We start from the raw sequence: 57671 nt of genomic DNA on the forward strand, positions 1-57671 counted from the left end.
CCATCTCATCATCAAATTCATCACTTAAAGCAATCAACCTAATCACAAGTAACTGTTTTTCAACAAGTTTATATCTGCATCACCGCCGATGGATGTGCATTATAGACCATTAATAACCCTTTGCAAGCGAAAATTAAAATTTAATGACTCGAGCGTTTATTTTTAAATCAATACCAATATTAAGCCTTTGTTTTATATTGATAATTATTTTAATTTTTTATTTTTGACTTAAATAAGCCAGTATCATGCTCGATAATTCTCGCTTAAGTTGTTGTTCTGAGACAAGAAAATTGTTTTGGCTTACATAACGCATCATCGTAAAAAGCGTACTATTAATAATTACAAAGGACTTATGCTTCACCTGTTCGAAGTCCCATTGATGAGGATTTCTACTGAATGTATATAGCCCTACTTCAAAAAAATGCTTTTCTAAAATCTGAGCAGCTTGCGAATGACTATAGTCATGCCAGTGTTTCAGCACTTCTATAAAAAATCCATGATCGGCTTTTAATGCATTAAATCCCAACTCTATTGCTAAGGGAATGAGCAGCTCTAAAGGAATATTTCCTTGTCGCACAACTAATTCTTTAAGTTGTTGCCCCAGCAATTCGCTTTTACGGCGCAATAGTTCTTCTATGATTTGATCTTTATTCTCAAAGTATTGGTAAATCGACCCAACACTTACTCCAGATTTCTCTGCAATTTTAGGCGTCGTCGTATGTAGTAATCCATACTGGGCGATACACTGCTGTGTCGCCTCTAAAATATGGTCAACAATAATTTTTGAACGCTGTTGCTGTGGGGATTTTCTCATCGTTTTTTTATTCGTTAAATGCGAATTGAATGCGAATAATTATTCATATTAGCCTATTTATTATTCAGTTCAATAAGTAAGTAACGATATGCAAATGATTAGCCCGACTCGACTTGCTTCTTTTAATGATATGCAAGACAGTAATTTCTTTACTCAGTTTTTAAATATCTGTTGTGGAAAACCTGTACAACCAAACTATAAAGAATATGTGTCTTTACAACATGCTCTTTATGAAGGGGATATTGAAATGGATAAGGTGATTGATTGGGTTATGCAAAGTCCCAAAGATCACCGAATAATTTTTGAGAAGATATTATTTCAAGGCCGTGATGAACTCTCTGAGCTTATACCTACTGAGTTAGAAAATTTCTTTAATTACATTGAACAAAAACCTGATTGGTTAGACCAACAACAAATTGATGAGGCTGTTAAATTTACCCATCGTTTAGGAATAAATAATGGTTTTATTCTTAGAGACTTATCCTTAATGGCGGGATATTTATATCCGGGATTTAATCAACCGCTAATTTTAACGGGTGCATTAAAGAAAGAAGCGGGAACACGTTTAGCAGAAACCACAAAATGGTGGGTGGATATTACTGAACCTCAAGGGCTTTCTCGTTTGAGTGCAGGTTTTACGTCAACGATTTATGTTCGCTTTATTCATGCACTCGTTCGACGGCAATTAAAAAAGTCTGACCGTTGGGATAGTGAGATTTGGGGAATTCCGCTTAATCAATTTGATTTAGCAATGACTAATTTGGCTTTTAGCAGTGTCGTTTTACTCGGTATTAGAGCTTTAGGTATATGGCCAACAAAACAAGAGGCAAAGAGTTTTTTACATTTCTGGCGTTATGTTGGTTGGTTAATGGGTATTGATGAAAAATGGCTTATTCAGTCTGAACCTGAGGGTTGGAGGTTACTTTACTGGATGCAGTTTGCTCATCCTCGCTCCGATCACAGCAGTATTGAATTAGGATTGAGCTTGTCGAAAGAACCTTTTGAGAGAAAATATCTGCATTTACGCTCTTTACAGCAGAAACTTGCTTATCGACAACATTTAGAACTTACCCAATTTTTTATTGGTAAGAAAAGAATGAAACTACTCGGATTGCCTCAGCAATCTGCCTCATGGTTTGCTTATTATTTAATTGTGCGTAATTTACTACTTTATAATGGCGCAAAGCTTTCACCAAAAGTTGAAAAGTTTTTATCTAAATCAGGCCGTAATATACAAAAACTTGGCTTAACACTTTATCAGAATCAAGGTAAGGCAAAAACCTTAGCAAGTATGCATCAATAATTCTGGAATCTAAAAAGCAAAAAATGGAAGCCCGTTATCCAGACTTCCATTTTCAACTATTAAGAACCTTATTGAGCTGATGAACTATGCATTTCAGCGTGATTCATTTGCTCATGTGACTCCATCATCTGCTTCTTTTTTTGACTTGGCATGTAGTCAGGCTCATTGTTGATGGCCAAGTAAAAAATAATCATAAACAATACGCTCAAGATAGAAGCCACAATAAGTAACTTCCATCCCCACCAAGACTGTTCAGGCGATAATTTATTAGTCATTTCATTTCTCTCATTAAATTAATAATTTCAGTTCTTTAATTCGCTAAAGCTTATTAAAACTTCATACTCATACGAACCCAGTAATTTCTTCCGATATTGTTAAACTGCTCTTCGCTCGCAAATCCAAAGCCTGCACTACCCGCTTTATTTAAGTGTTCGGTATAGGTCTTATCTAATACGTTATCAATGCCAACAGAGACATCAATATCTTTACGAAGGTTATAACTTCCATTTAAAGAAAGTGTTGAAAAACCTTTACTTGGTTTTAGGTCATATCCCACGATATTTCCTTGATGTAGACTCACACGGTTTTGCTCAGCCACAGCTCGCCATAACAGACCTAAATTATATTTATCAGCCACATAGCGAATATTTAAACGACCTTCTAAAGGTGAAATTTGAGGTAGAGGTTTGTCATCTGTGGTGTTTTTGCCCCACGCATACATCGCACTCAAATCTGCCTGAATACGGTCAGTGAATTGGTACCCAATACCCGCTTCTGCACCAGCGATGGTTGCATCGACATTTTTGGCTCCCGCAGTAATATCATGGCTCATATCATGTCCATCCATTCCCATACTTGGGTGATGGTGGTAACTCATTAATATGTAGTCATCTACTAAACCTGCATAGGCAGAAGCCCATGTGTTTAAAGCACCATGTTGTTGCTGAAAACCCAGGTCCAACTGTAGTGTTTTCTCAGGATTCACACCGTTAAAAGTATTGGTTGAACCCGCATTACCATGTTTAGGCGAGAAAAGTTCCCAATAATCAGGCATACGCTCTACATAACCTAAACCAATATAACTTTTTAGGTCATGCTCAGGATGTTGATTTTCCCAGCGAACAAATGCGCTTGGCAAAGTCTTTTCAAGCTTCGTGTTAAAGCCTTTTGCTTGAGAATCGGTACGTTCATCTTCAACTGTGACTCGATCTAAACGTGCACCTGTAACCAGCTTATTTTGATCGTTCCATTGATAGCCGAGTTCGCCAAAAGCACCGTATGATTGAAAACGCATATCTTGACGATATGGAACATTCATAGAAGGCATTGTTGGCGATGACATACTGCCGCCATGTTTATTAAATTGAGAGTCAACGCCTGTGATCAAACTCCATTTGTTCCATTCAGAAGTCATTGCCAAACGTGAGTTTAATGTACGGCGTGTCACTTGCATGGCCATTGCATTTGGCATCAGCATGGTCATACCACCATGATTCATTTCAACTAATGGTGGTGTACGCAAGCTAAAGTTATCCATAATATGGTCGTTATAGCTATAGTTCACCTGCCCTTCAATTTTCTTGATCACATCAGTGATATTTTTCTTTTCAAAACGAAGCCCTAAACTTTCACGCGCAAATTGAGATCCGTCCATTGAACGTCCAGCATAAAGCGATTCACCATCAGATTTTCCACCCGTGATTTCGACCCACGTGTTTTCATCTGGAGTAAAGCCAAGCGCTACATCAGCATTCCACTTTTTCCATGCTGATGGCACGGTATTGCCATCACCATCTTGATAACTATTCGATTCTGAACGGTTGGCATTTAAACGGATATATTTTTTCTCATCGCCAACAGCCGCTTCAATATTATGGTCAATACGCCCATATGAACCTAGCAAGACACTCGCTTGACCGCGATAGGGTTTTTCAGAGATAAGCTTTTCAGGCTGACGTTCAAATAGAACTGTTGCAGCTGAACCAGTATTGGCATATTGAACCGTTTGTGGTCCCTTAATCACAGAAATCCGGTCATAACTTTCTGGTGAAATATAAGAAGTTGGAGCATCCATTCGGTTTGGGCAGGCACCCAAGTTCTCTGTGCCATCCGTTAGAATTTTAATACGTGAACCAAACATACCCCGGAATGTCACATCACCATTTGTTCCACCGCTTTGAATTGAATTAAAACCCATAATACTTTGCAGATAGTCTGCGCCATCTGTAGCAGGTACTGGCTGAATCGGTTGCTTTGGGTCTGCATGTACGATCAGACCATTTGCATCGTTGCCTTGCTGTGCTGTAACAACAATAGGTGCTAATGAGTGAAGCGCTTTGGTATCGGCATCATTTATTTCTGATTCGGCAAACACTAGACCCGAATGAGAGACAGCAAGCATCGCAACCCATAAAGGTTGTAGTAAAAATTTAGAATGTGGCATTTTTTATACGCTCTAAAACATAAATAAAGTGATATCGAAGTCAGTTAAGACCCCAACAAAAATTGCTTTTATTTATGCAAATAGAGGCGGCGCACGTCCTTGCGGGAGTAGGAAAAGTCGCTGTAGCGCAAAGTAAACATGCCGGAAAGCTTGTTGATACGCGACTAAGCGAACTTGTATACGAACAAGCACCTCTTTTACGCCAAATTCAGGTGGTAAAACCAAATTGGCATAAACGGTACAATATTGACACTGATGGTTTGCATCATGGTGATCATGATGGTCAGGTACTTGCGCCTGTTCGATATGATGCTGGTGATGTGAATGGTGCATGGCATGTGACATGGCTTCCGTCTGTGCTTTTGGTTTAAGCAAAGCACGGGTAATAGTTTCACAGACCGGAGCAATTTGATATTGCTTCGGTAATAGCGGCTGTAGAAATACCGCAATCTGTAAAAATACTGCTGCACAGGCAAGCAGCAAACCACTACGAAAAACCAAAAATCACATCCACACTATATTGGTGTTTGAAAAATATTAACGTTTTACCGCAACTTTTTCACGTTCGCGTTGGCGAACAATTTTTTCGACTTTTTCACGCGCACGCTGACGCTTAAGTGGCGACAAATAATCCACAAACAATTTGCCATTTAAGTGATCCATTTCATGTTGGATACAAACAGCGAGAAGTCCGTCAGCTTCTATCTCAAATGCTTGACCTTCAAGGTTAATTGCCTCAATTTTCACGCGTGACGGGCGATCAACTTTGTCGTATATTTGTGGCACTGATAGACAGCCTTCTTCGTACGGCTGCGTCTCTTCAGTCAGCGGAGTTACTTTGGGGTTAATGAAAACCATAGGTTCATCTTTAGATTCAGACAAATCCATGACGATAAGCTGAATATGACGATCGACCTGAGAAGCTGCTAAACCGATACCTGGTGCCGCATACATGGTTTCAAACATATCTGCTGCAAGTTGACGAATTTCATCAGTAACTTCTTCAACGGGCTTAGCAATGGTACGAAGACGGGGATCAGGAAAACTTAAAATAGGTAATAAGGCCATACTGTCGTCCTCACTTATGCCATTGATTGAAAAACCAAATGAAGGAAATACTTCATCGAAAAATTGTGTGTAAGCCGCCCATTATAACGCAACTGCACACATAATTTTTAGGAATTATCATAATGAAAAAGGTTTTTAACGGCATGGTTAATTTTCATGCCTTGGGGATAAAGAAGCATTTACTTGCTTTGGCGCTCTGTACAGGTGTCGCAATCGGTACGATAGCAGAGGTTCATGCAACCAGTCCGAACCATAATCCACCCTCCCTTAAAAGTAATGCACCCAATGTATATGTTGTAAAGCGTGGGGATACTTTATGGGATATTTCAGGACATTTTCTAAATAAACCATGGCGTTGGCCTGAAATCTGGGCGAGCAACCAACATGTTAAAAATCCACACTGGATCTATCCGGGTGACCGATTACTATTATGTAGCCTAGATGGGCGTCCTTTAGTCGGTAAAGATGAGGGTGACGGCTGTGTCGGTATTATTCGCCGCTATACAGGTCAAACCACAAACCTGCAACCACAAGTTCGCGTCGAAGCATTAAATAATAGCGTTCCGGTTATTCCACTTGAACATATTAAACAGTGGTTAGAGAACAGTACTATTTTACCAGCCGACTCAATTACCAACACACCTTATATTGTTGGTACAGCCGATCAACGTGTACTTGCAGGAAAAGGCCAGACTATTTATGCACGAGGACAAGGCTTAATTAATGGGCAACGTTATGCAGTCTACCGAGAAGGTGAACCTTACTATTTCACAGACAATAAAGGTAAAAAGCATAGTTTAGGGATTGAGTTACTACAGGTTGCTTCAGGTGTTGCGGTATCTTCTGAAAAAGATATTACTACATTAGAACTAACAGATAGTTATAACGCTGAAGTACGTCGTGGCGATCGTGTTATGCCTGAAGAGCAAGCTACTTTGCCAACATTATTTTACCCAGTAGATGCGAAGCAAGTGACGGATGGTGGCAAGATTATTCGTGTCATGGGTTCAATTGGTAGAGCTGCAAAAAATAGTGTAGTGACTTTGGACCGCGGTACAACCCAGGGCGTTCAAGTAGGCCAAGTTTTTGATATTACTCAACAAGGTGAATCAATTCGCGACCCTAAAACCAAAGAAGTAATTCAACTTCCTGGCCAACAAATTGGCAGTCTAATGGTTTTTAGAACTTTTGATCAGCTAAGTTATGCTTATGTTTTAGAGAGCGATTTACCAATTAAGGTTGGTTCAAGCATTCAGCCACCTCAATTTAATGATTAATGCTGGATGTACCTTTTACAATGCTCACTCAACTTTCTTCACACCACTACCACACACTTAAAGTGTGGTATTTGGCGCAGCACTCTTTAGTCAGCTTTAAAAAAATTATTGATTATTTTGGAAATTGTGAAAAAGCCACTCAACCTGATGGTTTAGCAAAGTGGTCCTCTCTAGGGCTACATGCTAATCACTTAAAACGTGTAAGCGAGTTTCAAACACCCCAAGGTCAGACGCAGTTTGAACAACTTGTACAACAAGTTGTTCAACATACGGATTTTATTTTAACGGCAGGTGACTCAGGCTACCCCTCTCAATTACTTCCTTATACAGATTATCCACCTATTATTTTTGGGAAAGGTCAAGCGCAAGCTTTATTGCAACCTCAGATTGCGATTGTCGGTAGCCGAAAACCAAGCCCACATGGACGACAGGTCGCTTATGATTTTGCTTACTACTTAAGTGAAAAGGGCTTTTTCATTAGTAGTGGTCTGGCTTATGGCATTGATGAAGCCGCACATCAAGGTGCATCTACTCATCAACGTACCATTGCAGTGACGGGTACGGGCTTAGACACTACTTATCCAGCTCAAAATAAAAAACTTGCAGAACATATTTTGGCTCAAAACGGCGCCATTATTACTGAGTTTTTACCGGGTACACCGCCATTACAACAGCATTTTCCACGTAGAAACCGAATTGTCAGCGGTTTGAGTTTAGGCGTTTTGGTGGTAGAAGCGACATTAAAAAGTGGCTCACTCATCACGGCCAATAAAGCTGCTGAACAAGGTAAAACCGTATTCGCGATTCCGGGCCATATTTATAGCGAGTTTCATCAAGGATGCCATCAACTTATCCGTGAAGGTGCAATTTTAATCGACCATCCTGAACAGATTATTGAGGATCTTGCTTTACCAACCCAATGGCAAAGTCAGCAACAAAATCAAACTGAAGAAGCTAATACGAATACTCCAGAAATTCCTGAGCATTTGATTGACCTTTATCAGTCTTTAGACTGGGTGGGACAAAATATTGACCAACTTGTAGTTCACCATAATATTCCAGTTTCTGAACTGACCTCTTCACTAATGGAACTAGAACTACTCGGTTTATGTATGCAACAATCAGGGCTGTATTTACGTTGTCGTTCTTAGTATTAGAGCGCACAATAGCAATTCTGTTTGATTGAAAGGAAAGTATTACCATGATTACGACCTCAGTGACCGAAGCAGCCGAATGTTTACAACAAGGTCAAGTTTTGGCATATCCAACTGAGGCAGTCTGGGGACTAGGCTGTGATCCATTTAATGAACAAGCTTTTCAAAAAATTCTTGAATTGAAACAGCGCCCTATTGAAAAGGGCGTCATTTTATTGGCTGGCCATATTAGTCAAGTAGAACATCTACTAACTTCCTTACCGCAAACTACTCAGCAAGAAATTATTGATTGCTGGACAAACCATCAACCCTCAGAAAGAGCCACAACTTGGCTATTACCTGCTGATCAACACATTCCTTCATGGATTAAAGGCGAGCATCCTCTTGTTGCAGTACGTGTAACGACACATCCTTTATGTGTCGCTTTATGCAATGCTTTTCATGGTTTTATTGTATCGACGAGTGCCAACCCTAGTGGACAAGAACCTGCACATTCTTTACAAGATGCCTGCCAATACTTTGGTTCACAATTAAATTATCTCAATGGTGATTTAGGCCAAAGCCAACAGCCAAGCCGCATCATTAACGCCTTAACTGGTGAAGTGATACGCCCTTAATTCCAGACAAAAAAAAGCTCAGTTATATAGGGATAACTGAGCATAAAAAAGGATGGGTATATACCACATCCAGAGGGTTTGGATATCTCTGGAACGAAAGAAAAATTGCTTAAAAGAGCATCTTTCGTAGTGGTCGCTATTATGTGGCAAGAGGCTTAATGTGAGAAATATATTATTTCTCTAAAAAAAGCATGAAAAGTGTAGGGAATTTGGCGTTTTTAGCAGTTGAATTAAAATTATATTAATATTTTTATTGGCCTTTTTTAATATTTATGTTACACAATCTTTTTATAAATATATTTATAAATCATATAGAAAAGCTTAGATTGATAAAAAACTGGCATATTTTCATTACTTTTTTTAAAAATATGCCATAGTTTTTTTATGATTCTTAATTTTGCTCTGGCAAAAGATCTGATTTTTTAGAATTAACCTTCTTTTGTGCCATGATAATGCCCACAAGAATCATAATTCCGCCGAAGGTGTGATATATGGTCCATTGTTCAGATAACCAGATACTTGCAATAATGGCTGTGAACACTGGCACAAGATTCATAAAGATACTGGTTCTATTTGGCCCAAGTTGTTGTACGGCTAACATCCAAACTAACGGCGCAATGAGTGAAGCAAATACACCGGCATAAATTGCACTTGGCGCATTTTGTGCATTTAAGGCATCCAGACCAAACCAGAAAATTAAAGGAAGATGGAACAGCACGGAAAACCCAATCTGAACGTATAAGCTTGTCATAATTGGAAGTGGGAGCTGCCATTTCTTTAAGAAAACTCCATAAAATGCATAGAAGAATACGGCAATAATCATCAATGCATCGCCAAGGTGCCCGCCACCACTTAAAAGCTTATTAATATTTCCTTGGGACATAACGTATAGCAGACCAGCAAAAGACAAAATACTGCCAAAAACTGCAAAGCGATTAGGCACATCTTTTAAAATGGCAAGCGAAACAAAGATCGTAAAGATGGGAATAAATGCATTCACAATCCCCATATTGGTTGCACTAGTATAATGGGCAGCCGTATAAGCCAAGCCTTGATAAAGCACCATCCCAAATGCACTTAACACAGCAAGCTTAGGTAAATAGGGTATTACTAGTCGTCTTTGTCTCCAAACAGACAAAAACATAAATGGAGTCAAAATAATAAAAGCAATTAACCACCGATAAAAGCTAATGCTTACCGGAGAAATATAGTCCGAGACATAGCGGGTGACTACAATATTTAAAGACCAAATCAGTACTGCCAGAATGGGAAAAATAAATGCCCATTTGTGATATTTCATGACCTGACTCATAGTAATACACCAACTACAAAAGAGACTTTATTTTGAAGAATGTCTTAATAAATTGAAATATCGCATTTCCGACATTGATATTGAACTTAAGACATCATTTATTTTTTAAAATAATGTCCAAGCTTTCATGGCGTGTTCTACCACTTTATGTAATTGTTCGGTACTTGCACCATCTCTAGCCTGAATGGTAAGCCCCTGAATAACAGTCGCATAAAAATCTGTCATTTCTTGTAGAGGGGCACTAATAGGCAAATCGCCCTGCTCTACACCTTGTTCAAGACGTTTTAATAACTTTTCTTTAGTCTTTATTCGCTTATCTAAAAGATTTTGCTGTACCTCTTGTGTGGCATCAGAACAGTTCATAGCAGCGACTACCAACATACAGCCAGCTGGCTTATTGGGTTGAACCAATCGTTTTACATTGTCATAAAGATATAACTCAAAAGCGATTTTTGCAGTTTTTGCCTCTAAAAATATTGTTTCAATAGGACATGCTTCATGAGCGAGATAATAGTCAATACTTTTGTAAAACAAACCTGCCTTATCGCCAAAAGCACTATATAGGCTAGGCGCTGTAATTTCTAAAGCATGTGTTAAGTCACTAATAGAGGTTGCTTCATAGCCATGTTCCCAAAAAAGTAACATAGCTTTCTCTAACACTTGCTGCTCATCAAAGCATTTAGGGCGTCCACGCTTCTTTTTTAACGTGTCCTCATTAACAAGATCTGTTTCATGCCTATTTGTCATAAAGATCACATCTATTTTTATAACAATCGTTATTAAATTAATTGACGTTCAATTTTTTATCAACTATTTTATTTTCATAATGATCGTTAGTTAATTATAAATTTGCCTTTCTTCACTTCGAATTTAGCAAAGTAAGGATTTCTTTATGGACCAATCTACTACCTCTAAAGCACGACCCATGACTTCCACACAAGGGAGCTGGTTTGCTATTTTGGCTGTTGCCATCGCAGCCTTTGCCTTGGTAACGAGTGAATTTTTACCTGTTGGTGTCTTAAATAGCGTTGCAGCCGATTTACACATTTCTGTAGGTACAGCAGGTCTTATTATTACAGTACCCGGCATTATGGCAGCGATTGCAGCCCCACTATTACCCGTTTCAGTAAAGCAACTCGACCGCCGTTATGTGCTTATTTTACTGACTGCTATTATGGTGATTGCCAATACCATTACGGCTTTTGCAGAAAACTTTCATGTTCTATTGTTGAGCCGTTTGATTTTAGGGATTTCAATTGGTGGCTTCTGGGCAACAGCAATTGCCTTAAGCGGTAAGCTAGCACCTGCAAATTTACCTATTGCCAAAGCAACTGCTGTAGTAATGGCTGGTGTAACTTTCGCCACTGTACTAGGTGTACCGATTGGAACATGGTTAAGTGAGTTTTATGGGTGGCGCAGTGCCTTTGGAATTACAGCTGCTATCGGTCTTGTTGTATTAGTGCTTCAGCTTATTTTCTTACCAAAACTTTTACCAGAGTCAGCAATACATATTCGTGATTTACCTGCATTATTACGCACACCTAAAGCACGTAGCGGCATGCTTATTGTTTTATTAATTGGGCTTGCTCACTTCTGTGCATACAGTTATTTAGCCCCTTTCTTTAAAAATGTAGCCGGGTTTAATGGCACAACTATTAGCTCATTATTATTGCTTTACGGAATAGCCGGTATTTTTGGAAATGCATTTGCAGGGTACAGTGGTAATTTAAATGTTCGATATACCTTAGCTTTCGTTGGAACATGTTTTGCCATCGTATTCTTTGGCTTCCCAATCTTTGCTATCCATGAGTTTGGTGCCATTGTCCTTACCGCATTATGGGGCTTCGCATTTGGTGCCTTCCCTACCTCTGCCAATATTTGGATGTTTGTACACGCACCTCATGCTGTAGAAAAAGGTATGCCGCTTTTTGTTGGTATGTTCCAAGTCATGATTGCTACAGGGTCATTATTAGGTGGTTATGTAGTTGATCATTTCAATGAAAATACTTTAATTTATGGGGTATTAAGCTTCGTTGCCTTAGCTTTAATTAGTACATTTACCTTAGCCAAAGGTTTAAACAATCCCAAAGCAACATGTGAAAATTAGAATATTACTTAGAGTAGACCCATGAAAAATGAGGACCAACAATTTTCTTTATTAGAGAGTATAGAAGTTCATGAATTTCTATACGAGAAAAAAGATATTGTTCGTCCTCATGCTTCACTATGGGGAGATTTTAATTTTAGTTTAAATGGTATTTTAGAAATACAGGTAGAAGAGCAAATATACTTGTCTCCTCCAAGCTATGGGCTTTGGATTCCCCCTCAAACGGTTCATCAATCTACCCATATCGATCATAAAATTCATTATATCTGCATTCGTTTACACCCTCGGCTTTGCTCTATTTTAGGAGATATCTGCCGATGCTTTAGTATTCAGCCCTTCTTTCGAACCTTAGTTTTACAAATATTGGAACAGCAAAAACAAACGGAAAAGCCTGAATATTTAGAACATCTTTTACAGGTTTTATTCGATCAATTACAACAAGCACCCGCCTATTCTCATTATTTACCACAAACAAGGCATCCTGTTTTACTGCCAATTTTAGAAAAGCTTTCAGACCCATTACTTTTTAATCTCTCTTTACAGCAGCTACTTCAGAACTTTTCTGTCAGTGATCGTCATTTATTACGCTTAAGCCAACAAGAACTACAACTTTCACTATCCGAATGGCGTAATCGAGCCAAAATTGTTTACGCCATTCATCAGATCCGTCAAGGAACACCGATTAAACGCCTAGCATACGATTTAGGATATCAACACAGCTCAAGTTTTATCGAATTTTTTAAAAGATATACAGGCCAAACACCTGTTCAAATCAGAAATAATTAGATAGTAAAACTGCTTTTGTATATCTTTTTATTTTTTGAACACGAATATTATTGCACTACTCAAGAATAGCAGTTAAAACAAATGCGCTACTTGATATCAATTACAATCTTCAGGAAAGACTCATGACTCAATCTGTATATCATATTCCAGTAAAAGCTATTTCAGGCGAAACGGTTGACCTTGACCAATATAAAGGGAAAGTTTTATTAATCGTAAACACAGCGTCTAAATGTGGTTTAACTCCACAATACGAAGGTTTAGAAAAGCTGTATCAAGCAAAGAAAGATCAAGGTCTTGAAATCTTAGGCTTCCCTGCAAACAACTTTAAAGAACAAGAACCTGGTTCGGATGAAGAAATTCAACAGTTCTGCTCATTAAACTACGATGTTCATTTCCCACTTTTCTCTAAAATCTCTGTAGCTGGCGAAGATAAACATCCACTTTATCAAGCGCTAACAACAGCTCAACCAGAACGCATTGGAGAAGGTCCTTTCCGTGAGCGCTTAGAAGGTTTAGGTATTCCTACTAACCCTGCCCCTGAAGTGTTATGGAACTTCGAGAAATTCCTAGTAAATAAAAACGGTGAAGTTGTTGCGCGTTTTGCACCTAACTTAACAGCAGACGATGAACAAATTGTAAAGGCAGTTGAAGCAGAATTAGCTAAATAATTTTTGCATCAAACTAATAAAGGAGTGCTATAGCACTCCTTTTTTATTGTCTACTCAAAATGTTGTTCATTTGCAACAATACCTTATTTCTACATATTTTATGCATATAGTACCTACTTGCTTCAGTTGGTATTGTTTGTAGTTATGAAAAAAGTTTTACAAGGTGCATTTTTCCCATTTGTGATTTTTGCTTCAGGTATGTTGTTACTTGGATGTGATCAGGCACAAGACCACGCAAAGGAACAAGAATCCGTTCAGACTAACGATCAAATATCAGAACAAGCTGATGACTCTCAACAAGAAATCACAGCTACACAAAATAAAACTGAATTAAAAAATGGTAATGTTTTTTATATCGTTCGTGATGCCGCTAACTTACAGTTAAAGGCTGGCAACTATATCGAAAAGCTCAAGGACACTCAACTTGACGTTGAACAAGCTATTCAAGATAAAGATCAGCATGAGCTAAAAACAACTGTGACGACTTTGAAAGCACAGTTAGAAGGTTTAAACCAAGCTTTGCTTGGTTTAGATATCAGAAGTCAGGAAGTTGAAAATATTCGTCAAAGCCTATTACAGGCAAACCAGCAAGCTTTAAGTATGCCTTTATTAAATGGGAAATTAGAGCAAATTAATTTCGACCAAATTGAAAAGCAACTTAATACCATCCAAATGGATATGGTCAAGCTCGCTGCTATGATTATGGCAGGAGATGAAAAATCAGATTCAAAAACTGATTCTTAATTTTCTTTTTAGCAATAAAAAAAGCCACCGAAAGGTGGCTTTTTCAATCTCGAACCGCGTCTTATTGAGCGCGGTTTTTGATTTTACGGATAGTTTCAAGCTGTGCAGCGGTTTCTGCCAAGGCAGCCAACGCAGCAGCTGAGTCCAAATCACTCTTTTGGTTTGCAAGCAATTGTTCAGCATTTTTACGTGCTTCTAAAATTGCAGCTTCATCCAAATTGTCAGCACGGATTGCAGTATCTGCAAGAACCGTCACAACATGAGGTTGAACTTCTAAAACACCGCCAGATACATAGACGATTTCTTCTGTACCATTTTCCAACAGAACACGAATCGGGCCCGGTTGAAGCAAGGTTACAAGTGGAGCGTGACCAGGCAAAATACCAAGTTCACCACCTGCACCTTTCGCGATTAACATCGTCACTGCGCCAGAGTAAATTGACTCTTTAACACTTACGACATCACATTGCATAGTCGCCATGAGATGATCTCCTTAAATTAGAGTTTCTCAGCTTTAGCAATCACTTCGTCAATACCACCAACCATATAGAACGCTTGTTCTGGGATGTGATCGTATTCACCAGCTAATAGACCTTTAAAGCCACGAATCGTTTCTTTAAGTGGTACTAATTTACCAGGAGCACCAGTAAATACTTCAGCTACGTGGAATGGTTGAGAGAAGAAACGTTGGATTTTACGCGCACGGTAAACAACCAATTTATCTTCTTCTGCCAATTCATCCATACCCAAGATTGCGATGATGTCTTTAAGCTCTTTATAGCGTTGCAATACGTTTTGTACTGCGCGCGCAATTTCATAGTGCTCTTGACCAACAACTAATGGGTCTAACTGACGTGAAGTTGAGTCAAGTGGATCGATCGCTGGATAGATACCAGAAGATGCGATGTCACGGCTCAATACTACTGTTGCGTCTAAGTGAGCAAATGTAGTTGCAGGCGATGGGTCTGTTAAGTCATCGGCAGGTACATATACTGCTTGGATCGAAGTGATCGAACCAGATTTAGTAGATGTAATACGCTCTTGAAGAACACCCATTTCTTCTGCAAGTGTAGGTTGGTAACCTACCGCAGATGGCATACGACCTAACAATGCTGATACTTCAGTACCTGCAAGTGTATAACGGTAGATGTTGTCGACGAATAATAATACGTCACGACCTTTACCGTTTTCGTCTTTTTCATCACGGAAGTATTCAGCCATAGTCAAACCAGTTAACGCTACGCGTAAACGGTTACCTGGTGGCTCGTTCATCTGACCGTAGACCATTGCTACTTTGTCAAGAACGTTAGAATCTTTCATTTCGTGATAGAAGTCGTTACCTTCACGAGTACGCTCACCAACACCAGCAAACACAGATAAACCTGAGTGTGCTTTCGCGATGTTGTTGATCAATTCCATCATGTTAACGGTTTTACCAACACCAGCACCACCGAATAAACCAACTTTACCACCTTTCGCAAACGGGCAAAGTAAGTCAATTACTTTAATACCAGTTTCTAAAAGGTCAGTAGAAGCTGCTTGTTCAGCATAAGAAGGCGCTTGACGGTGAATCGGCAAACGTTCTTCAGTCGCAACAGGACCTGCTTCATCGATAGGACGACCTAAAACGTCCATGATACGGCCAAGAGTGGCTGTACCAACTGGAACAGAGATCGGTGCGTTTGTGCTAGTTACAGTAAGACCACGTTTAAGACCTTCTGTAGAACCCATTGCGATGGTACGAACAACACCATCACCAAGTTGTTGCTGAACTTCTAAAGTAGTTTCAGTACCGTCAACTTGGAGAGCGTCATAGATCTTTGGAACGCTTGTGCGCTCAAACTCGACGTCGATAACCGCGCCGATGATCTGAATGATACGACCGCTACTCATTGCTGTCTCCTCAATTCAAACTTAATAATGTTAAACGGCAGCGGCACCACCAACGATCTCAGAGATTTCCTGAGTAATCGCGGCTTGACGCAGCTTGTTATAGATGAGTTGTAAGTCTTTGATAAGCTGACCTGCGTTATCTGTCGCTGCTTTCATTGCGACCATACGTGCAGATTGCTCACATGCGACGTTTTCAATCACACCTTGATAAACCATAGACTCGATATAGCGAACTAATAAACCATTTAGCAATTCTTCTGCTTCTGGTTCATAGATGTAATCCCAACCATAAGTACGGTTGAGGTCATCGCCTTCTTCTGCTGGTGCTAAAGGAACAAGTTGCTCAACTTTAGGCTTTTGTGTCATTGCATTGACGAAACCATTTGATACGAGATAGATACGATCTAATTCGCCTTTATCAAATGCATCAAGCATAACTTGCACTGAGCCAGTTAACTGTTCCAAACTAGGGGCATCACCAATTTGAGTGGTTGCACCCAGCACTTTACCGCCGTAATTCTTAAAAAACGAAACCGCTTTTTGACCAATCAAAGCAAATTGAACTTCAATTGACTGCTCTTGTTGTGCTTTGACATGCTGCACAACTTTCTTGAACAAGTTAATGTTCAAACCACCTGCCAAACCGCGATCTGAAGATACAATGATGTAACCAACACGCTTAACTGGGCGGTCCACCATATAACGGTGTTTGTATTCAGGGTTTGCTTGTACCAAGTGAGCAATTACACGGCGCATATTATCGGCATACGGACGGCCCTGAGCCATGCGCTCTTGCGCACGACGCATTTTTGAAGCAGCTACCATTTGCATCGCGCGAGTAATCTTTTGCGTGCTCTTGATACTAGCTACTTTGGCGCGAATTTCTTTTAAATTTGCCATACGCTTAACCTAGTATTCGAAAGCCCTTTCGAGCTTCCGAAGGTTGATCCGTGAACCAAACTTAACTAAAACTGAACTTAGTAAGTTTGAGTCGCTTTAAAGCTTTCAATACCAGCTTTGATTGCTGCTTCGATGTCTTTGTTGTAGTCACCAGTTTCATCGATTTGTTTCATCAACGGAGCATATTCTGAACGGAAGTAAGCAATTAACGCAGCATCAAAGTCTACGATTTTCTTAACTTCTACGTCAGCCATATAGCCTTCGTTAGATGCATAAACAGAAACAGCTTGGTCAGCAATTGAGTAAGGAGCATATTGTTTTTGCTTCATTAACTCAGTTACACGTTGACCATGTTCAAGTTGTTTACGAGTTGCTTCATCAAGGTCAGAAGCAAACTGAGCAAACGCAGCCAATTCACGGTATTGCGCTAAAGCGGTACGAATACCACCAGACAATTTTTTGATGATCTTAGTTTGAGCAGAACCACCAACACGAGATACAGAGATACCCGCGTTCACAGCAGGACGGATACCTGCGTTGAATAATGATGTTTCTAAGAAGATCTGACCGTCAGTAATCGAAATTACGTTTGTTGGTACGAATGCAGATACGTCACCTGCTTGAGTTTCAATAATTGGCAATGCAGTTAAAGAACCAGTTTTACCAGTTACTGCGCCATTAGTGAATTTCTCAACGTATTCAGCAGATACACGTGAAGCACGTTCAAGAAGACGTGAGTGAAGATAGAATACGTCACCTGGATACGCTTCACGACCTGGTGGACGACGTAAAAGCAATGAAATTTGACGGTAAGCAACAGCTTGCTTAGACAAATCATCATAAATGATAAGAGCGTCTTCACCGCGGTCACGGAAGTATTCACCCATTGTACAGCCAGAGTACGGAGCTAAATACTGCATTGCAGCAGGATCAGCAGCCGCAGCAGCGACAACAGTTGTATACGCCATAGCGCCAGTTTCTTCTAGCTTACGTACAACGTTTGCAATTGTTGATTGTTTTTGACCAATCGCAACGTATACACATTTAATGCCAGAGTTTTTCTGAGCGATAATCGCATCGATCGCCATTGCTGTTTTACCAGTTTGACGGTCACCAATAATCAACTCACGCTGACCACGACCCACAGGAATCATGGTATCAACTGATTTATAACCAGTTTGAACAGGTTGGTCTACAGATTGACGCCAAATTACACCTGGTGCTACTTTTTCAACAGCATCAGTTAATTTTGCATCAATTGGGCCTTTACCATCAATTGGGTTACCCAAAGCATCTACGACACGGCCAAGAAGTTCAGGACCAACTGGAACTTCTAAAACACGACCTGTACAACGAGCTTTTTGACCTTCTTGAAGGCTTAGGTAGTTACCTAAAACAACGGCACCCACTGAATCCTGTTCTAGGTTCAGTGCCATACCAAATAAGCCGCCGTCGAATTCGATCATTTCACCGTACATTGCATCAGCAAGACCGTGAATACGCACGATACCGTCAGATACCATAACAATGGTACCTTCGTTTTTAGCGGTCGCGCTGGTGTCCAGATCTCCGATACGCTGTTTAATGAGCGCACTGATCTCGGATGGATTCAGTTGTTGCATTGCGCTATTCCTCAATCTTTTATTAGTTCAGTCTTCATCATTTGCATTATGCAAGAAGACGAGTACGCATTTTTTCAAGCTTGTTAAGCGCAGAATCATCTATCACTTGATCGCCTGCACGAATTACAACACCTGCAATAAGCTCAGGTTTAACTTCAACTGAAACAGTTACTGTGCTGTTAAAACGCTTTTCTAAAGCAGATTTCAACAGTTGCTCTTGTTCAGCAGTTAACGGGAAAGCCGATTCAATCACGACATCCACATTGTTGTTATTCTGTGATTTAAGCTGTTCATATTCTGCTGCAATTTCAGGTAACAACACTAATCGATCGTTATCTGCAAGAAGTGTCAAAAAGTTAGACACTGCTTGAGACTGATCTTCACCTAAAACTTTAGCAAAAAGCTTCACTTGCTCCGCAGGAGTAAGTTCAGGGCGATTTAAATAAGCGGAAAATGCTTCGTCTTGCACCGCAGCACTGAGCACTTGTAACGCATTCGACCAATTGTCTGTTGCACCTTGCTCAGAAGCATAAGCAAATGCTGCTTTGGCATACGGACGTGCCAACGTCAAGAGTTCAGCCATAATTCGCCTCGCTTAAAGTTTAGCAGCCAGCTGAGACAGCATGGCGTTATGAGCTTCTGCATCAACTTGTTGGTTCAGGATCTTTTCTGCACCAGTTACTGCCAAGGCAGCTACTTGTTGACGTAATTCTTCGCGAGCAGAATTGATTTCTTGATCAACAGCTTCTTTAGCCTGTTGACGAATACGCTCACCTTCAGCCGCAGCTTGAGTACGAGCTTCTTCGATCAATTGCGCTGCACGACGGTTCGCTTGTTCGATCAATTGAGCCGCTTGTGCTTTAGCCGCATCAAGCTCTTGCTTTACTTGCGCTTGTGCATCGGCAAGGTCAGCTTTCGCTTTTTCTGCTGCATTTAAGCCATCAGCGATTTTGCGCTGACGCTCACTAATCGCATTGATTAGTGGTGGCCAAACAAACTTCATGCAGAATGCGACAAAAAACGCAAACGCAATCGCTTGACCAATCAATGTGAGGTTGATATTCATTGCAATTCCTCAAATAGTGGATTTAGGAATTAAGCTGATTAACCTACAAATGGATTAGCGAAGATGAAGAACAAGCCAATACCAACACCGATCATAGGCACAGCATCAAGAAGACCCGCGATTAAGAACATACGAGTTTGAAGTTGTGGAGCTAATTCTGGTTGACGAGCAACAGCTTCTAAAAAGCGACCACCCAAAAGACCAAAACCAATCGCAGTACCCAAAGCACCGAAAGCGATCAAGATAGCAGATGCAATTGCAACTAGACCTAAAGTGAGTTCCATGAAAAATTCCTCAGAGGTTAGGTTATTACCAAATTAAATTAAAAAAATTCAGCCCAACCATCGTTTGACAGTTAGGCAATACCATTAATGTTTTTCGCTTGCCATGCTCAAGTAAACGATGGTAAGCATCATAAAGATGAATGCCTGCAACGTGATTACAAGAATGTGGAAGATCGCCCAAGGCACAGATAACGCCCATTGAATCCAGAACGGCAATAATGCGATTAGGATAAAGATCAACTCACCGGCATACATGTTACCGAATAGTCGGAGAGCCAATGAAATAGGACGAGCAAGGAATGTTACCAATTCCAAAATCAAGTTCACTGGAATAAGCAACGCTTTTGCAACTGGATTACTTGGGTTAAATGGGTTAAGTGCCAACTCGCCTACGAAACCGCCAACACCCTTTTCGCGGATGCTGTAGAACAAGATAAGTACAAACACAGATAAAGACATACCAAGGGTAATGTTTGGATCTGTAGATGGAACGATCTTGAAGTAAACGTGGTGAGGGTCCATACCAAATACGTTAGCACCCACAAATGCAGCAACTTGAGGAATCCAGTCAACTGGGATCAAGTCCATTAAGTTCATGAGGAAAATCCACACGAAAATAGTGAGTGCAAGTGGAGCGATTAAACGTGATTTGCCATGAAAAGTATCACGGACACTTGAGTCAACAAACTCAATGATCATTTCAATTGCAGATTGGAACTTTGTTGGAACGCCAGCATTTGCAGCTCTCGCAACTATCCAAAATAACAAACAGAAAATCACACCAAGGCCAATTGACCAACCCATTGAATCCAAGTGAATTGCAGTGAACCCCATCGAATGAGCTTCTTCAGCAGTCTCAGCCAATTTCCATGTACCATCTGGCATTTTGCCATAGGTCATATTGGTCAAGTGATGCTTGATATACTCTGTCGAAGTGAGGGCATGTTCTTCAGCAGCCATAAATCACACCTGGTCAATGTCAATTACTAAAAAGAAGGGAAACGAACATCGGCGTACTGTCGATATCTCGCCACCCTCCAAAAAATCTTCAATTCTTCTTGTTTCTATACCCGTTTTTGTAGACGTGACACCCAAAAAGGAGCAACCCACGACATCGCTTGAACGAGAATAAAACCAAACAGCAATGCTAACGGTGATAAAGGTTTAACATTGCTCAAAATCAAAATAAATCCAACGATCATGATTGCAAATTTGCCTAACATGCCCCTATACATGTTAGACAGCACTTGTTTAGATGCTCTCGCACCTGCCGTTCTGAAGGATTGCCACGCAAAATAGCTCGTAGCAAGCCAGCAGACCAATGCACCAAGTGCCGCACTTAATGCTGCTGTCATGTCTTTTATGCTCCACGCCACAAGTGCGGAAACAGGGATCATGCATGCTTGTAAGAAGACCAAAGCTTTTGCTAATCGTCGGTCAATCAAGCGACTAGTTTGGCTCATTTTTATCCACTCACAGCATAAATGCTTGACAAGTTTAGCTGATGATCGCTTTTAATCGCAGGCATTATAGAGTTACACCCCTGAACATGCAATCTTTTCCCGACTTTAGTCGGGGTTTTTCGTGACAGGTGGTGCTGACGCTACAGTCAGCCTTTGTTTACTTTTTATCTCACTTTTGCGTATTTAATACACATTTATCAGTTTTTATCGCCAGTTTCTTCCATGCTGTTACAAAATTATCTTCATTATTCATACTTTCATCAACGGGTTGGAAGGTAATACTACCCAGTTTTTGATATTGCCCTTTTGTTGTAAAACTTTCAGCAAGTAAACACATCTGAGCTTTTGGTCGACTATCATTAAGGTACTTTATTTGTGCCGCTGTAGGAGCTACATGCGGATCATCCGTTAAGGCACCCGCAAACTTTAAGTTTAGCGAACGCTCCAAATATTGATAAGCATCATGATAAGACCAATACGGTTTACCGTTGCTTGAGCTATCGTAAGCTTGAGCCGCCTGCAACATATTTCGTGCAAATGTATTCGCATTATTCCAATACTTCGCTTTGTTCTCAGGATGCTGTTGTGAACGTAAAGCTGCAATAAAAAAGCCAATACGTACTGCATTGTTTGGTTCTAGCCAGACATGCGTATCCACAGTATTTGGTAGCGCAGCCCCACGTGTATTGCGCTGCGGCAAAATAGAAAGAATACCGCTATCTAACAAAGCAATTGCTTTCTTATTGTTACTTAGTAATTTGTTGAGTGGAGCTTCATGAGCTTTCCCCAACCAGATCACTAAAGAAGCATCATTAATTGCTTTACGGTGTGCCGGTGTTAACTGTACATCATGCCCACTTTGCCCTTGAAGCAATAACCGGGGTTCTTCAACTCCTTTGGTAATTTCTTTTGCAATCAAATAGATTGGGTGCGTAGAGACAACCAAACCCTGACTCCAACCTAACGTACTCATAAGAGAGAACATACTGAAAACAAAAACGCGGAACATGACAGACCATCAATTAGTAATAGCTCGAAGCATGTTATAATATAACAAAGTTACAAAAATACCTAAGATTAATCGAATGAAGCACCGCTTCATGCTAATATTCCATTAAAAATTTGAGGTTATGTCTATGAGTTCTTGCATGCATGAACATCATGATTCTTTGCATGGTGTACATGATCACCATAATGTCGCAAGTCGTTTAGCTGAAGCAGAAACTTTATGTACTGCGGTCGGTGCACGCCTTACGCCTTTGCGTAAAGAAGTTCTTGAACTCATTTTAAATGCTTCAGGTCCTATGGGTGCCTATGACTTATTAGCACGTATTAAAAGTCAAACAGATCGCCCTGCCGCCCCTCCTACTGTTTATAGAACTTTAGACTTTTTATTAGAAAAGGGTCTTATTCATCGCTTAACATCTATTAATGCTTATATACCATGCTGTCACCCACGTGAAGGTCATCAGGCTGCATTCCTGATTTGTACCGAATGTCACACGGTTAAAGAAGCATCTTCACAAGGTCTAACCCAACAACTTGACCAACTTGCAGCTTTAGACGATTTCGCAGCACAACACAGCATTATAGAAATTTCGGGGAAATGCCAGCAGTGCCGCACAGCTCGCTAAATCCTGTATTGATTCAACTTGAACAGGTCTCTGTTCATCGTGATCAACGGGATATATTAAAAAAAGTTGATTTTGCTCTGCATGAAAATGAAATTGTGACCTTAATTGGTCCCAATGGCGCAGGTAAATCAACTTTAATTAAAGTTCTACTTGGTATTTTAAAGCCAAGTAGTGGACGCGTCATAAGCAATAAAAAACTAAAAATGGCTTATGTGCCTCAGAAATTTAATCCATCTCATAGTCTTCCTTTACGGGTACAAGATTTATTAGATCTTGAAAAGTGTAGCCCTGCCCTTCGTCAGGAAATTATTCAAGACACCGGTATTGCCAAACTACAACAATCAAAAGTTCAGCAACTTTCTGGTGGAGAGCGCCAACGTGTACTGCTAGCACGTGCTTTACTTAGAAAGCCAGATATCCTCGTTCTTGATGAGCCCATGCAAGGCTTAGATATTCAATCAGAAGCTGAGCTTTATGAATATGTACGTAGTCTGCCGGAGCGTTATGGTTGTGCTATTTTAATTGTTTCCCATGATTTACAGTGGGTCATGCAGGGAACTCAACGCGTTGTCTGTTTAAACAAGCATATATGCTGTAGCGGCTTACCAGAAAGTATTCAGCAGCATCCTGAATACCAAGCAATATTCGGTACTCAGCGAGTTTTCTATCAACATCATCATGATCACTGTGCGCATGGTGACGCTGCATACCCCTGCCCTCACAATAGCAGACCTCACATTCACCCGGAACCGGAAGCTTAAGCCATGATGGAATGGTTACAATTATTGTTACCCGCATGGATTATGGGAACCTTATTAGTCTTTTTGACTGCACCACTTGGTTGTCTCATGCTATGGAGACGTATGTCTTTTTTTGCAGACACCATGGCACATGGAACCTTACTTGGGGTAGCAATTGCTGGTGCTTTAAGCCTTCCTCTCTGGCTTGGCGTAGCAGGTACTGCAATTTTATTAGTCGCTATTTTGTGGGCCTTACATGACAATCGTTTACCAAACGATGCTTTACTTGCCCTATGCTCAGCAACATTACTATGTAGTGGGCTTCTATTTATTCAGCATGTTCCAAGTTTAAGACCGGAGCTTTTAAGTTATTTGTTTGGTGACTTACTAAGTATTGATTGGCCAGACCTACCTGTTTTCACATTAATTATTGCAGTATCACTCGCCATTCTTTATCGCTATTGGCAATCACAAATTCAAATTGCAATTGATCCGGATATTGCGATTAGTGAAGGGGTAAATGCGAAATGGCAGCGTCTCATTTTTATGTTACTGCTAGCCTTATTTACCGTATTAGCTTTACGTGCAGTAGGTTCACTTTTAATGGGTGCTTTACTGGTTATTCCAGCATTGAGCGCTCGATTACTCGCTCACTCACCAAAGCAGATGGTTATTTGGGCCTTTGTTTTAGCTCAACTCGGTGTCAGTATTGGCCTATGGTCAAGCGCAGCACTTAATATCTCGACTGGCCTCAGTATTGTTTTATGTATGGCGTTGAGTTTTGCACTTATCTTTATGGTTCAAAAAATCAAAAATCAAACTCAAGCGGCCTAAATCAGGCTGCTTGATGGACCGTACTTAGCAATAACGCTGCACAACTAAACATGACAGCAAAACCACGGTTTAAATATTTTTGTTGCTTAGGAGAACGTAGCAATCTTAAAACTTTTGAAGCTAGCCCTGTATAACCAGCCATTACAATCAAATCAATCGTAACCATAGTGGCTGCCATAATCAGGTATTGTATCCATTGAGGTTTGCTTAAATCTAAGAACTGAGGCAAAACTGCCAATAGAAATACAATCGCTTTAGGGTTACTGATATTGACCACAAATCCATTTAACAGCAGAGCAGAAACAGATTTATCCTTTTTTTCGTGTTGAATTTCTATGTCTTTTACAGGTGCTGTCCACTGTAAATAAGCTAAATACAATAAATAGGCTACCCCGAACCACTTAACGGCTTGAAAAGCCAACGGGGTCGTTGCGAATAGAACACCTACACCCGCAGCTACAATCATGATTTGAATTAACAAGGCGATTTGCAAACCGATCGCATTCCAATAGCCATGTCTAAAGCCATAATTTAAGCCGCTCGACATAGAAGCAATTGCCCCTGCTCCCGGAGAAATACTAATGACCCAACAGGCCAACATATAAGCAAACCAAACTTGCAAAGACATAGCGAAATAGATAATAAAAGTGGAATTATACCGTTTTATAAAACTATCGTGGCGATAATTCAAACAATAAAATCAATAAATAGACTACTAACGGCTCTTCGCATCAGGCACAATAATTGAAGCTCATACTAAATTATAATTGAGGAGAGATCTTCTAATGACTGCTCAATCTGTCATTTTGCCATTACCATCTGATCATGCCCGTTTTATTGTTCTTCGTTTAAAAGATTTAACAATTGCTGAATTAAAAAAACAACTCGAAGCTTTATTCGAAACACGTGACCGTCTCATTACTCAACATTCAGACGCACAAATTAAGACAGCAGTCGCTTTTGGTCCAGAACTTTGGAAGCAACTTTACAGTCAATCTCCTGCTGGTTTTAAACAACTTGAACCAGAAAATGGCGCATTCAATATGCCAGTCGTACCAGCTGATGTGCTTATTCACATTGCCAGTATGCGTTCTGATATCTGTTTTGCATTAAGCCAAGCATTTTTTGAAGGGATTAAAGATAAAGTTGAGGTTCTGGATGAGCGTGTTTGCTTCCGTTATTTCGATGGTCGCGATATTACTGGCTTTATAGATGGTACTGAAAACCCTCAATTTCCAGATGACCGCGCAGAAACTGCTCTCCTCCCAGAAAGTGCTGGAGTATTTGCAGATGGTAGTTTCATATTTGCGCAGCGCTATGCACATGACTTGGAAAAATGGAAAAAACTTAAAGTCGATGCACAAGAAAATGTCATGGGCCGTACCAAGCTTGAATCTATTGAATTAGATGATGATGTTAAACCGGAAAATGCCCATGTCGCTCGTACTGTCGTTGAAGATGAGGAAGGCGAAGAAATGGAAATCCTACGTCACAGCTTACCTTATGGTGACGGTCGAGGTGATCAAGGTTTATTCTTCATTGCTTACACTAAAGACCTGAGCATTATTGATGCGATGTTAAAGCGCATGTTTGGTACAAGTGGGGATGGCATCCATGACCGCTTATTGCACTTCGTGACACCACTTGACGGGGCATATTACTTTGCACCAAGTGAAGAACTATTAGAAGAAATTTTAGAGGCTTAAAAGAAAAAAGAGGAGCTTAAGCTCCTCTTTTCACATTCTCATTCTTAGAAAGGAATACGCTTATATTTACGGTATTCTGGTTTCCAGAACGATTGATCAATCTTCTGTTTAAGCAAATCATCACTAATGGTTACAGCCACACCATCTGCCATTGCAGCTTTTGCCACTTCAAATGCAATCACTTTAGACACTTGTTGAATTTCACCTAAAGGTGGCAATAAATCAGCTTGTGGATCTTTCAGCAACGGTGAACAGTCTGCTAAAGCACTACTTGAAGCCATAAGCATGTTTTCTGTAACGCGTTTAGCACCTGATGCTACCACACCTAAACCAATACCAGGGAAGATGTATGAGTTGTTGCACTGCGAAATATTATAAAGCTTGCCGTGATGATTTACAGGTGCAAATGGGCTACCCGTTGCAATTAATGCTTTACCTTCAGTCCATTCCACAATATCTGCCGGTACAGCTTCTACACGCGAAGTCGGGTTAGATAACGGCATCACAATTGGTCGTTCACAATTGGCAGCCATGGTCTTAATAATTTCTTCGGTAAATAGGCCCGGCTGACCAGAAACACCGATTAATACTGTAGGCTTGGCATTTTTAACAACATCAAGCAGTGAAATCACTTCTTCAATATTGCCCCATTGGTCTACTACTTCAGCTTTTTGAGCTAACTTACGTTGGAAGTCTAATAGGTTTGGCTGATTTTCAGTGATCAAACCAAAACGATCTACCATGTAAACACGAGCACGTGCTTCAGCATCGGTTAGACCTTCTGAAACCATTTGTGCAACGATTTGCTCTGCAATACCACAACCAGCTGAACCTGCACCTAAGAAAGCAATTGTTTGGTCTTTTAATTGTTTACCTGCTGCACGGCTTGCAGCAATCAAACTACCAACAGAAACCGCTGCTGTTCCTTGAATATCATCATTGAAACAACAAATTTTATCGCGATATTTTTCTAAAAGTGGCATCGCATTTTTTTGTGCGAAATCTTCAAACTGGATGAGTGCTTTTGGCCAACGACGTTTTACAGCTTCAATCACCATATCTACGAAGTCATAATACTCATCACCACTAATACGTGGTTGACGCCATCCCATGTAGATCGGGTCATTTAATAATTGAGGGTTATTCGTCCCTACATCAATTGTGATTGGCAATGTGTAAGCAGGACTAATACCACCACATGCGGTATACAGCGAAAGTTTCCCAATTGGAATACCCATGCCACCAATGCCTTGGTCACCAAGACCTAAAATACGTTCACCATCTGTAATCACGATGACTTTGACATTATTTTTATTAACGTTTTGCAAAATATCATCAATCACATCACGATCTGGATATGAAATGAAAACACCACGATGACGGCGATAGATATCAGAGAAACGTTGACATGCCTCACCCACAGTTGGCGTGTAAATAATTGGCATCATCTCTTCAAGATGATTTTCAATTAAGTGGTAGAACAGAGTTTCGTTGGTATCTTGGATATTACGTAAATAGATGTGCTTATTAATATCATCATTGAAAGCACAATATTGCTGATAAGAGCGTTGGCTTTGCTCTTCGATAGTTTCAATAATATGTGGAAGTAACCCGTGTAAGTTAAAGTTACTTCTTTCTTCTTGAGTGAAAGCGGACCCTTTATTCAAAAGGGGTAACTCTAAAAGTGTATAGCCTGCATAAGGGATATAAAGGGGATGTTTACTTGGGTGACCTGATATCATTGCCTATCTCATTTTCCAGCTTAGAACTCAGAAAAGTACAGTTTCAGCACTCTCTAAAGCTCGTTGTATGCGTAAGCTTAAGACTATTTAATACAAAATAGGTATTTTAAACTGTGATATTGAAATTAAATACTATTTAGAAAAAACATATAACAAAATTAATATTAAAAATTAATTGCTTACATTTTTCATATTTTTTTAAATTATTCTTTCTCAACTCTATATCTGACTTAGAATCTTATATTTTTACCCTATCTTACATTTCCATAAAAAATACCAAGTGTTTTACTATCTTATAATTTCAAAAATATTACCTAAAAAGCCTGTATTTACGTATTTTTAGAATTTAATTATGTTCATTTTTTAATATTTACAAAAAAAATAGTTCTCGGAAACTTCAAGAAAGAAATTAAATGAAAGCGTTAAATGCACTCCCCTAACTCATAGGAAATTTGCTATATTTGACGTTTTTCTGCGACATCTATTTTCGATTGATATGAATACGGCAATACAAGCAGCTCTCGACCATGCAGTGCAAACCCTTCAGCAAGAAGGTGTGCTTCCTTCGGATTGGAATAATTCAAGCAATTTAACACGCACCAAAGACCGAAGCCATGGCGACTTTGCTTCTAATATTGCCATGATCGGCTCTAAAGCTGCTGGTATGAAACCACGCGATTTAGCTGAGAAAATTCTAGCAGCGCTACCAGAAGTTGCAGACATCAGCAAAGCTGAAATTGCAGGCCCTGGTTTTATCAATTTCTTTTTAAATGCAGATCAACGTTTTGCAATTCTTGACCAGATTCAGGCTCAAAAAGAAAGCTTTGGTCGTAGCCAATCAAATGCAGCTAAAAAGATTCAAGTTGAATTCGTTTCTGCAAACCCGACGTCTAGCCTACACGTAGGTCATGGCCGCGGGGCTGCTTATGGTATGACTGTTGCAAACTTGCTTGAAGCAACAGGTGCTAAAGTTGATCGCGAATATTATGTAAATGATGCTGGCCGTCAAATGGATATTTTGGCGACTTCTACTTATTTACGTTATTTGGAATTACTTGGACAAAACCTTGTATTCCCTAAAAATGCATATCAAGGCGATTACGTTAAAGAAATCGCACAAGGCATCATTGATAAAGATGGCGATGCTTACGTTCATGAAGTTGCGAATGTTTATAAAGATGTACCAGAAGACGTACAATATGCTGAAGAGCTAGATAGCGAAGGCAACAAAGTCGTATTATCTGGCGACAAAGAAAAACACATTGACGGTCTTATTGCCAACTCACAACAATTATTAGGTGAAGGCTACCGCGTATTCCATCAGGCAGCACTTCATGCCATTTTAGATGATATTAAAGATGACCTTGCTGACTTCGGCGTAACCTTTAACCAATGGTTTAGTGAAGCATCTCTTAGCGCAAAAATTGACGAAGCGTTAGAAACACTTGATCAACGCGGCTTCTTATATGAAAAAGATGGCAACATCTGGTTTAAATCGACTGAATTTGGTGATGAAAAAGACCGTGTTGTGAAGCGCCGTAATGGTCAAACAACTTACTTTGCATCTGACATTGCATATCACTTAAATAAACTACAACGTGGTTATACTGACCTTGTTGATATTTGGGGTTCTGACCACCACGGTTATATCTCTCGCGTAAAAGCTGCGATTGATGCAATGGGTTATGACTCGAAAAAATTAACTGTTCTTTTAGTTCAGTTCGTAAGCTTATGGCGCGGTGGTGAGATGGTTCAAATGTCATCTCGTTCAGGTCAGTTCGTGACTTTACGTGACTTGCGTAAAGAAGTCGGCAATGATGCAGCTCGTTTCTACTACGTGATGCGTAAAAGTGAACAACACATTGACTTTGACCTTGACCTTGCTGTTTCACAAAGTAAAGACAATGCGGTGTATTATATTCAATACGCTCATGCACGTATTTGCCGTATGCTAGAAAAAGCAGCAAGCACTGGCTTACAATTTGAAGTAAGTGCTGCTCGTTCACATGCTGCACGTTTATCACTTGATGCAGAAACTGAAATTCTTGCTAAACTGGCTGCATATCCAGACGTTGTGTTACGTGCTGCTAATGCATATGAACCACACCAAGTAGGTAACTACTTAAAAGAATTAGCTGCGCTATTCCACGGTTGGTACAATGAACACAAAGTTTTAAGTGATGATGCTGAACTTACACAAGCACGCTTATTACTTTCAATCAATGTACAGCAAGTATTGCGCAATGGCTTAGAATTACTCGGTGTTTCTGCACCTGAAGCCATGTAAGTTAGTGTTGGGGTGTTTGGTCAAAGCCATATACCCCTTCATGTTGTAAGAAATAACGCTTTGCAAGGAAATCTATCTATGCGAAGCGATGTTTTAAAGTAAACGAGAACTAAACTCGAAATAAAACAATCAAAATACAGAGGAATAATCCACGTGTTTGGCAAAACGCAACGCGGTGTATCTGAAAGACCTAACAAGCCTAAAAAGCCTTTAATTCCTAAATGGTTAGGGACACTTGTCGCTATTTTAGCGGTCTTATGTATCGCAGTAATGCTCATGCTTTGGAAACCGTGGCAACCTGTTTCTTCAAAAAACCAGATTACTTCTGAGCACTATAAAGAAGAAGAAACTAATAAAGATTACCGCTTTTATGATCTATTGCCTCAACAGCAGGTCACTCCTATTCCGGAACAGGCAATTCCAGAAAGTAAAAATCAGGGTACTGCCATGATTGTAGAAGCTCCTAGTACAGCTCAACCTGCCGCTTCTGAACCTGCAAGTGTAAGCACTGACGACACTACTGACTCAACAGCTGCTATACCTCAACAACCAAATTATATTTTACAAGTTCGAAGCTATACTGACCCCGATCAAGCAGATGCTCGACGTGCAGAAATCATTTTAAATGGCTTATCGGCTGATGTAATTAAAAGCTCTGAGAATGGAAAAACTTGGTATCGTGTTATTTCTGGTCCATATGACACTCAAGAAGCTGCTCTCGCTGCTCAACAAACATTGCAGCATAGCGGTATTGACTCTATTGTGATTAAACGCAGATAAAGATTAAGCAATAAAAAAGGAACAAATATTTGTTCCTTTTCTTTTATATATCAGCACAATTTCTTTCGTTTGACCCTAAACCTTTCTGTCTCGCTTTTTGAAAAGCTGGTCTTTGCTGAATCCGATGTAAGAATGCTTGAATGTGCGGATATTTACCTTGAAGACGTGACTGTAGAGCCTCTAGTGGAAAACTCATTTGAATATCTGCAAATGAAAAATCCCCCGCAAAATATTCATGCTCAGCCAAATAATTTTCTAAAAAACTAATATGGTCTTTCATACGTGGACGAACAAAATTTGCTTTAACCCCTTCTGTAATTTTCTTTGCCACAGGCTGAATTAGCCAAGGTACATGTTTATTGACGTTGTTCATGACCAAAGTCATCACTAATAACGGCATAAGTGAGCCTTCGGCATAGTGCATCCAGTAAATATACTGCTGTAAATCCTGAGCTTGCTTAGGTTTAAACTGCTGCTTTTGATCATATCGCTGCTGCAAATACTCTAAAATAACAGCCGATTCCGCGATAACTTGCTCATCATCTGTCAAAATAGGTGCCTTGCCAAGCGGATGAATACATTTCAATGTTTCTGGTGCTGAATAGTTCGGAAGACGTTGATAAAAATGAATATCATAATCCAAGCCTAACTCTTCTAAAGCCCATAAAATCCGAAACGATCGCGAACATTCCAGGTGGTGTACACTAATCATGGTATTGCCTACTTTTATTTTTCTTTTTTACATAAAAAACAGCATGTGAACATGCTGTTTTATTCCATTTGTGGGATGGATATAAATCATCCACCGCAACAAAATAGCATTTTTATGCTGTAACAAGCACAGTATGAATGTCTAAACTACGTAACAAAGTTTTAGTGACTGGAGTTTTACTGCATATGGTTAAGATTTTTTGCTGAAGTTCTTCGTTTGGAAGTTCTTTAAAAACAATACGACGCTCGATATGTTCTTCATGCTCTCGGTTGGTATGAAAATCAATTTCAACCGAGTACTCACCAAAATCATAACCCTTATGTTTTGCATACATTCTTAAAGTAATAAGTGTACATGCTGCTAGACTTCCGGTAAGCAAATCATAAGGTGCAGGCCCTTGGTCATGCCCTTCTAGCTTTTCAGGCTCATCACAAAAGTATTGATGACGGCCGCTGGTAATTTCACCTTTCCATTGTTCTGCAAGAGGCTTTGCTTTACTGCTCGCAATTACTGCTGTCATTTTGATGCTCTCATTTGATCTGGAAGAACTGGTGCTTCTAAGCGGGCACCCACATAATCTGGAATTTCACCAAAACGCACGTCATGATTAACCCATTGCTCACGTGCTTCTTTTAAATCGTCCATCGTACGTGCAACGAAATTCCACCATAATAAGATCGGAGTTTCAAAAGGTTCACCACCGATTAATAGCACACGGTTCCCTTTCTTTACTTCAATCTCAATTTCGTTCAAACCTGTATCTAATACAACCATATTGTCAGCAGTAAGTTCATGGCCATTCACATGAGCTACGCCATCTAATGCCATAAAACCATATTCAAATTCAGGATTTAGTGGAATACGTGTCTTAGTATCTTGGGTAGCAATGAGATCAACCCCTACTAACGGTGTATGAACCACAACTGGAGAAGTCGTCTCTAAATATTCACCCACCAGTACAGTAAATTCCAGACCGTCTTTTTCAACAACAGGAAGATCGGGATAATGTTCAAATTTCGGATCCATGTTGCGCTTATGGTCCGGTAATGCGATCCAGAGCTGCGCAGCATGCATTTGAGTTTCAGTATCAGGTGCAACCTCGGTATGAGAAATACCATGTCCTGCTGTCATCAAATTTACCTGTTTAGGGCGAATTAATTGCTTTGACCCTAAACTATCGGTATGCATCATGGTCCCTTCAATCATCCAAGTGAAGGTTTGCAAACCAATATGTGGATGAGGTCCTACATCTAAACCATTGCCGGCAGGAAATGTTACTGGTCCTGCATGATCTAAAAAGCACCATGCCCCAATCATTCTTTTTTGTCGACTAGGTAAAGCCCGCTTAATCACCGTCCCCTGTCCAATTTCGGCAGAGCGAATTGGAAATTCCTGAATAAATTGATTGGCAAATTTTTCGCAATCCTTTGAATCCGAAATATCGTAATCGTTATTATTGCTCATGATATTACTCTCTTTTACCTATGCTTGTGCAATGAGTCGTTATACTGATCTTAACAATACACTCATTATTCAATATAGTCTTTTAGTAATACACAGGGTGCTATGAATGAGACAATCAATTTTTAATAATCGAAAATCTAAAGGGATATGGCCAACTTAAGGTGATTGGGTCTTAACTTGTTGTTTTAAATTTTTCATAAATTGTCCAAACTGTGGCAAGAATTCTTGAAACAATGGATGGTCTCGATTCTCTAACATGACTTCACTAAATAACTTTAGACCGACTGCAAAAGACTTTGTGGTTTGATCATCAAAAAATTCTGCTTTCTTTAACTTTTCAACAATCTCAAAAATATCGTCATGATTACCAGTATAGAACTCGAGCCTTTCCGTATAGGTAGAAACTTCCCCTTTGGCATCTTTTAAATGTTGTACCGTAACGTGATATTGATGCTGTTTCATACATAAACCCTCTATTAAAGTTGATAGTTTTTAGATAATTTCAACCTGTTTAAGACCCACCTATAGGCGCCCAATCGCAACAGCAGCCTGATCAATTTTTTCAGCAATTTGATAGATCTGCTCTTGCTTCAACTCAGTGGTATTCAATTTCAAACGTAAAGCCGTCTTTAAGTTTTCCATGGCACGGTGAATTTCGATTAATTGATCATTACTGTGAATTTCACGTCTCAAACGCAATTTCTCTAACAACCCACTTAGCTTGTCTTGGTGTTCATTTAAATAAGCTTCCCCAAATTCCGTAATTTGATATTGTTTATGCTCTACATCTAGCAAGTTAATGAGGTTCATTTCTTCCAGGCTGGTTAAAGTCGGATAGATTGTTCCTGCACTTGGCGTATAGCCATCGCCTACCAAATCACTTATTTCTTTAATAATTTCATAACCATGCTTAGGACTTTGCTGAATAAGATGAAGGACTAAAAGTTTCATACGTCCAGCTTCAAAAAGTCTCCCACGACGCCCCGAACGGTGATGGCCGTGATGATAGTCATTATGTTCAGCATGATGATGTTCTGATTGTTGTCTCATCTTTGGAGGTTCTCTAATACGCACAATTTATAACTATTAAGATATATCTTAATATATCTTTTATCAAGAAAAAGTAATAAAATCTAACCTATTGTTTTGATAATTATTAAAATTAATATTATTTTCTTTAAACACTAAGTAATAAAAAAGAGTGCTTAAGCACTCTTATATAGCCGTATCTTTAGTAAAGACGGTAAAAAAGCCAGAATCTAAAAAATTATTATGTGATCAAATTTCTTTTCTGCTCAAACTGCTCTTCAATTTTTGAACTCAGAAAATTAACAATAGGCTGCAAAGCATAATGTTCCTCTTGCCAATTTCGCTTGCCGATTTCCCCTCTATATTCCTGTATAAGCCGCTGCAATACGAATTTCTGCTCAGGAGGAAGCTGAGGCATAACCCATCGAGCTGCATTGTCTTTTGAAGCAATATCCTTCATGACTAAACTAAAATAGATCCGGCATAAAGCTAAAATCTGGTTTCTTTCATCTGCATCCTCATCCCAATGAGCTACAATTTCGGGATACGTATCAGACATTGCTTGCCATAGTTCTTGATCAGAAATTTCAGGTGCCCATTGGTCCAAAGCTGGACCAAATAAAACTGTATGATGAAATCTCGCTTTTCTAAGCAATATACTAATATCTGGGTCTTTCTGCGAACTTAATGTTCCACCTTCTTTAAGTTCTTCACGTAGCCATTCACCAAACTGCATTTCATAACTTAAAGGATAATTTCCAGCCTGAATCTCATCTTTTAATAAAATAGTAACTTCTAATGGTCTTTGTAATTCCCCAACAGGCTGTGAAATTTTTAGTAATTCTTGTGCAAGCTGCTCGCGTAAAGCAGATGTTAATGGTTGAGTAACCACGACCAGAACATCAAGGTCACTTTCTGGCCCTAAGCCACCATCAACAGCTGAACCATAAAGATAGATTGCAAATAATGATTCCGCTAAAAGTTGCTGTAATTTTTCTTGTAGATATTCTAACTGAATGAAATCAGACATCTCTCACCTCCTTCGGAAGAAACAGATATAAAAAAGGCAGGATTTAATCCTGCCTTTTCATTTGATTATTCCCACTCAATCGTTGCTGGTGGTTTAGATGACACGTCGTATACCACACGTGATACATCTTTAATTTCGTTCATAATGCGTGTTGAGATTTTATCAACCAATTCGTATGGTAAATGTGCAAAACGAGCTGTCATAAAGTCAACTGTTTCAACTGCACGAAGCGCAATCACCCATGCATAGCGACGGCCATCACCGACTACACCTACTGATTTAACAGGTTGGAATACAGCAAATGCTTGAGCTGTTTTGTCATACCAGCCGCTGTCACGAAGCTCTTGCATAAAGATATCATCAGCAAGACGAAGAATATCTGCATATTCTTTTTTCACTTCACCCAAAATACGAACGCCTAAACCTGGGCCCGGGAATGGATGACGGTAGATCATGCTATGTGGCAAGCCAAGTGTAGTACCTAATTTACGTACTTCATCTTTAAACAAGTCACGTAAAGGCTCAACCAATTCAAATGCTAAATCGTCTGGTAAACCACCCACATTGTGGTGAGATTTAATAACGTGTGCTTTACCTTGTTTGCTTGCAGCAGATTCAATTACGTCTGGGTAAATTGTACCTTGCGCCAAGAATTTCACGCCATCAAGTTTACGTGCTTCTTCAGCAAATACTTCAATAAACTCACGACCAATAATTTTACGCTTCGCTTCAGGATCGGTAACGCCAGCTAGAGCATTTAAGAAGCGCGCTTCTGCATCTGCACGAATAACACGAATACCCATGTTTTCAGCAAACATTTGCATCACTTGGTCACCTTCGTTTAAACGAAGCAAACCATTATCAACAAATACACATGTTAATTGATCACCAATCGCTTTGTGTAAAAGTGCAGCAACAACAGATGAGTCAACACCACCAGAAAGGCCTAAAAGTACTTTCTCATTACCAATTTGCTCACGTAACTGCTCTACACGCAAATCGATGATGTGTTCAGGTGTCCAAAGGCCACCACATCCACAAATTTTGTGAACGAAATTAGAAAGTAGCTCTTCACCTTTTGCCGTGTGTGTTACTTCTGGGTGGAACTGAACACCGTAAAAACGGCGTGTTTCATCACTTACAGCAGCAACTGGACAGCTTGGTGTGCTTGCAGTAATCGTAAAACCTTCTGGAATCTGGCTCACTTTGTCGCCGTGGCTCATCCAAACGTGTAGTTGGTTTTCGCGGTCTTGTAAGTTGCCAATAAGTTGGTCACGTTTAACGATATCAACTTCGGCATAACCAAACTCATGTACAGTACCCGGCTCAACTTTACCGCCTAACTGTTCAGACATGGTTTGTAAACCATAGCAAATACCCAATACTGGAACGCCTAATTCAAACACCACTTGCGGTGCGCGAGGGCTGCCCTCTTCATGCACACTCTCAGGTCCACCTGATAAAATGATACCGTTTGGCTTAAAAGCACGGATGTCTTCTTCAGACATATCAAAGGCATACATTTCAGAGTAAACACCAGCTTCACGTACACGACGTGCAATGAGCTGACTATATTGAGAGCCGAAATCCAGGATCAGGATACGATCTTCAGTAATTTGAGTATTGGTAGTCATGACAAACCACTAAATGGCAAAAGAATTAAGCGCGCCATTTTAACATTTTTCACGCTTCGACGCACCGCAAATCATCATATATCTTATTTTTTTCATATTAGAATCATTTTAATAGTTAGAATAATCGATATAAAATATTATTTATTTATATTTATCAATACCATAAAAGTTACTTTAGAACTTCATGCACATTGATAAATTCATCACATTCTATGCAACATCATAATGAATTTGATGTTAAGATGACCCGATAAAACAGGCATTACCATGGAAAGGTAAATACCATTAAGCGATATTTGTCTGACCTTAAACAGTTATCCGTTTTTTATGGCTTGTTGCCCCATATCAAAATCAATAGAAATCTAAGGAACAACAATGCTTCAAACTATGATTGCAGATTTCCAGCAACATTTTTGGTTGTATGTCTCTATTCCTTTCATGAGTGGTTTAATTGGCTATGTCACTAAAGTGATTGCCATTCAAATGATGTTTTCACCACTTGAATTTAAAGGTATTAAACCGTTTTTTGGCTGGCAAGGTATTGTGCCTCGTAAAGCCGAAAAAATGGCAACGACTGCTGTAGAGCTTATGACGGCTAAGCTCATTAAGCCCGAAGAAATTTTTGCTCGCCTTGACCCAAAGCGTATTGCTAAAGAAATTGAAAAACCATTAATGGCAGCAGCAGAAGATATTACCCGTGAGGTTGCCCAAGAATATCAACCAGGCTTATGGGAAGGTATGCCTGAGTTTGCCCGCCAAAGACTGATCCGCAGAGTGCAATCAAAAGCCCCGGAAATTGTCGAGCACATCATGAGTGAAGTGCAACGTGACGTAAATCGATATTTTGATATTAAACATTTGGTCATTAGTAATTTACTTAAAGACAAACGCCTACTGAACAATATTTTTAAACGTGTAGGCAAACAAGAGTTTAAGTTTTTCAGTAACGTTGGTTTTGTATTTGGTTTTGGTATTGGTGTAATCCAGATGCTCTGCTGGATTGTCACACAAGGAAAATATCCTTGGATGCTACCTCTGTTTGGCGGATTTGTAGGTTTTTTTAGTGACTGGATTGCCCTACAAATGATGTTTAGACCCCTCTATCCGAAAAAAATATTGGGCTATACATGGCAAGGTCTATTTATTAAACGTCAAAATGAAGTGGCAGCTGACTATGCAGCTTTAATTTCCAAACAACTTTTGACTTCACGTCATATGATGGAAGAGTTGTTTTCAGGTACACACTCTGCACGTGTTATTGAGCTGGTTAACCGTCATGTCAAACAGGAAATTGACATGCAAGCAGGTGTAATCCGCCCACTCGTTGTTTATGCAATTGGTGGAGAAAAATACCAGAATATGAAAACTCAGGTTGCGGAACGTATCATGCAGCAACTTCCAGAGACCATGAAATATGTTGAGTCTTATGCAGAAGATGCCATGAATATTCGCAATACCCTGATTGAGCGTATGCAGAAATTAACGCCTTCGGAATTTGAAGGTATGCTACGTCCAGCCTTTAAAGAAGATGAGTGGGCACTCATTGCAGTAGGCGCGGTACTTGGTTTTGTTGTTGGTGAGCTACAAATCCAGTTTATGCTTTAATTTTTAAATATAAAAACCGGATGAATGAATCATCCGGTTTTTATTTTGCTTTAGATATTATTTTTCAATTGCATGGTCGAGGCTAATACGTCCAGCACCATGAAGCATCAAGAAAAATAAACCACCTGCCATTGCAAGATTTTTCATAAAGTGGATGCCATTGTTATATTGTGCTGCTGCATCAGCCCCACCTTGGTGAAATAAGAACGCAGTTAAGATGCTAAAGATCCCAAGACCAAAAGCTGCGAAACGTGCTTGGAAACCAAATAACAACGCTAAACCACCACCGAACTCAACCAGAATAACTAATGGTAGAAGTCCACCTGGAACACCCATTGCTTCCATATATCCTGCAGTTGCTGCATAACCGGTAATTTTCCCCCAACCAGCAGCAAGAAAGATATAAGCGATAAGAAGACGAGCAACAAGGCTAATAAAACTGTCTGCGCCTGGTTGCGTCACGATATTTTTGACCACCACATTTGGATTAAACATATTGCCACCTTTATTTAATGCTTATTTGTTGATGAACTCATTCTAGGTTTGGGACATTGATAATTAAATACTCAAAATCCATATATATCGTTGCACAAATAGGATGATCAATTTGTATATTTTTGATGTTTTATACTGACTTTCTATAGGCTCGCTGCTAGGATTTGAGCACGGTTTACCACTTAATCATCTCATGGAACTTCTTGATTTTATTCTACACGTTGATCAGCATCTCGCCGAATTTATCACAAATTACGGGACGTGGATTTATGGCATTTTATTTTTAATTATTTTTGTCGAAACCGGTTTAGTGGTTATGCCGTTCTTACCGGGTGACAGCTTACTGTTCGCAGCAGGTGCTTTAGCGGCTTCTACAGGCACAATGGACCCTTGGTTACTGGGCATTCTACTCTTCATTGCCGCGGTTTTAGGCGATACAGTGAACTATCATATTGGGCGTTTTATCGGTCCACGCGTATTTGAGATGAATTCACGCTTTATTAATAAGCAACATTTAATTAAGACTCAAGAATTCTTCGCTCGTCATGGTGGCAAGACTATTATTTTTGCACGTTTCATTCCATTTGCTCGTACCTTTGCACCTTTCGTTGCTGGCGCTGGCAGCATGAATTATAAGTTTTTCTTAACTTATAACGTAATTGGCGCATTCTGTTGGGTAGCTTCTTTTGTCACTTTAGGCTATCTCTTCGGTGGACATCCACTTGTAAAAGATAACTTTACCCACCTTATTTTTGGCATCATTATTATTAGTATTTTACCGGGTGTGATCGGCTTCATACGTCAAAAGCTAAAAAATCGAAAAGCTAACGTTTAAAAGAGCAATTAGAAAAAACGGAATACCACCGGAAGCATACATAAAATAAGTAACATGGCCGATCCTTTATATAGATGATCGGCCTTTATTTTTTTCATTGATCCCGTCAATAAAGCACGTCCGAAAAACATCCAGAAACTTGCTGCTGGAATAAGAATCAAAGTAAAAGCAGCCAGAACCATGAGAAAATTCTCAGGCGAATTCCATGTTTCAGCGGGGAAAATACCTGCGGCAAAAAGTAAAGACTTAGGATTTTTTAAAGTTGAGAAGAATAATTGACGTGGGCGAATATTACGATGATTTTGACTAAATTGTTGTAAATGCGTGGTTTTCCATAAACGGAATGCCATCCAGAATACATATAATACGCTAGTGATGTGCAAAATAAGCAGTAGTGCAGGCCAAACCGGATCTGCCAAATGAATGAACACTGCCCAAAAACTAATGCCATAAGCGTAGCCCAACCATTCCATTGGAATAAGCCAGAATGTTTTAGATAAACCTTGTGAGTGAGCGGCGGTTGCAAGTAATGCGTTTGTCGGGCCCGGAATAAGTAAAACAGCCAACATTGCTAATACAAAAAACCAGCTCTCAATCATATAATTTCCACATTAGTAAAGATGCGGCAACATTAAACGAAATGGGCAAAATATAGCAAGTTTAGAGCGTATTCCGATTAGAAAGAATACAAGTTATTCTAAGGCTTATTTTTAAAAAATTATTGATTTATAATAATTTTTTTATGAAACATTTTGCTAAACTTTATTCATCACAATATGCAATTAGTTAGCATATTGTGATGCAAAACTGATGATTAATTCGTCTTTTTCCGAACAATAATTGGACAATTCTTAAACTGAGCAGCCTGAACAATGGCTTCTTGTTGACCTAATACACGTGAAAGTTCGGTGTTTTTGGTTGAAGAAGATTGTCCCATATTGACAGAGATGGATGGGCCGAATCCCCAACCGCCTCGTCCCCAGCCACCGCCAAGCCCGAGTCCAACACCCATACCTGTACTTTTTGGTGTCTGTACACCATTGTCGATATATTGTTGAATACGGTTATATTCACTTTGTAGCTGCTGGCAACTCAAAGATTGGTACTGCGTCGGAGACACATAAGTCGGTTTTACCGTTGTAGCACAAGCGCTCAATAGTAAAGTGGCCGCTGCCAAAGGCACAATATATAAGCCTTTCATCATTTTTCTCTTATCGTTTTGGTTCAATTTCGCTGAACAATGCCTCATAAGACTGAGTCAATTTGTGTTCTGGCGCTAAGTGAGCCAAAGGTAAATTTTTCTGATGTGATTCTTTCATCAAAATCGAAGGCGGTAACATGCTATTGAGCACGGGTAACCCTTCATCTTTTAACTGTTGAACCACTTCCCGAGGTAGTTTTGCTTGGGACTGGAACTGATTCACCACAATTCCTTCAATTTCCAAGCGATCATTATGATCATCTTGCGTTTCGAGAACATTTTCAATCAATGTTTGTAAAGCACGCTTTGAAAAGACATCACAGTCGAAAGGAATCAGAACCTTATCTGCTGCAATTAATGCAGACAATGTGAAAAAGTTAAAGGCTGGAGGTGTGTCAATATAAATGCGGTCATAGCGCCCAACCAAGCTTTGAATAGAGTCACGCAATTTATAAATTTTATGTTTGCTTTCAAGTGCATGTTCAAGAGCACCGAGCGTAGGGCTAGCCGGAAGCACATCTAATTTTGCAAAGGATGTAGAGTGTATAAAACTGTCGAGATCTTTGTTGCGTGGAGCTTTTAGAATTGAGCCCAGTGCGTTCCCAATTAAACCTTTTTGTTGATTATTTCCCAACACATCTTCAAAGAAGTTTTCAATATTTGGTTCTAAAACTGCTTTATCAGCAGCGTATGTTGCTTCTTCACCTAAAAGGTATTGGCTTGAGTTGGCTTGAGGATCAAGATCGATAACCAAGGTCCTTAAGCCATGTTTGGCACTAATGGCAGCCAAATTTACAGTAATACTTGATTTCCCTACACCGCCTTTTTGGTTAAACACCACACGAGTTAGCATGTTTCCCTCTACATATTTTTTTACTGTATGCAGTTTAACCTAGAGCTTACGCAAAAAGACAAAGAATGTAGAACAATTAAGCAAAAACAGGTTTCACTATTACCAAAATAATAATGGCGACAAATGCGATTGCACTAATGACCAAACCCGCACGGCGCTGAGCTAGTAAAATAGTGTCATCCTTTTTAAAGGCTTTCATTAAAGATGATAAGAGCACTAAAAATAAGATAATTTTAGCGTAGAACCATGGCTGGACCTGAAAGTTCTTCATCACCAGTAAAATTGCTCCGGTAATGAAAACCACGGTAAATGACAAATGCTGTAAAGCAACTAAAGCTTTACGCCCTGCTGGGTTAGGTTGTTCACCTTGTACACCAATAAATAGTGTAGAAGCGCGTAATACAAAAACCATAAGTGCGGCTGCTACCGCAGTCATATGGATAATTTTAGTGAGTAAATGTGCATCCATAAACTAAGCCCTTAGCTTTTAGGTGCATGTGCACATTCTGGACTCGCTGGCGCTTGGCCTTGCCACTCACTTGGTAAATAAGCGTGGATTGCTAAAGCATGAATTTGTCCTGGATTCATTAAATCAGAAGCCAAGGCATAAACTTTTTGATGACGTTGAACCAAACGCAAGCCGTTAAATTCTTCACTCACCACAATCACTTTAAAGTGGGATTCTTTACCAGGAAAATAACCACCGTGGCCGGCAGACTCATTAATGACTTCTAAATGGCTAGGTGCAAGGGTCTGTAACCGTTCAATCAACTGTTGTTCAAGGCTCATAGCTTTTCCTTTTACGATTATTCGTATATTTAGACCTAGTATACCCTGTCTACACACAAACAAAAGTTGCTCTTGTACGCTTTGACTTCAAACAAAATGTCTATTTATTCGGCAACTTATCAATAAAAATAACTCTAAATGCTCATTTCTGTTTTTATTTTATGCAATCAGCATAATTATTTGCATAAAGTTGTTGACCCTTGTTTTGCTTAATGTATTATAAGCGGCACGCGGGAATAGCTCAGTTGGTAGAGCATAACCTTGCCAAGGTTGGGGTCGCGAGTTCGAGTCTCGTTTCCCGCTCCAGATTGGTTTTTTTTGAGAAAGTTTTAGTAAAAACTGCTCATACATGCGGGAATAGCTCAGTTGGTAGAGCATAACCTTGCCAAGGTTGGGGTCGCGAGTTCGAGTCTCGTTTCCCGCTCCAAATTCAAAAGGCACTTATCGAAAGGTAAGTGCCTTTTTCTTTTGATCTGTTTATATATTTAGAATTTCAAAATCACTCATTGCCTTGATTTAAGTTAGTTATGTTCGCAAGGTTCTAGAGTTATTCGATGTGTAGATATATAAGGTAATAATTGAAAACAATCTATATTAAAGCTTTCTAGGCAATGACTCTGCTGTAAACATAGGGAAAAGATAAAACTATAATTATAGATATAACTTTTAAAATGATACTGCTCGGTTCTTTGAACATCATTCTTGGTTAAATCGCAAAATTGTATATGTTCAGGTGATACATGAAAGTTGAGCTTCTTTAAATGACGGCTCATTCCTTCACCAGTACATTTAATATAGGATTCTTTTAAGGTCCATATTTGAAAAAAACGTTGATATACACTAGTTGGATTAGTCCATTCATTTTGCTGAATCCATTCAATTTCACTTGGCGCTAACACGCTATCGACACGCCTCCATTCGAACTCATGGTTCATTCTTTCAACATCGACTCCTATTTCTCCTTTTTCTGTCACAGCAAAGACAATAAGGTCCGCTGAGTGACTAAGATTAAAATAAATAGCCTTATTGCCTCGTACAAATGGTTTGCCGTTAGGTTGTAATTGAATGATGACCTCATGGGGTGAGATACCCAACTTATCTGATAAAACAGACTTCATTAACACACGAGAAATTAAGAAAAGTCGCGCTACATGAGGATGATATTGATCATATCTCAGCTTTTCTGCCGCATTGAGAAAGCTGAGATAATGACTCAATATGAGATGGTTGTCTGGTACCCGTGAAACTGGGCAAACATAAACCTGTACGTTCGCTACATCAGACATCACTAAGCTGTGCTGTAGTGCTGATGTACTTTGTCAGAACCGGTGTAAGGTAATCATAAACCGCTTCTACATGGGTAACGTGTGGATTATGACCTGCGCCAGCGATGATATGTACAGGAATCTCAGGACTGATTGGAGTAACAATTGGATCTTTCTCTCCCACAATAATCTCGATTTTAGATCGAAGCTCAGAAAGCAAAGCTGTCTGTGCTGCGCGCTGCTGCGGCAAATTAATGTGATGCATGTACTCACTAATATGCTTAGACACTGAAATGCGGCGTAGTGAATCCATCGCATATCTCACTGACAGATTTTGTTGCCCCTCTGGATGTAAATCTTTAGCAATCACATCTTTCGGCACAAAACGGAAAATGAGTTTAGATATCGCTTGTATCTGAAACATTTTTGCAGCCTGTGCCTGAACAAAATAAGGTGATATAAGGATAAGGCGTGCAACTTTATCTGGATATTTCTTTGCAAGATTTAATGCAAAAAGACATCCTAATGAGTGGGCAATCACCACACTATTTGGTGCCAAAAGCTCTGCCGCAGTATCAATAAATTGATGGTTATTATCTTCCATCATTTCATAACTACCTGAACGCCCAAGTCCCGGTAAGTCCATCATAGCGACCTGATCATAAGTAATTTTATTGATGATTGGAGACCAACATGCACTATCAAATGGAATGCCGTGTAAAAATAATGCAGAAACTTTTTCTGAACCAACTGGCTGTTTAGTATAAATTTCTATCCAATAGCGGTTCTGATAGCTAAAAGAATTAGGTGTTGGTACTTGCATACGACCAAAACGTGTAAACACCAAGCGATCAATCCAGCGAGAAAAATAAGGCATGATACTGATCAGGTCTGCGATGCCCATCTTCGCCGCCATCGCCTCTGCCCCAGCAACATGGTAGTGCTCGGTAGAAATGAAAGAAAGTTGCTCTTTAGAACCGTCAAGTAATACCTCTGGTAATTTCTCGAGCAAAACTTTAGGTATTTGTAAATGTGGTGAGCTAACTCCCAAATGCTCAGCAGCTAGGTGAACTAGGCGATGAAATTTGGGTGTCGCAGGATCAAGCAGCATATATTCCTGAGCAATAGTTTCAGGATAAGACATCGTTCGGATCAAAAAGCTCACGATATACTGCATATTGCATAGTGGCAGGAATGTGTCACGGCCACCAGGTAATGCCAGTAAACGTCCCTGATAGAGCTTATCAATCATGTCAGCAATACCGATATATTGCATATCGCCATAATTATAAAAACCATCAATGACTGTGGCTGGATTTATTGCAGTCCATGGCACATTTAAACGCTTACAGGCCTCAATGAAAGCTTGATGCCCTAGAATTTTTGAAGCCTCATAACCACCATGTTTGCAATACAACTCATCAGCCGATTCTTGCGGCGGCGCAGCCACACGATACCCGCCAATCCAGATAAATCGCTCAAGCTGCTTCAATGTTGCAGCCCATTCAATTAACGCCAGCCCTGACTTAATATTGGTACGCTCAGCTTCAGCTTTGCTAATGCCCCAATTAAATGATGCTGCGAGATGATAAATTACATGGATTTTTGTCTGGGCGTCCGATAATAGAGAGTCCAGCTTAAAATCGCGGCTTAAATCATATTCGACAAACGAAATAGACGGATCGACCAGTCCTTCTGTTGCAATGAAACCTAATAGCTTATCTTTCTTGGTTGCGGCATTACGCAGCGCAGCAATCACCTGATGACCTTCACGCAGAAGTTCAACGATCAATCTGCTGCCAATAAAACCTGCTGCACCTGTTACTAATATGGTCTTCCGTGAAAAATTATCTTTTTTTGCGTTATTTAAATTATCCATAAATCACCTTATTAGGTGCTGGGCACTCCAGCATTGTTTTGAAGCGAGTTATCTTAAAAGTTATATCGAACCTGGGCATACACCAGACTGTTATCTCTAAATTGTCCTAGTACCGTATCATTTCTGCCCCAGAAGCGATCTCCGCCTGCATTCAACTGCCAGTGATCATTGAGGTTGTAGTTAATACGTACTCTCAACAATTCATTAGGCTCTGGTGCAAAATAGAATCCTGTAAATTCTAACTTTAAATTGTCATTCAATAGGTTAAGCGCATAACGCAGCATAGCTCCATACTGATCTTGCTCATATTGATCACTAATCGTTTGCTGATAACGGTAGACTTCTCTCACTAATGGATTTGTTAGGTTATCGGCAGATTTGAAGTCCTCTGTATGCTTGTACACGCCTACTAAACTCAGCGTAGAATTTTTTAATGACCATTCCGGCCCCATAACCACAGTTAAATTATTTTTCTTATGGATAAGATCTTCGCTACCATTCGAGTCAGTCTTTGTATATGCAGCTTCACCGCGCCATACGAGATCGTTATGGTTATAACTGAAATCAAACCCATAGACAGACATAGGGTTATTTTTCAGTTGCAATGTGGCCTCCCCGGTTGGAGACGCTGAAAGAACTGACAGATCAGGCATATGATCTAAACCTGAGAAATACGACGCCCCTACATCTAGACCATCTACGGAATAATCCCAACGCATTGCAAATGCGGGACGGCTCTTACGGTCTATGTCATACTGAACACCAGCAATCTGACGCAATGGAATCACATCTGAACGACTACGCGGATACCACAATGCCGTCCATTTATTGGTTCCAGATTCAGGAATATAAGTCAATTTGAGTGCATCATTTCCTAGACGTTGATCTGTCTCATCTGGTACTAGACGCGTATAGTCACGGGGCGATAGGTTATCCGTTGGGTTAATCCCATCAGCTCTCCCCCAAACTACAATCTGACGTCCTAAGTCGAGATAAAACGTCTGATCCCAGTTATAAGAGGCATACAACTCACGTAAGTTACGATTTACCTTACTCACCTGATCTGGGTTTACAGTGTGGTCCGTTTCGTCTGAAACCACTATGTCGTAATGCAGCTTAAATGCAGGGTTAAATTTGAGTGTACCATTGGACCAGAAACTTGCTTGCCCAATGTTTTTTAACGAACTTAAATCACGATCTGATGACCACACATCGAGTCTAGCTGAGTTTTGGCTCACAAAACTCATTTCGCTGTCATCTGCATAAGTATGCTGCAGTAGCATAAAGCTACTGCAGCATACAAATACCCAATAGGCACCTTGCGTCATTTCTCAAGACTCTGCGGTGAGAAAAGCTTATCGGACAAGGTTTTTTCTGCCGCAAAATCATTGACGATCACTTGCGTCATATGTTGAGTTTGCAGATTCTTCGCCATAGATTTCATGGCTTGCCATCTTGGTTTCACTTTGCCGTAAGGACGGATATCCGTGAACTCAATGTGTTTTAATGGCTTGCCTGCTGTATCCCAAATGTCGATGGTTGCTGTAACAAAGTTGTCTTTGAGTATGCACATACGACGTTTGCTATAACCAAAGTCACTCTTCACCGTATTATTGATTGGTGTTGCTTCAATCATGTAGCAATCTTTGCCATTAAATTTGCCATCTGCAAGTTTCGTGTATTTCCAGTCACTGAGCTTATAGCCAAGGACATCACCATAACTAAAGTCCGTACCAATAAAAGCATCACCTTTATTCGCTGAGGCAAGACGGCGTACTTTTTTCAATGCAGGTAAATAGACGAACATGCTATCGCTGCCTTTTGCATTTTCAATTAACAGTGTCGTGGTTCCTTGGACATCTGCTGGCGAGATAAACTCAGTCAAACGCATGTTGTTCTGCGTATTTCCAGCAAGCTTAGTCATATTTTTAGTTAAACGTACACGTTGCTCGCCATTTTTAGAGGTCAAAATAAATTTGGCACTAGCCGTTGAAGACAAGAACTTAGAGGCATCATCACTACGATTAACAATATCTTGAACTTCATCTGCATGAGATGTTTTAGGCATCGATATTGTGAGCGCTGTACCCAACAAAAGGCTTGTCACCACGGTTTGCGCAACAGGTATGCTCTTCTTCTTTGAAGAAAAGATAAAACGAGGTTTTAATATTAGAATCATTGTAGGTACCATAATTAAGGTTGCAAATACACTGAAAAGCATCGCAATCACAATAAACATCGCGAGCCATTGATGGACGTGAAAGCCTTGTGATAAGGACAATACGCCATACCCACCAGCAACCGCAGTCGCGACAAAAAGAGATGCCTTACCAGCAGTACTTAAAGTTTTACGAATAGCGTCTTTGATATCACCGCCTTCTTCGAGCAAGATTTCACGCAAGCGGTAGAGGAAGTAGATGGCATAATCCGCACCAATACCTACAGCCATGGCCGAGATGAGAGAGTTCGGAATATTGAGCGGAATGTCGAGCCAGCCCATCACGCCAAAGATGGCAAGAATTGAGAACAGAAGTGGAGTCAGAACAATCAGTCCAGCTGAAATCGAACGGAAGACCAATGCTGAAATAAAGAATACGGCAAATGAAATTTGTAGAATGTTCATGAGCTTGCCGTGAACCATCGTTTCAGTCAAAGCAATGGTCTGCGTTACATCACCACCAAAACTTACTACAGCTTTATCGCCCAATTGACCCGCCATATACGTTTTTAGCGACTCAAGGATTTCTTTAATGCGATGATTACTGCCAGTTTTCAGAAGAATCGTGATCTTGGCATAGCGCTGGGTGGTATCAATGTATGAATCAAAATCAGTCGGCTCACCAGACATTGAATACAGCAGCAGATACTGAGCAACGACATCTTTGGTTGCAGGAACCTGAAATGCTTGCGGCTGATCAGCATTCATTGCCTGATTCATTCGTTTGATATAGTCCACGATAGAGATGGTTTTACCGACCTCTGGAATTGAGTTCGCGAACTTTTCTGTATTATCAATCGCTTTTAAGATTTCAGGGTTTTCAATACCATCACGAACCTTCGTATCAACCATAATATAAAGGCTGTTTGTGCCACCAAGAGACTGATTCAAGAATCTGTCGTCTTGTTGCATTGGTAAGTCGCGAGAGAAGAAATTACGGCTATCGTTATCCACCACAATACGGCTCGTGCCGATAGCAAGTAAGACGCCCATTGCCGCAATCGCAGTCATTAACATCATTCGTGGACGAACTGACAAAATGACATCACCAATACGGTTTGGAATCCAATCCCAAATTGGCAAGCCTTTACGTTTGACCTTCACAACCGAAGGTGGTGGCAACATTGAGCGGAGTGCCGGAATAAAAGTCATCTCAATCACCAGCGTACTGATGATCCCGATCCCTGTAAAAATACCGAATGAACGAATCGTTGGAATGTTGAAAGTCAACAGAGAGAAGAATCCAGCTGCTGCAATACCACCAGCCAACACCATAACCGGACCCATACGAACCAAAGACTGCACTACAGCTTCGCTATTGGCAGCTTTAGGCTCCATTCCTTGGGCAATCAGACGATCAAAATCTTCATAGTAGCGCTTGAGCAACTGCACGGCGTGCCCTGCTGCAATCGCTAGAATCAGAATCGGCGTAGGCGAGTTAAAGATATCCATCGGCTGTTTGAACAGGCCCATCATGCCCATACCCCATGCCACAGCCAACAAAGCTGTAACGAGTGGCAGAATCAAACCTTGCTTGCTGCGGAATGCTTCAAAGTGCAATAAACCAATCACCAATACGGCAATCGGGAACAAGATATTGATACGCTTAGAGTAGTCTTCAGCTTTATCCAGATACACAGGATTGCCACCGACACTGATGGTCATATCTTTAGATTGTTCGCTTTCTACGATTTTATTAATCGGGCCCATCATTTTCTGGAAGCCCTCTGGACTTTCCTCAAGCTCAAGCAAAATCGCAGCAGTTTGTTGATCTTTAGATACCACTGAATTCATATAGGTTGGATTCAGTGCCAGCAGTTTTTTCAGGTGATCGATATCTTCTTGAGTGACTGAACTACTCGGCAATAGTTTCTTGGCATCGAACCCTTCTGCATTCGCCTCGATACCTTTTGCCTGACGTGCAGCCAGACTCATCATCGTGGAACGGACCACGCCCGGTGCATTATCAACTTCTTCGGTAATGCGTTTGACTTTCTCCAATACTTGCGGCTGATAAATATCACCCTGCTTCGGAGTAATACCAATCACGACCATATATTTGGAGCCGAATTTCTTTTCAATCAGCTTGGTCGAGGTGATGTAGGGATGCCCTTTAGGTGCAAGTGCATCTGGGTCAATAATAATTTTTACACCAGATGCCAGATATGCCAGAGCAAGTGTTAAGAGCATCACCACAGTCAAGACAATACGGCGGTGGCTAAGAATCCAACGCGCGTATCTCTCCATCATTTGTTGAGTCTTATGAGGTGGTTTATTGGTTTCGAGAGTTGGTTTATTTTCATTGCCAACCGACTCATAGGCTTCACCCTTCTGAGCCAATGCTTGAAGATTGTCGACATCTTTTTTGAACTGGGCGAGCACCATCTTTTTTAGCAGTGCTGGCGGCAATACACCAAAAAAACTACCTGGTTCAGCTTCAAACACCCATTCAATCCACGTACCTTCCGGATGTGGTTTGAAACGGTAAGTACCTGTGTAGTGAAAGGGCCCCTCCACTACTTTAAACGCATACAATTCGTTCGGTACCAGATGTGTAATTTCACCTTTAAAGGACATTTCACGACCAATAAAGCTAAAACCGATTTCGTACTTACTACCCACACGCGGAGTACTGTCTAGCAGTTCAGAATGTTTACACGACAATTGCCAACCTGCATCATTGGCCGGGTTTGCAAGGTAAGTGAAAACCTTGTCAATCTCGGCCGGTATGAGGAAAGCATGTTCTATGGTCACCATAGTGGTTCTACCTTCTTATATTTCTTATGCAGGAATTGGGTACATCTGATCAATGGTATGGGCTACAGCCACGACATTCTCAGCGTACATAATTGATGAGTGGTCACCAGGCAAATCGACTTGTGTCAACGTGTCTTTGACTAGTTGATCCCAACCTAGACTTTCTCCAAAGTCTTCCTGCTCATCTTTGGCCTTGACCAAAAGGATTGGAAAATCTTCAGGTTCTGGGAAATAGGTCTGGAGTGCGATGCCATTCGCCAAATAAGTATCAAAGTAAAGTCGGAAATCTGATGGGTCTGCATCGAGAGGCAGAACATTAATGGCTTTAGCTTCTTTAAGTACATGATCAAACATTTGATCTGGACTCAACTCACGCAAATATTGCGCTGGGATCGTCAACTTTTTGCCATAAGGTGCAGCCAAATCACGGGCGAACCAAGACAAAAGCATGGCATCGTCGGCATCTTCAGGTACATTTTCTGGAATTGGAGCACGCGTATCGATCATGACTATTCCTGTGACCTGTTGTCCCATTTGACGCAACTGACGGCTAATCTCGTAGGCAATCGCACCACCGAAACACCAGCCACCAAGGAAATAAGGTCCTTGAGGCTGCATCTTTTGCATTTCAGCAATATAGAGCGTCGCCATTTCTTCAATCGCCACTTCCGCAGCATCTGCCTCAATCAGTCCAGGAGACTGAATAGCACGTAGTGTACGGTTCGGATTAAGATGACGCGAAAGTTCCATATAACAGAAGGTACTGCCACCAATCGGATGGAACAGCCACAGCGGTTGCTCATAGGTTCCACGGCGCAGCTCAATTACGATGGATGGTTTAATTTCTTTATTTTCACGAATGATCTCACCCAGACGTTCCACAGTGGAGTACTGTGCCAACAAAGCAACTGACAGTTCGGTACCAAAAGCCTTTTTGAGATGGTTGACAAGCTTCACAGCTAATAGTGAATGCCCACCTAGTTCGAAGAAATCATCATGTATACCAACTCGCTTGACCGACAAGATCTGCTCAAAGGTAGTACACAGTTCGATTTCAATCGGATCACGCGGTGCAACATAATCATTGCTCTGCTCAAAGATCGGCTCAGGAAATGCCTTACGATCCAACTTCTTGTTGGCCGTCATTGGAAACTCATCCAATCGGATAAACGCACTTGGCACCATATAAGCTGGAAGATGGATTTGCAGGTTCTTTTTTAAACCAGCAATATCAAGCTCTTGTCCAGTTACATATGCCACCAGTTTCTGGTCGTTGTCACCTGTAGTTTTAACCAGCACTACTGCATCTGTGATACCGTCGATCTGTTTGAGGACATTCTCGATTTCACCTAGTTCGATACGGAACCCACGAATCTTGACCTGAAAATCCAGACGTCCGTGATGAGTCAGACGTCCATCTGTACGCAGGCAGACTTTATCCCCTGTACGGTAGAGTCGACCGGCATTTGGTAGAGATGGCAATGTTCTAAATTGTGCATCTGTCAGTTCAGGGCGTTGCCAGTAATCAACTGCCAGACCATCACCGCCAATCCAAAGCTCACCCATAACGCCTGGTGGAACTAAACGCTGCTGCTCATCAAGGACATAAAGCTGGGTATTCGCCAGTGGTTCACCTAAATCAATATACTTTGCATCAGTGATACGAGCCGCACTAGACCACACTGTAGTTTCGGTCGGACCATAGACATTCCATAGACAACCGACTTTACCGAGCAGTTTTTCTGCCAGAATAGTATCTAACGCTTCGCCTCCACAGAGTGCTGTCAATCCCGCATTGCCGCTCCACTCGCTGTCTAAGAGCATTTTCCAAGTAGCCGGTGTTGCCTGCAGGACATTGATAGACTTAGCATTTAGATAATCCACCAATTGATTGCCATCTTGTGATACTTCACGTGGGCAAACATGGACCACACCGCCGTACATCAGCGGAATGAGTAATTCAAGAATTGAAATATCAAAGGCATACGTGGTAATTGCTAATAGCTGAGTTTCAGTCGTTACTTGCAATCTATCATTCATAGATAGCAAGAAATTGATAATTGAAGGATGCCCAATACGGACACCTTTAGGCTTACCTGTCGAGCCTGATGTGTACATCACATAAGCTATGTCACCAAAGGCAAGCGTCTCGCGCACTTGTTCAAGTGCCACAACACCAGCTTGATTGATATCTAAGCGAGGCACAGAAACGTTAAGAGCATCCATTAACTCGGTTTGAGTCAAGATGACTTTAGGGTCGGCATCTTCAATGATGTTCTGTAGACGTTCAGTTGGGAAATTAGGATCCAGTGGTACATAAGCTGCACCTGCCGCCCAGATCCCAAGGATTGCTGCTGGCAATAACGCTGTGCGGTCTAACATTAGACCTACACGATCGCCCTGAGTAATACCGTGTATACGTAAATATTCAGCAATACCAGCAATATGTTGACCTAACTCACGATAGCTAACCACATGATCGTTTGAGGTCAAAGCATGATTGTCACCACGCTCTTCAATCTGCTTTAGAATCATTGCGAATAGATCATATTGAGCATAATCAGTCATCTTTCCACGGAGGGCCTCGAACTGGATACCATCTTTATAATCAGGTGCGATATCTAGCTCAACAATCTTGCGTTCAGGATGGGCCACCATCTCTGCGAGTACAGCTTTCAGCAGTTGCACCATATTCTCGGCAGACTGTGCAGAAAATAGATCAGTGTTGTATTTCAATACGCCAACGAGTTCACCTTGATATTCACCGCCCATTTCCAGCGTAATATCCAACTGTCCTTCTTGCTGGCGAACCGGAAAACTTCCTAATGTCAAATCTTGTCCAACCAAAGTAGCTGGAGTCTGAATTGGTAGGAGCAGTTCTTTAAACTCATCCATACCACCTAGACGTTCCCAGAACATTCCTATCTGAGCCAATGGATTAATACTGCCATCACGCTTTGGTGAGACAGCTTCAACTACTCTAGAAAAGGCAATTTTTTGATGTTTAAGGCTTTGTCTTAATTGTTCCTGAACCTGCTGCGTAAATTGACGTAAAGTCTGGTCAGCATCGATGTCTATGTGAATAGCAATCGTGTTGACAAACTGCCCCAATGCATTGCGTAAAGAACGTTCAAGTCGACCTGCTACGGGCGTAGCAATCACTAGATTATTTTCATTAGAGAGTTTGTGTAGCAGAACATAAAAGCCAGATAGCACAAGCCCGAACAATGTGATCTCATAATCTTTTGCTAAGTTTACAAGGCCAGATGACACTGACTCAGGCACACGGAAAACCAGTGAGCTACCTTTATGATGCTGTACGGCTGGACGAGGATAATCAAGTGGAATGCTATGCACATGTGGTGCATGCTTCAGTGCATTTTTCCAGAAAATTAAGCTCTCATCAGTATCATCAATCACGCTGCTCTGCTGCTTATCGGCATACTGTGCAAACTCGATTCCGTTCACTGCATCCGACTCTGCAACGATTCCAAAACGTTTACTGACATCTCGCAGCAACAAACCAATTGACCAAAAATCCATGAGCGCATGATGAATCACAAATGCGATCACATAATGATTTTGACCGCGTTCATAACAATGAATACGCCACAACGGTGGCTGAGTCAGGTCAAATGGCTGCTTGGTGTCCTGTTCAACCAATTGCGTCAAATCAGAAGCTTCAATATGACGAGCATCAGAAAAGATGATATTTGGATATACGCGATCCCAGATCAGTTGCTCAATTCCCTGATCATTGGCAGGCATACTTACACGTAGTAGCGGATAATCATGCATTACCGCTTCTAGTATCTCTATTGGCTTGTTACCCAATGACTGGTTGACCTTCACATCAAAGGCCACCACCATATTGTAAGCACTGCAAGTTGGCTCAAGACGCTGGATATACCAAATGCCAAGCTGCTCTGCAGAAATCGCATGACGCGACAGAACTTCCGGTTCTAGTCGTGCAAGGTTGTTCATGAAGCAACTCCCTGCTGCAACTCAGAAACAAGATATTCAGCCAACGCATTGATTGTTGGGTAATCCCATAATAGTGTTGGCTCAAGTTCTAATTTCGTCAGATCTTCTAAATCCCCAGAAACAGACAAAGCAACAATCGAATCAAGACCATAACTGGTAAATTTTTGATCTGGATCAATCGTCTCAGGCTCTACGCGCATCTCTTTAGCGACTAGCGTACGAATGATTGCGCTCCAGTAAGCTTTATCTTTATTCATGGGGTAATCTCCTTTTTAACCGGTTTGGCATCACGCGGTGCCAGTGCAAAATCGATGACAGATAACATGTGATTGGTTGAAATTCGGTCCAGCAGATCTGCCAATGTGCTTTCACGTAGTGACGTCATAGGAGGAGCTGTCTGCCCTTCAGCAGCATTTAAGAAAATGATCAGCCATGCACCATCCTGTAAAGCAGGCCTTAAACCATGGCGGTTAAAAACCCAGAAACCCAACACAGCAATACGAGCGAATAACTCGGCGTAGTCACGGGCGAGACTGAAGCGCATCGTTTCAAACTCCTTGCTTTGCTCAGAATTTGAAAAGTAGTCCTGAATTTTTTGATCCAATGAACGCTGTTCAACAAGAAGCTGGTTTGCTCGCTCATGTAGCGTAGCTAGCGTCTCAGCAGACAACCCAACTGTGACATTAGAGTCGTTGAGCATTTCGATGATTGTTTCGAGTGACTCCATCACCAAGTCACCATCTCGGTTGAAAATCTCAAGCTCACGGAAATCAATAGCACCTGTCTCTACCTGTAAGTCATATAACTGGCGATAGCGTGCTTTCGCTTCAGCTTGATTGAGATGGTCGGCTTTTTTGCTGCGCCCTTTATTGGCAGATTTGAGCTGAAAACTCAGACTGTCTAGGCAGACGGTGCTACTACCGTCAAACACACTGACAATCAGATGGTCCCTGAATGCTTTCTGGAACATTCCATCTGCATATGCATTTCTTAAGAAAAAACGTGACCCAAGCACTGAGGATGTGATTTTGGCAAGCGACTCTACATATTCAGGCACCAGTACCTTGACGATTGGTGACCATGTACTGAATTGATTGATACAAACGTGTAACCCTCGCGCACCAACAAGTGATAACACCTCCGCTGCTAAAAGGTAGGCATAAGCTGTAGCGAGTTGCTCACGTACCAACGGTATGCTTATTACTTTTTTGTTATATAACTCGCGTTCAATCGCAAACTCGGTTGCGATGCGTAGCATCGTATCGCCGGCACCTAGAGAGAAACTACTGCAATATGCACGTGTTACCTGTAGAGTTTTGAGTCCAAGTTCTAACCCCTGGCCTTCTTCACCGATTAGGGCATCTTTATGAATTTCAGCGTTATTAAAACCAATACCGCTGATATCTAAACCACGCATGCCCACTGTTGGCAGGCGGTTCAGGCTATACGTACCTTTAGAAGCCATATGACGCTTATCGAGCCAGAATGCACTCAGGCTACGGGGTCCACGATCATTTGACGTTTTAGCGATTAGACTTAAAGAGTCACCTAGAGTGGCGCGATTGATCGACCATTTCTCGCCATTTAAGACGTACTTACTGTCGGAAGGTTGCGCAGTCACTTCACTAGATAACAGGTCAGCACCATGCGCTTTCTCACTATAAGCCAGCGCTGGAGCAGCACCACTTAAAATTCGATTAGCGATGTTTTGGCATTGGCTCTCATTACCACCGATCCATACGATCACAGACCAAGCATTCGTGCTATAGGTCGAATTGATGGTCAGATCGCGTCGTGCCAACACGCGATGCAGATATAACAACTCTTCACCAATTTCCATACGGCCTCCAAGCTCTGAAGGCACATAGAAACGGTTCATACCCACCGCATTCAGAAAATCAACAGCTCGCTGTGGATATTGCTCTTTCTCATCACGCTCGATAGCTGCGGACCAAGAAAAATCATTATTGGTATCATGTACGGAGCCTAAAATTTGCTCCAGACGAGCGGCAGATTGAAACTGCCGCAAATTGGACGTAAGTGACATGGATTTTCACTCAAAGATTTAAAAGATAAGGGTTAAAACAAAGCACTTTTCAGACGATTAAAAATCAGCGTGCGTACTTCACGTTCCTTGATCATTGAGTTGAGTAGATTGGAGCTATAACGAATCAGCTGCCCCCGCTGCTCACGATCACGGATGACGTCTAAGCCGTTCTTGACATAGTTTCGAGCAATCACCGTTCTACGGTTTGGATGGGTTAAACAGACCAGTTGACCGCGTTCGATCTGCTCTTTAATTTTTCTTCTTCTAATTTTGCCGCTAGTGGTCTTATTTATACGGCCTTGGTGCAGTAAATAGACACCGTCTACAGGCAAGCCAATATCAGCCGCCACTTGTTCTTTAACTTGAGTTCTGATGGTTTCAAAATTAAGTGTCTTATCTAAGGACTTTTTCTTAATCTCAAGTACAACCGTAACCCCTTCAGAATCAGCAAAGTTCACTGCTGCGACACAACCTTTACGAACAGCAGGATGTGCCATTTCAACAGAGCATTCGATATCTTGCGGATAATAGTTTTTGCCACGAATGATAATCACATCCTTAAGGCGGCCAGTTATATAAAGGTCTCCGTTTTTGATAAAGCCCATATCACCCGTTCTTAAGTAGTGTACT

The 57671-nt window shown here is 40.6% G+C and carries 55 protein-coding genes, 2 tRNA genes and 1 pseudogene (1 of these 58 running past the window's edge); 18 read left to right on the plus strand and 40 right to left on the minus strand.

The window, feature by feature from the left end:
- Positions 1–243: 243 nt before the first annotated feature.
- Positions 244–814, minus strand: a pseudogene (locus NQ782_RS14460) (TetR/AcrR family transcriptional regulator).
- An 88-nt stretch (positions 815–902) separates the two neighbouring features.
- Here NQ782_RS14460 and NQ782_RS14465 point away from each other — a divergent pair.
- Positions 903–2117 (plus strand): oxygenase MpaB family protein, encoded by a 1215-nt coding sequence (locus NQ782_RS14465; protein ID WP_057093618.1) that lies wholly within the window; start codon positions 903–905, stop codon positions 2115–2117.
- Between the two features lie 68 nt (positions 2118–2185).
- Here the strand turns inward: NQ782_RS14465 and NQ782_RS14470 are convergent, their stop codons facing one another.
- From NQ782_RS14470 to def, 4 genes are all read right to left on the minus strand, one after another.
- Positions 2186–2392, minus strand: a complete 207-nt coding sequence (locus NQ782_RS14470) for a hypothetical protein (protein WP_000182542.1) — start codon at positions 2390–2392, stop codon at positions 2186–2188.
- Between the two features lie 53 nt (positions 2393–2445).
- Positions 2446–4560: a TonB-dependent copper receptor gene (locus NQ782_RS14475; protein ID WP_057093616.1), complete on the minus strand. Its 2115-nt coding sequence runs from the start codon at positions 4558–4560 to the stop codon at positions 2446–2448.
- Between the two features lie 72 nt (positions 4561–4632).
- Positions 4633–5061 (minus strand): DUF2946 family protein, encoded by a 429-nt coding sequence (locus NQ782_RS14480; RefSeq protein ID WP_000231981.1) that lies wholly within the window; start codon positions 5059–5061, stop codon positions 4633–4635.
- Between the two features lie 36 nt (positions 5062–5097).
- Positions 5098–5628 (minus strand): peptide deformylase, encoded by a 531-nt coding sequence (gene def / locus NQ782_RS14485; RefSeq protein ID WP_001196539.1) that lies wholly within the window; start codon positions 5626–5628, stop codon positions 5098–5100.
- Positions 5629–5750: 122 nt separating this feature from the next.
- On the opposite strand from def, the gene NQ782_RS14490 reads away from it, so the two are divergent.
- Genes NQ782_RS14490 through NQ782_RS14500 form a run of 3 tightly spaced genes read left to right on the plus strand, consistent with a single transcriptional unit; the run spans position 5751 to position 8676 of the window.
- A complete protein-coding gene (locus NQ782_RS14490; RefSeq protein ID WP_000755282.1) occupies positions 5751–6905 on the plus strand; it encodes a LysM peptidoglycan-binding domain-containing protein in 1155 nt (384 codons plus the stop codon).
- Positions 6906–6925: 20 nt separating this feature from the next.
- A complete protein-coding gene (dprA, locus tag NQ782_RS14495) occupies positions 6926–8056 on the plus strand; it encodes a DNA-processing protein DprA (protein ID WP_057093622.1) in 1131 nt (376 codons plus the stop codon).
- Positions 8057–8106: 50 nt separating this feature from the next.
- Entirely contained in the window at positions 8107–8676 is a 570-nt protein-coding gene (locus tag NQ782_RS14500; protein WP_000633612.1) for an L-threonylcarbamoyladenylate synthase, read from the plus strand.
- A gap of 391 nt (positions 8677–9067) precedes the next feature.
- Here the strand turns inward: NQ782_RS14500 and NQ782_RS14505 are convergent, their stop codons facing one another.
- Together NQ782_RS14505 and NQ782_RS14510 are read right to left on the minus strand one after the other, a co-directional pair.
- Positions 9068–9988 carry a DMT family transporter gene (locus NQ782_RS14505; protein WP_000084546.1) on the minus strand — a complete coding sequence of 307 codons (921 nt, stop codon included), beginning with the start codon at positions 9986–9988 and terminating at the stop codon, positions 9068–9070.
- 105 nt (positions 9989–10093) lie between these two features.
- On the minus strand, positions 10094–10744 hold the full coding sequence (locus tag NQ782_RS14510; protein WP_086222322.1) for a TetR/AcrR family transcriptional regulator: 651 nt from the start codon (positions 10742–10744) through the stop codon (positions 10094–10096).
- Between the two features lie 136 nt (positions 10745–10880).
- Between NQ782_RS14510 and NQ782_RS14515 the strand changes: the two genes are divergently transcribed.
- The 4 genes from NQ782_RS14515 (at position 10881) to NQ782_RS14530 (ending at position 14293) form a co-directional block, all read left to right on the plus strand.
- Entirely contained in the window at positions 10881–12095 is a 1215-nt protein-coding gene (locus NQ782_RS14515) for an MFS transporter (protein WP_000372838.1), read from the plus strand.
- A 21-nt stretch (positions 12096–12116) separates the two neighbouring features.
- Entirely contained in the window at positions 12117–12881 is a 765-nt protein-coding gene (locus tag NQ782_RS14520) for an AraC family transcriptional regulator (protein ID WP_057093507.1), read from the plus strand.
- A gap of 122 nt (positions 12882–13003) precedes the next feature.
- Complete coding sequence (locus NQ782_RS14525) at positions 13004–13549, plus strand: glutathione peroxidase (protein ID WP_000194676.1); 546 nt, start codon at positions 13004–13006, stop codon at positions 13547–13549.
- A 144-nt stretch (positions 13550–13693) separates the two neighbouring features.
- On the plus strand, positions 13694–14293 hold the full coding sequence (locus NQ782_RS14530; RefSeq protein WP_057093505.1) for a hypothetical protein: 600 nt from the start codon (positions 13694–13696) through the stop codon (positions 14291–14293).
- A gap of 61 nt (positions 14294–14354) precedes the next feature.
- Here the strand turns inward: NQ782_RS14530 and NQ782_RS14535 are convergent, their stop codons facing one another.
- The 10 genes from NQ782_RS14535 to NQ782_RS14580 all read right to left on the minus strand — a co-directional run bounded on the left by NQ782_RS14535 (position 14355) and on the right by NQ782_RS14580 (position 22530).
- Positions 14355–14774 (minus strand): F0F1 ATP synthase subunit epsilon, encoded by a 420-nt coding sequence (locus NQ782_RS14535; protein ID WP_000224542.1) that lies wholly within the window; start codon positions 14772–14774, stop codon positions 14355–14357.
- Between the two features lie 17 nt (positions 14775–14791).
- On the minus strand, positions 14792–16186 hold the full coding sequence (gene atpD / locus NQ782_RS14540) for a F0F1 ATP synthase subunit beta (protein WP_000094481.1): 1395 nt from the start codon (positions 16184–16186) through the stop codon (positions 14792–14794).
- Positions 16187–16216: 30 nt separating this feature from the next.
- Positions 16217–17086, minus strand: a complete 870-nt coding sequence (gene atpG / locus NQ782_RS14545) for a F0F1 ATP synthase subunit gamma (RefSeq protein WP_001284971.1) — start codon at positions 17084–17086, stop codon at positions 16217–16219.
- 77 nt (positions 17087–17163) lie between these two features.
- Positions 17164–18708, minus strand: a complete 1545-nt coding sequence (gene atpA / locus NQ782_RS14550; RefSeq protein ID WP_001186635.1) for a F0F1 ATP synthase subunit alpha — start codon at positions 18706–18708, stop codon at positions 17164–17166.
- A 46-nt stretch (positions 18709–18754) separates the two neighbouring features.
- Positions 18755–19291 carry a F0F1 ATP synthase subunit delta gene (locus NQ782_RS14555; RefSeq protein ID WP_000818995.1) on the minus strand — a complete coding sequence of 179 codons (537 nt, stop codon included), beginning with the start codon at positions 19289–19291 and terminating at the stop codon, positions 18755–18757.
- A 12-nt stretch (positions 19292–19303) separates the two neighbouring features.
- Entirely contained in the window at positions 19304–19774 is a 471-nt protein-coding gene (locus NQ782_RS14560; RefSeq protein WP_001024691.1) for a F0F1 ATP synthase subunit B, read from the minus strand.
- 38 nt (positions 19775–19812) lie between these two features.
- On the minus strand, positions 19813–20058 hold the full coding sequence (gene atpE, locus NQ782_RS14565) for a F0F1 ATP synthase subunit C (RefSeq protein ID WP_000424060.1): 246 nt from the start codon (positions 20056–20058) through the stop codon (positions 19813–19815).
- An 84-nt stretch (positions 20059–20142) separates the two neighbouring features.
- On the minus strand, positions 20143–21018 hold the full coding sequence (gene atpB, locus NQ782_RS14570; RefSeq protein ID WP_000718586.1) for a F0F1 ATP synthase subunit A: 876 nt from the start codon (positions 21016–21018) through the stop codon (positions 20143–20145).
- A gap of 104 nt (positions 21019–21122) precedes the next feature.
- Positions 21123–21521: an ATP synthase subunit I gene (locus NQ782_RS14575; RefSeq protein WP_000084237.1), complete on the minus strand. Its 399-nt coding sequence runs from the start codon at positions 21519–21521 to the stop codon at positions 21123–21125.
- 169 nt (positions 21522–21690) lie between these two features.
- Positions 21691–22530 carry a metal ABC transporter substrate-binding protein gene (locus tag NQ782_RS14580; protein WP_000490212.1) on the minus strand — a complete coding sequence of 280 codons (840 nt, stop codon included), beginning with the start codon at positions 22528–22530 and terminating at the stop codon, positions 21691–21693.
- 127 nt (positions 22531–22657) lie between these two features.
- Between NQ782_RS14580 and NQ782_RS14585 the strand changes: the two genes are divergently transcribed.
- Genes NQ782_RS14585 through znuB form a run of 3 tightly spaced genes read left to right on the plus strand, consistent with a single transcriptional unit; the run spans position 22658 to position 24729 of the window.
- Complete coding sequence (locus NQ782_RS14585) at positions 22658–23155, plus strand: transcriptional repressor (protein ID WP_000093118.1); 498 nt, start codon at positions 22658–22660, stop codon at positions 23153–23155.
- Positions 23128–23916 carry a zinc ABC transporter ATP-binding protein ZnuC gene (gene znuC, locus NQ782_RS14590; protein WP_057093502.1) on the plus strand — a complete coding sequence of 263 codons (789 nt, stop codon included), beginning with the start codon at positions 23128–23130 and terminating at the stop codon, positions 23914–23916. Before NQ782_RS14585 ends, znuC begins: the two co-directional genes overlap by 28 nt.
- A gap of 3 nt (positions 23917–23919) precedes the next feature.
- Positions 23920–24729: a zinc ABC transporter permease subunit ZnuB gene (gene znuB, locus NQ782_RS14595; protein ID WP_031999988.1), complete on the plus strand. Its 810-nt coding sequence runs from the start codon at positions 23920–23922 to the stop codon at positions 24727–24729.
- A 1-nt stretch (position 24730) separates the two neighbouring features.
- On the opposite strand, the gene NQ782_RS14600 is transcribed toward znuB, so the two are convergent.
- Entirely contained in the window at positions 24731–25357 is a 627-nt protein-coding gene (locus tag NQ782_RS14600; RefSeq protein ID WP_000058354.1) for a LysE family transporter, read from the minus strand.
- A gap of 157 nt (positions 25358–25514) precedes the next feature.
- Between NQ782_RS14600 and NQ782_RS14605 the strand changes: the two genes are divergently transcribed.
- Positions 25515–26435 (plus strand): Dyp-type peroxidase, encoded by a 921-nt coding sequence (locus NQ782_RS14605; protein ID WP_000126815.1) that lies wholly within the window; start codon positions 25515–25517, stop codon positions 26433–26435.
- Between the two features lie 44 nt (positions 26436–26479).
- On the opposite strand, the gene NQ782_RS14610 is transcribed toward NQ782_RS14605, so the two are convergent.
- Positions 26480–28177 (minus strand): NAD-dependent malic enzyme, encoded by a 1698-nt coding sequence (locus NQ782_RS14610; RefSeq protein ID WP_000623101.1) that lies wholly within the window; start codon positions 28175–28177, stop codon positions 26480–26482.
- Positions 28178–28673: 496 nt separating this feature from the next.
- On the opposite strand from NQ782_RS14610, the gene argS reads away from it, so the two are divergent.
- Positions 28674–30464, plus strand: coding sequence for an arginine--tRNA ligase (gene argS / locus NQ782_RS14615; RefSeq protein WP_001090280.1), 1791 nt, complete (start codon positions 28674–28676; stop codon positions 30462–30464).
- A gap of 153 nt (positions 30465–30617) precedes the next feature.
- Positions 30618–31244, plus strand: coding sequence for an SPOR domain-containing protein (locus NQ782_RS14620; RefSeq protein WP_000467262.1), 627 nt, complete (start codon positions 30618–30620; stop codon positions 31242–31244).
- Between the two features lie 43 nt (positions 31245–31287).
- On the opposite strand, the gene NQ782_RS14625 is transcribed toward NQ782_RS14620, so the two are convergent.
- From NQ782_RS14625 to guaA, 7 genes are all read right to left on the minus strand, one after another.
- Entirely contained in the window at positions 31288–31956 is a 669-nt protein-coding gene (locus NQ782_RS14625; RefSeq protein ID WP_000626445.1) for a glutathione S-transferase, read from the minus strand.
- A gap of 112 nt (positions 31957–32068) precedes the next feature.
- On the minus strand, positions 32069–32476 hold the full coding sequence (locus NQ782_RS14630; protein ID WP_000127662.1) for an OsmC family protein: 408 nt from the start codon (positions 32474–32476) through the stop codon (positions 32069–32071).
- Positions 32473–33420 carry a pirin family protein gene (locus tag NQ782_RS14635; RefSeq protein ID WP_000069626.1) on the minus strand — a complete coding sequence of 316 codons (948 nt, stop codon included), beginning with the start codon at positions 33418–33420 and terminating at the stop codon, positions 32473–32475. Before NQ782_RS14635 ends, NQ782_RS14630 begins: the two co-directional genes overlap by 4 nt.
- 156 nt (positions 33421–33576) lie before the next feature.
- Positions 33577–33882 carry a DUF3861 domain-containing protein gene (locus NQ782_RS14640; protein WP_000809281.1) on the minus strand — a complete coding sequence of 102 codons (306 nt, stop codon included), beginning with the start codon at positions 33880–33882 and terminating at the stop codon, positions 33577–33579.
- A 60-nt stretch (positions 33883–33942) separates the two neighbouring features.
- Positions 33943–34470, minus strand: a complete 528-nt coding sequence (locus tag NQ782_RS14645) for a PadR family transcriptional regulator (RefSeq protein ID WP_057093202.1) — start codon at positions 34468–34470, stop codon at positions 33943–33945.
- Positions 34471–34690: 220 nt separating this feature from the next.
- Entirely contained in the window at positions 34691–35479 is a 789-nt protein-coding gene (locus NQ782_RS14650) for an ANT(3'')-II family aminoglycoside nucleotidyltransferase (RefSeq protein WP_057094580.1), read from the minus strand.
- A gap of 65 nt (positions 35480–35544) precedes the next feature.
- Entirely contained in the window at positions 35545–37113 is a 1569-nt protein-coding gene (guaA, locus tag NQ782_RS14655) for a glutamine-hydrolyzing GMP synthase (RefSeq protein ID WP_000210750.1), read from the minus strand.
- Between the two features lie 387 nt (positions 37114–37500).
- Between guaA and NQ782_RS14660 the strand changes: the two genes are divergently transcribed.
- A complete protein-coding gene (locus NQ782_RS14660; RefSeq protein ID WP_169518027.1) occupies positions 37501–38718 on the plus strand; it encodes a DUF445 domain-containing protein in 1218 nt (405 codons plus the stop codon).
- A gap of 57 nt (positions 38719–38775) precedes the next feature.
- Here NQ782_RS14660 and NQ782_RS14665 read toward each other — a convergent pair whose 3' ends face one another.
- Positions 38776–39213: a DoxX family protein gene (locus NQ782_RS14665; protein WP_000483007.1), complete on the minus strand. Its 438-nt coding sequence runs from the start codon at positions 39211–39213 to the stop codon at positions 38776–38778.
- A 193-nt stretch (positions 39214–39406) separates the two neighbouring features.
- Here NQ782_RS14665 and NQ782_RS14670 point away from each other — a divergent pair, with 193 nt between their 5' ends.
- A complete protein-coding gene (locus NQ782_RS14670; RefSeq protein WP_000421344.1) occupies positions 39407–40048 on the plus strand; it encodes a DedA family protein in 642 nt (213 codons plus the stop codon).
- Positions 40049–40056: 8 nt separating this feature from the next.
- Here the strand turns inward: NQ782_RS14670 and NQ782_RS14675 are convergent, their stop codons facing one another.
- The 5 genes from NQ782_RS14675 to NQ782_RS14695 form a co-directional block, all read right to left on the minus strand.
- Positions 40057–40647, minus strand: a complete 591-nt coding sequence (locus tag NQ782_RS14675) for a LysE family translocator (protein ID WP_000573143.1) — start codon at positions 40645–40647, stop codon at positions 40057–40059.
- Between the two features lie 215 nt (positions 40648–40862).
- Positions 40863–41249, minus strand: a complete 387-nt coding sequence (locus NQ782_RS14680) for a hypothetical protein (RefSeq protein WP_000677531.1) — start codon at positions 41247–41249, stop codon at positions 40863–40865.
- Positions 41250–41259: 10 nt separating this feature from the next.
- The gene (locus NQ782_RS14685; RefSeq protein ID WP_057094582.1) at positions 41260–42102 is read right to left on the minus strand and encodes a ParA family protein; all 843 of its coding nucleotides are present in this window, start codon (positions 42100–42102) and stop codon (positions 41260–41262) included.
- Positions 42103–42178: 76 nt separating this feature from the next.
- Positions 42179–42571, minus strand: a complete 393-nt coding sequence (locus NQ782_RS14690; RefSeq protein WP_000338675.1) for a SirB2 family protein — start codon at positions 42569–42571, stop codon at positions 42179–42181.
- An 11-nt stretch (positions 42572–42582) separates the two neighbouring features.
- Positions 42583–42891, minus strand: a complete 309-nt coding sequence (locus NQ782_RS14695; RefSeq protein WP_000051228.1) for a BolA family transcriptional regulator — start codon at positions 42889–42891, stop codon at positions 42583–42585.
- Between the two features lie 230 nt (positions 42892–43121).
- On the opposite strand from NQ782_RS14695, the gene NQ782_RS14700 reads away from it, so the two are divergent.
- Together NQ782_RS14700 and NQ782_RS14705 are read left to right on the plus strand one after the other, a co-directional pair.
- A tRNA-Gly gene (locus tag NQ782_RS14700) sits at positions 43122–43197 on the plus strand.
- A 45-nt stretch (positions 43198–43242) separates the two neighbouring features.
- Positions 43243–43318 (plus strand) — tRNA-Gly (locus tag NQ782_RS14705).
- A gap of 94 nt (positions 43319–43412) precedes the next feature.
- Here the strand turns inward: NQ782_RS14705 and NQ782_RS14710 are convergent.
- The 8 genes in view from NQ782_RS14710 to NQ782_RS14745 are tightly spaced (at most 53 nt apart) and all read right to left on the minus strand, a layout consistent with a single transcriptional unit that may run on beyond the window.
- Positions 43413–44177 carry a 4'-phosphopantetheinyl transferase superfamily protein gene (locus tag NQ782_RS14710; protein WP_001286036.1) on the minus strand — a complete coding sequence of 255 codons (765 nt, stop codon included), beginning with the start codon at positions 44175–44177 and terminating at the stop codon, positions 43413–43415.
- Entirely contained in the window at positions 44170–46035 is a 1866-nt protein-coding gene (locus NQ782_RS14715) for an alpha/beta fold hydrolase (RefSeq protein WP_057094402.1), read from the minus strand. Before NQ782_RS14715 ends, NQ782_RS14710 begins: the two co-directional genes overlap by 8 nt.
- A gap of 53 nt (positions 46036–46088) precedes the next feature.
- Positions 46089–47363, minus strand: coding sequence for a DUF1302 family protein (locus NQ782_RS14720; protein ID WP_002059317.1), 1275 nt, complete (start codon positions 47361–47363; stop codon positions 46089–46091).
- Complete coding sequence (locus NQ782_RS14725; RefSeq protein ID WP_057094400.1) at positions 47360–51010, minus strand: outer membrane lipoprotein-sorting protein; 3651 nt, start codon at positions 51008–51010, stop codon at positions 47360–47362. Before NQ782_RS14725 ends, NQ782_RS14720 begins: the two co-directional genes overlap by 4 nt.
- Before the next feature lie 24 nt (positions 51011–51034).
- On the minus strand, positions 51035–54994 hold the full coding sequence (locus NQ782_RS14730; RefSeq protein ID WP_057094398.1) for a non-ribosomal peptide synthetase: 3960 nt from the start codon (positions 54992–54994) through the stop codon (positions 51035–51037).
- Positions 54991–55251 (minus strand): acyl carrier protein, encoded by a 261-nt coding sequence (locus tag NQ782_RS14735; protein ID WP_001030690.1) that lies wholly within the window; start codon positions 55249–55251, stop codon positions 54991–54993. The genes NQ782_RS14730 and NQ782_RS14735 overlap by 4 nt, the downstream gene beginning before the upstream one ends.
- Entirely contained in the window at positions 55248–57023 is a 1776-nt protein-coding gene (locus tag NQ782_RS14740; protein ID WP_085947910.1) for an acyl-CoA dehydrogenase, read from the minus strand. The genes NQ782_RS14735 and NQ782_RS14740 overlap by 4 nt, the downstream gene beginning before the upstream one ends.
- Positions 57024–57073: 50 nt before the next feature.
- Positions 57074–57671 carry the 3' end of a fatty acyl-AMP ligase gene (locus NQ782_RS14745; RefSeq protein ID WP_057094395.1) on the minus strand. The gene runs 1292 nt beyond the window's last position, so the window shows 598 of its 1890 coding nt (coding positions 1293–1890); the start codon falls outside the window, past its right edge — the gene reads right to left on this strand; its stop codon occupies positions 57074–57076.

The organism is Acinetobacter sp. BD54, from assembly GCF_044778325.1.
Classification (GTDB): domain Bacteria; phylum Pseudomonadota; class Gammaproteobacteria; order Pseudomonadales; family Moraxellaceae; genus Acinetobacter; species Acinetobacter baumannii.

Coding starts and splice junctions, on each gene's coding strand:
- NQ782_RS14465 (WP_057093618.1), top strand. CDS start 903: ATGCAAATGATTAGCCCGACTCGACTTGCTTCTTTTAATGATATGCAA.
- NQ782_RS14515 (WP_000372838.1), top strand. CDS start 10,881: ATGGACCAATCTACTACCTCTAAAGCACGACCCATGACTTCCACACAA.
- NQ782_RS14575 (WP_000084237.1), bottom strand. CDS start 21,521: ATGAGCCAAACTAGTCGCTTGATTGACCGACGATTAGCAAAAGCTTTG.
- NQ782_RS14735 (WP_001030690.1), bottom strand. CDS start 55,251: ATGAATAAAGATAAAGCTTACTGGAGCGCAATCATTCGTACGCTAGTC.
- NQ782_RS14665 (WP_000483007.1), bottom strand. CDS start 39,213: ATGTTTAATCCAAATGTGGTGGTCAAAAATATCGTGACGCAACCAGGC.
- NQ782_RS14600 (WP_000058354.1), bottom strand. CDS start 25,357: ATGTCTTTGCAAGTTTGGTTTGCTTATATGTTGGCCTGTTGGGTCATT.
- NQ782_RS14560 (WP_001024691.1), bottom strand. CDS start 19,774: ATGAATATCAACCTCACATTGATTGGTCAAGCGATTGCGTTTGCGTTT.
- NQ782_RS14720 (WP_002059317.1), bottom strand. CDS start 47,363: ATGACGCAAGGTGCCTATTGGGTATTTGTATGCTGCAGTAGCTTTATG.
- NQ782_RS14670 (WP_000421344.1), top strand. CDS start 39,407: ATGGAACTTCTTGATTTTATTCTACACGTTGATCAGCATCTCGCCGAA.
- NQ782_RS14660 (WP_169518027.1), top strand. CDS start 37,501: ATGATTGCAGATTTCCAGCAACATTTTTGGTTGTATGTCTCTATTCCT.
- NQ782_RS14580 (WP_000490212.1), bottom strand. CDS start 22,530: ATGTTCCGCGTTTTTGTTTTCAGTATGTTCTCTCTTATGAGTACGTTA.
- NQ782_RS14695 (WP_000051228.1), bottom strand. CDS start 42,891: ATGAGCCTTGAACAACAGTTGATTGAACGGTTACAGACCCTTGCACCT.
- NQ782_RS14710 (WP_001286036.1), bottom strand. CDS start 44,177: ATGTCTGATGTAGCGAACGTACAGGTTTATGTTTGCCCAGTTTCACGG.
- atpD (WP_000094481.1), bottom strand. CDS start 16,186: ATGAGTAGCGGTCGTATCATTCAGATCATCGGCGCGGTTATCGACGTC.
- NQ782_RS14685 (WP_057094582.1), bottom strand. CDS start 42,102: ATGCTAACTCGTGTGGTGTTTAACCAAAAAGGCGGTGTAGGGAAATCA.
- NQ782_RS14585 (WP_000093118.1), top strand. CDS start 22,658: ATGAGTTCTTGCATGCATGAACATCATGATTCTTTGCATGGTGTACAT.
- NQ782_RS14640 (WP_000809281.1), bottom strand. CDS start 33,882: ATGAAACAGCATCAATATCACGTTACGGTACAACATTTAAAAGATGCC.
- NQ782_RS14475 (WP_057093616.1), bottom strand. CDS start 4,560: ATGCCACATTCTAAATTTTTACTACAACCTTTATGGGTTGCGATGCTT.
- NQ782_RS14530 (WP_057093505.1), top strand. CDS start 13,694: ATGAAAAAAGTTTTACAAGGTGCATTTTTCCCATTTGTGATTTTTGCT.
- NQ782_RS14690 (WP_000338675.1), bottom strand. CDS start 42,571: ATGGATGCACATTTACTCACTAAAATTATCCATATGACTGCGGTAGCA.
- atpE (WP_000424060.1), bottom strand. CDS start 20,058: ATGGAACTCACTTTAGGTCTAGTTGCAATTGCATCTGCTATCTTGATC.
- NQ782_RS14605 (WP_000126815.1), top strand. CDS start 25,515: ATGACTGCTCAATCTGTCATTTTGCCATTACCATCTGATCATGCCCGT.
- NQ782_RS14525 (WP_000194676.1), top strand. CDS start 13,004: ATGACTCAATCTGTATATCATATTCCAGTAAAAGCTATTTCAGGCGAA.
- NQ782_RS14715 (WP_057094402.1), bottom strand. CDS start 46,035: ATGGATAATTTAAATAACGCAAAAAAAGATAATTTTTCACGGAAGACC.
- NQ782_RS14555 (WP_000818995.1), bottom strand. CDS start 19,291: ATGGCTGAACTCTTGACGTTGGCACGTCCGTATGCCAAAGCAGCATTT.
- NQ782_RS14500 (WP_000633612.1), top strand. CDS start 8,107: ATGATTACGACCTCAGTGACCGAAGCAGCCGAATGTTTACAACAAGGT.
- NQ782_RS14630 (WP_000127662.1), bottom strand. CDS start 32,476: ATGACAGCAGTAATTGCGAGCAGTAAAGCAAAGCCTCTTGCAGAACAA.
- argS (WP_001090280.1), top strand. CDS start 28,674: ATGAATACGGCAATACAAGCAGCTCTCGACCATGCAGTGCAAACCCTT.
- def (WP_001196539.1), bottom strand. CDS start 5,628: ATGGCCTTATTACCTATTTTAAGTTTTCCTGATCCCCGTCTTCGTACC.
- NQ782_RS14625 (WP_000626445.1), bottom strand. CDS start 31,956: ATGATTAGTGTACACCACCTGGAATGTTCGCGATCGTTTCGGATTTTA.
- atpA (WP_001186635.1), bottom strand. CDS start 18,708: ATGCAACAACTGAATCCATCCGAGATCAGTGCGCTCATTAAACAGCGT.
- NQ782_RS14535 (WP_000224542.1), bottom strand. CDS start 14,774: ATGGCGACTATGCAATGTGATGTCGTAAGTGTTAAAGAGTCAATTTAC.
- znuB (WP_031999988.1), top strand. CDS start 23,920: ATGATGGAATGGTTACAATTATTGTTACCCGCATGGATTATGGGAACC.
- NQ782_RS14470 (WP_000182542.1), bottom strand. CDS start 2,392: ATGACTAATAAATTATCGCCTGAACAGTCTTGGTGGGGATGGAAGTTA.
- NQ782_RS14645 (WP_057093202.1), bottom strand. CDS start 34,470: ATGAGACAACAATCAGAACATCATCATGCTGAACATAATGACTATCAT.
- NQ782_RS14725 (WP_057094400.1), bottom strand. CDS start 51,010: ATGGTGACCATAGAACATGCTTTCCTCATACCGGCCGAGATTGACAAG.
- atpB (WP_000718586.1), bottom strand. CDS start 21,018: ATGGCTGCTGAAGAACATGCCCTCACTTCGACAGAGTATATCAAGCAT.
- znuC (WP_057093502.1), top strand. CDS start 23,128: ATGCCAGCAGTGCCGCACAGCTCGCTAAATCCTGTATTGATTCAACTT.
- NQ782_RS14675 (WP_000573143.1), bottom strand. CDS start 40,647: ATGATTGAGAGCTGGTTTTTTGTATTAGCAATGTTGGCTGTTTTACTT.
- NQ782_RS14490 (WP_000755282.1), top strand. CDS start 5,751: ATGAAAAAGGTTTTTAACGGCATGGTTAATTTTCATGCCTTGGGGATA.
- NQ782_RS14635 (WP_000069626.1), bottom strand. CDS start 33,420: ATGAGCAATAATAACGATTACGATATTTCGGATTCAAAGGATTGCGAA.
- NQ782_RS14680 (WP_000677531.1), bottom strand. CDS start 41,249: ATGAAAGGCTTATATATTGTGCCTTTGGCAGCGGCCACTTTACTATTG.
- NQ782_RS14610 (WP_000623101.1), bottom strand. CDS start 28,177: ATGATATCAGGTCACCCAAGTAAACATCCCCTTTATATCCCTTATGCA.
- NQ782_RS14505 (WP_000084546.1), bottom strand. CDS start 9,988: ATGAGTCAGGTCATGAAATATCACAAATGGGCATTTATTTTTCCCATT.
- dprA (WP_057093622.1), top strand. CDS start 6,926: ATGCTCACTCAACTTTCTTCACACCACTACCACACACTTAAAGTGTGG.
- NQ782_RS14520 (WP_057093507.1), top strand. CDS start 12,117: ATGAAAAATGAGGACCAACAATTTTCTTTATTAGAGAGTATAGAAGTT.
- NQ782_RS14730 (WP_057094398.1), bottom strand. CDS start 54,994: ATGAACAACCTTGCACGACTAGAACCGGAAGTTCTGTCGCGTCATGCG.
- NQ782_RS14650 (WP_057094580.1), bottom strand. CDS start 35,479: ATGTCTGATTTCATTCAGTTAGAATATCTACAAGAAAAATTACAGCAA.
- guaA (WP_000210750.1), bottom strand. CDS start 37,113: ATGACTACCAATACTCAAATTACTGAAGATCGTATCCTGATCCTGGAT.
- atpG (WP_001284971.1), bottom strand. CDS start 17,086: ATGGCAAATTTAAAAGAAATTCGCGCCAAAGTAGCTAGTATCAAGAGC.